This window comes from Chitinophaga pinensis (assembly GCF_007896845.1).
Taxonomy (GTDB): Bacteria; Bacteroidota; Bacteroidia; order Chitinophagales; family Chitinophagaceae; genus Chitinophaga; species Chitinophaga pinensis_C.
In genome coordinates this window covers 288,357-346,027 of sequence record NZ_VOHS01000002.1, presented here as the reverse complement: position 1 = coordinate 346,027, position 57,671 = coordinate 288,357, and the positions used below count along the sequence as shown (strand labels likewise).

General features: G+C 44.9%; 44 protein-coding genes (2 of these 44 cut by a window edge). 35 read left to right on the top strand and 9 right to left on the bottom strand.

Going from position 1 to position 57,671, the window contains the following annotated elements:
- Together FEF09_RS03350 and FEF09_RS03345 are read right to left on the bottom strand one after the other, a co-directional pair.
- Positions 1–1,623, bottom strand: partial view of a DNA polymerase III subunit gamma/tau gene (locus FEF09_RS03350; protein WP_146303734.1) — the 5' portion only. It extends 267 nt beyond the left edge of the window; the window shows 1,623 of its 1,890 coding nt (coding positions 1–1,623); its start codon is at positions 1,621–1,623; its stop codon lies beyond the left edge, outside the window.
- Between the two features lie 122 nt (positions 1,624–1,745).
- Positions 1,746–3,845, bottom strand: coding sequence for a M48 family metallopeptidase (locus tag FEF09_RS03345; protein WP_146303732.1), 2,100 nt, complete (start codon positions 3,843–3,845; stop codon positions 1,746–1,748).
- A gap of 266 nt (positions 3,846–4,111) precedes the next feature.
- On the opposite strand from FEF09_RS03345, the gene FEF09_RS03340 reads away from it, so the two are divergent.
- On the top strand, positions 4,112–5,497 hold the full coding sequence (locus FEF09_RS03340; RefSeq protein WP_146303730.1) for a hybrid sensor histidine kinase/response regulator: 1,386 nt from the start codon (positions 4,112–4,114) through the stop codon (positions 5,495–5,497).
- A gap of 156 nt (positions 5,498–5,653) precedes the next feature.
- Here the strand turns inward: FEF09_RS03340 and FEF09_RS03335 are convergent, their stop codons facing one another.
- A complete protein-coding gene (locus FEF09_RS03335) occupies positions 5,654–6,823 on the bottom strand; it encodes a hypothetical protein (RefSeq protein WP_146303728.1) in 1,170 nt (389 codons plus the stop codon).
- 205 nt (positions 6,824–7,028) lie between these two features.
- Here FEF09_RS03335 and FEF09_RS03330 point away from each other — a divergent pair, with 205 nt between their 5' ends.
- From FEF09_RS03330 to FEF09_RS03310, 5 genes are all read left to right on the top strand, one after another.
- Positions 7,029–8,279 (top strand): efflux RND transporter periplasmic adaptor subunit, encoded by a 1,251-nt coding sequence (locus FEF09_RS03330; protein ID WP_146303726.1) that lies wholly within the window; start codon positions 7,029–7,031, stop codon positions 8,277–8,279.
- 4 nt (positions 8,280–8,283) lie between these two features.
- Positions 8,284–9,642, top strand: coding sequence for an ABC transporter permease (locus tag FEF09_RS03325; protein WP_146303724.1), 1,359 nt, complete (start codon positions 8,284–8,286; stop codon positions 9,640–9,642).
- The gene (locus FEF09_RS03320; protein ID WP_146303723.1) at positions 9,635–11,110 is read left to right on the top strand and encodes a TolC family protein; all 1,476 of its coding nucleotides are present in this window, start codon (positions 9,635–9,637) and stop codon (positions 11,108–11,110) included. Before FEF09_RS03325 ends, FEF09_RS03320 begins: the two co-directional genes overlap by 8 nt.
- A 37-nt stretch (positions 11,111–11,147) precedes the next feature.
- Entirely contained in the window at positions 11,148–11,750 is a 603-nt protein-coding gene (locus FEF09_RS03315) for a hypothetical protein (RefSeq protein ID WP_146303721.1), read from the top strand.
- Positions 11,751–11,934: 184 nt separating this feature from the next.
- Entirely contained in the window at positions 11,935–12,456 is a 522-nt protein-coding gene (locus tag FEF09_RS03310) for a GNAT family N-acetyltransferase (RefSeq protein WP_146303719.1), read from the top strand.
- A gap of 3 nt (positions 12,457–12,459) precedes the next feature.
- Here FEF09_RS03310 and FEF09_RS03305 read toward each other — a convergent pair whose 3' ends face one another.
- Positions 12,460–13,920 carry a DUF6600 domain-containing protein gene (locus tag FEF09_RS03305; protein WP_146303718.1) on the bottom strand — a complete coding sequence of 487 codons (1,461 nt, stop codon included), beginning with the start codon at positions 13,918–13,920 and terminating at the stop codon, positions 12,460–12,462.
- A 625-nt stretch (positions 13,921–14,545) separates the two neighbouring features.
- On the opposite strand from FEF09_RS03305, the gene atpD reads away from it, so the two are divergent.
- Together atpD and atpC are read left to right on the top strand one after the other, a co-directional pair.
- Positions 14,546–16,048 (top strand): F0F1 ATP synthase subunit beta, encoded by a 1,503-nt coding sequence (atpD, locus tag FEF09_RS03300; protein ID WP_146303716.1) that lies wholly within the window; start codon positions 14,546–14,548, stop codon positions 16,046–16,048.
- A gap of 24 nt (positions 16,049–16,072) precedes the next feature.
- Positions 16,073–16,324 carry an ATP synthase F1 subunit epsilon gene (gene atpC, locus FEF09_RS03295; protein ID WP_146303714.1) on the top strand — a complete coding sequence of 84 codons (252 nt, stop codon included), beginning with the start codon at positions 16,073–16,075 and terminating at the stop codon, positions 16,322–16,324.
- An 886-nt stretch (positions 16,325–17,210) separates the two neighbouring features.
- On the opposite strand, the gene FEF09_RS03290 is transcribed toward atpC, so the two are convergent.
- Complete coding sequence (locus FEF09_RS03290) at positions 17,211–17,765, bottom strand: YqgE/AlgH family protein (RefSeq protein ID WP_146303712.1); 555 nt, start codon at positions 17,763–17,765, stop codon at positions 17,211–17,213.
- Between the two features lie 557 nt (positions 17,766–18,322).
- On the opposite strand from FEF09_RS03290, the gene FEF09_RS03285 reads away from it, so the two are divergent.
- The 3 genes from FEF09_RS03285 to FEF09_RS03275 all read left to right on the top strand — a co-directional run bounded on the left by FEF09_RS03285 (position 18,323) and on the right by FEF09_RS03275 (position 21,381).
- Complete coding sequence (locus FEF09_RS03285; protein ID WP_261387311.1) at positions 18,323–19,660, top strand: sensor histidine kinase; 1,338 nt, start codon at positions 18,323–18,325, stop codon at positions 19,658–19,660.
- Between the two features lie 95 nt (positions 19,661–19,755).
- The gene (locus FEF09_RS03280) at positions 19,756–20,568 is read left to right on the top strand and encodes a HesA/MoeB/ThiF family protein (protein WP_146303710.1); all 813 of its coding nucleotides are present in this window, start codon (positions 19,756–19,758) and stop codon (positions 20,566–20,568) included.
- Positions 20,569–20,577: 9 nt separating this feature from the next.
- Positions 20,578–21,381 carry an alpha/beta hydrolase gene (locus tag FEF09_RS03275; RefSeq protein WP_146303708.1) on the top strand — a complete coding sequence of 268 codons (804 nt, stop codon included), beginning with the start codon at positions 20,578–20,580 and terminating at the stop codon, positions 21,379–21,381.
- On the opposite strand, the gene FEF09_RS03270 is transcribed toward FEF09_RS03275, so the two are convergent.
- Positions 21,361–22,272 carry an LD-carboxypeptidase gene (locus FEF09_RS03270; RefSeq protein ID WP_146303707.1) on the bottom strand — a complete coding sequence of 304 codons (912 nt, stop codon included), beginning with the start codon at positions 22,270–22,272 and terminating at the stop codon, positions 21,361–21,363. The two genes, FEF09_RS03275 and FEF09_RS03270, sit on opposite strands and share 21 nt — an antisense overlap.
- 136 nt (positions 22,273–22,408) lie before the next feature.
- Between FEF09_RS03270 and metG the strand changes: the two genes are divergently transcribed.
- Together metG and FEF09_RS03260 are read left to right on the top strand one after the other, a co-directional pair.
- Positions 22,409–24,490: a methionine--tRNA ligase gene (gene metG, locus FEF09_RS03265; RefSeq protein ID WP_146303705.1), complete on the top strand. Its 2,082-nt coding sequence runs from the start codon at positions 22,409–22,411 to the stop codon at positions 24,488–24,490.
- 481 nt (positions 24,491–24,971) lie between these two features.
- Entirely contained in the window at positions 24,972–25,367 is a 396-nt protein-coding gene (locus FEF09_RS03260; RefSeq protein WP_146303703.1) for a GreA/GreB family elongation factor, read from the top strand.
- A gap of 38 nt (positions 25,368–25,405) precedes the next feature.
- Here the strand turns inward: FEF09_RS03260 and FEF09_RS03255 are convergent, their stop codons facing one another.
- Positions 25,406–25,966 (bottom strand): type II toxin-antitoxin system death-on-curing family toxin, encoded by a 561-nt coding sequence (locus tag FEF09_RS03255; RefSeq protein WP_146303701.1) that lies wholly within the window; start codon positions 25,964–25,966, stop codon positions 25,406–25,408.
- 239 nt (positions 25,967–26,205) lie between these two features.
- Here FEF09_RS03255 and FEF09_RS03250 point away from each other — a divergent pair, with 239 nt between their 5' ends.
- The 7 genes from FEF09_RS03250 to lpxB all read left to right on the top strand — a co-directional run bounded on the left by FEF09_RS03250 (position 26,206) and on the right by lpxB (position 34,899).
- Positions 26,206–27,552, top strand: coding sequence for a PepSY-associated TM helix domain-containing protein (locus tag FEF09_RS03250; RefSeq protein WP_146303699.1), 1,347 nt, complete (start codon positions 26,206–26,208; stop codon positions 27,550–27,552).
- Between the two features lie 53 nt (positions 27,553–27,605).
- Positions 27,606–30,005 carry a 3-hydroxyacyl-CoA dehydrogenase/enoyl-CoA hydratase family protein gene (locus FEF09_RS03245; protein WP_146303697.1) on the top strand — a complete coding sequence of 800 codons (2,400 nt, stop codon included), beginning with the start codon at positions 27,606–27,608 and terminating at the stop codon, positions 30,003–30,005.
- Positions 30,006–30,013: 8 nt separating this feature from the next.
- Positions 30,014–30,907, top strand: coding sequence for an ABC transporter ATP-binding protein (locus FEF09_RS03240; protein ID WP_146303695.1), 894 nt, complete (start codon positions 30,014–30,016; stop codon positions 30,905–30,907).
- Positions 30,908–30,927: 20 nt separating this feature from the next.
- Positions 30,928–31,710, top strand: a complete 783-nt coding sequence (locus tag FEF09_RS03235; RefSeq protein WP_146303693.1) for an ABC transporter permease — start codon at positions 30,928–30,930, stop codon at positions 31,708–31,710.
- A gap of 168 nt (positions 31,711–31,878) precedes the next feature.
- Positions 31,879–32,430, top strand: coding sequence for a 5'/3'-nucleotidase SurE (gene surE, locus FEF09_RS03230; RefSeq protein ID WP_261387310.1), 552 nt, complete (start codon positions 31,879–31,881; stop codon positions 32,428–32,430).
- 258 nt (positions 32,431–32,688) lie between these two features.
- Positions 32,689–32,994, top strand: coding sequence for a hypothetical protein (locus FEF09_RS03225; RefSeq protein WP_146303691.1), 306 nt, complete (start codon positions 32,689–32,691; stop codon positions 32,992–32,994).
- Positions 32,995–33,795: 801 nt separating this feature from the next.
- Complete coding sequence (gene lpxB / locus FEF09_RS03220; protein ID WP_146303689.1) at positions 33,796–34,899, top strand: lipid-A-disaccharide synthase; 1,104 nt, start codon at positions 33,796–33,798, stop codon at positions 34,897–34,899.
- 37 nt (positions 34,900–34,936) lie between these two features.
- Here the strand turns inward: lpxB and FEF09_RS30585 are convergent, their stop codons facing one another.
- Entirely contained in the window at positions 34,937–35,110 is a 174-nt protein-coding gene (locus tag FEF09_RS30585) for a DUF6728 family protein (protein WP_012794620.1), read from the bottom strand.
- 48 nt (positions 35,111–35,158) lie between these two features.
- Between FEF09_RS30585 and FEF09_RS03215 the strand changes: the two genes are divergently transcribed.
- The 8 genes from FEF09_RS03215 to FEF09_RS03180 all read left to right on the top strand — a co-directional run bounded on the left by FEF09_RS03215 (position 35,159) and on the right by FEF09_RS03180 (position 46,684).
- Positions 35,159–37,729 (top strand): beta-mannosidase, encoded by a 2,571-nt coding sequence (locus tag FEF09_RS03215; protein WP_261387309.1) that lies wholly within the window; start codon positions 35,159–35,161, stop codon positions 37,727–37,729.
- Between the two features lie 2 nt (positions 37,730–37,731).
- On the top strand, positions 37,732–39,189 hold the full coding sequence (locus FEF09_RS03210; protein ID WP_146303687.1) for an alpha-L-fucosidase: 1,458 nt from the start codon (positions 37,732–37,734) through the stop codon (positions 39,187–39,189).
- A 288-nt stretch (positions 39,190–39,477) separates the two neighbouring features.
- Positions 39,478–40,224, top strand: coding sequence for a response regulator transcription factor (locus FEF09_RS03205; RefSeq protein WP_146303685.1), 747 nt, complete (start codon positions 39,478–39,480; stop codon positions 40,222–40,224).
- A gap of 35 nt (positions 40,225–40,259) precedes the next feature.
- Entirely contained in the window at positions 40,260–40,985 is a 726-nt protein-coding gene (locus FEF09_RS03200; protein WP_146303683.1) for a 2'-5' RNA ligase family protein, read from the top strand.
- Positions 40,986–41,039: 54 nt separating this feature from the next.
- A complete protein-coding gene (locus tag FEF09_RS03195) occupies positions 41,040–43,292 on the top strand; it encodes a RelA/SpoT family protein (protein WP_146303681.1) in 2,253 nt (750 codons plus the stop codon).
- A 220-nt stretch (positions 43,293–43,512) separates the two neighbouring features.
- Positions 43,513–44,811, top strand: a complete 1,299-nt coding sequence (locus FEF09_RS03190) for an adenylosuccinate synthase (RefSeq protein ID WP_146303679.1) — start codon at positions 43,513–43,515, stop codon at positions 44,809–44,811.
- A gap of 100 nt (positions 44,812–44,911) precedes the next feature.
- On the top strand, positions 44,912–45,373 hold the full coding sequence (locus tag FEF09_RS03185; RefSeq protein WP_146303677.1) for a hypothetical protein: 462 nt from the start codon (positions 44,912–44,914) through the stop codon (positions 45,371–45,373).
- Positions 45,374–45,484: 111 nt separating this feature from the next.
- Positions 45,485–46,684 carry an anthranilate synthase component I family protein gene (locus FEF09_RS03180; protein WP_261387308.1) on the top strand — a complete coding sequence of 400 codons (1,200 nt, stop codon included), beginning with the start codon at positions 45,485–45,487 and terminating at the stop codon, positions 46,682–46,684.
- 15 nt (positions 46,685–46,699) lie between these two features.
- Here the strand turns inward: FEF09_RS03180 and FEF09_RS03175 are convergent, their stop codons facing one another.
- A complete protein-coding gene (locus tag FEF09_RS03175; protein ID WP_146303673.1) occupies positions 46,700–47,629 on the bottom strand; it encodes a TIGR01777 family oxidoreductase in 930 nt (309 codons plus the stop codon).
- 208 nt (positions 47,630–47,837) lie between these two features.
- On the opposite strand from FEF09_RS03175, the gene FEF09_RS03170 reads away from it, so the two are divergent.
- The 7 genes from FEF09_RS03170 to FEF09_RS03140 all read left to right on the top strand — a co-directional run.
- A complete protein-coding gene (locus FEF09_RS03170; RefSeq protein WP_146303671.1) occupies positions 47,838–49,346 on the top strand; it encodes a hypothetical protein in 1,509 nt (502 codons plus the stop codon).
- Positions 49,347–49,573: 227 nt separating this feature from the next.
- Positions 49,574–50,149, top strand: a complete 576-nt coding sequence (locus FEF09_RS03165) for an RNA polymerase sigma-70 factor (RefSeq protein WP_315898143.1) — start codon at positions 49,574–49,576, stop codon at positions 50,147–50,149.
- A 95-nt stretch (positions 50,150–50,244) separates the two neighbouring features.
- Complete coding sequence (locus FEF09_RS03160) at positions 50,245–51,210, top strand: FecR family protein (protein ID WP_146303668.1); 966 nt, start codon at positions 50,245–50,247, stop codon at positions 51,208–51,210.
- A 200-nt stretch (positions 51,211–51,410) separates the two neighbouring features.
- On the top strand, positions 51,411–54,980 hold the full coding sequence (locus FEF09_RS03155; RefSeq protein ID WP_146303666.1) for a SusC/RagA family TonB-linked outer membrane protein: 3,570 nt from the start codon (positions 51,411–51,413) through the stop codon (positions 54,978–54,980).
- Positions 54,981–55,012: 32 nt separating this feature from the next.
- On the top strand, positions 55,013–56,623 hold the full coding sequence (locus FEF09_RS03150) for a SusD/RagB family nutrient-binding outer membrane lipoprotein (RefSeq protein WP_146303664.1): 1,611 nt from the start codon (positions 55,013–55,015) through the stop codon (positions 56,621–56,623).
- Between the two features lie 22 nt (positions 56,624–56,645).
- Entirely contained in the window at positions 56,646–57,266 is a 621-nt protein-coding gene (locus tag FEF09_RS03145; protein WP_146303662.1) for a hypothetical protein, read from the top strand.
- A gap of 9 nt (positions 57,267–57,275) precedes the next feature.
- Positions 57,276–57,671, top strand: the start of a protein-coding gene (locus tag FEF09_RS03140) for a M14 metallopeptidase family protein (protein ID WP_146303661.1). The gene runs 2,337 nt beyond the window's last position; only the first 396 of its 2,733 coding nucleotides appear in the window; its start codon is at positions 57,276–57,278; its stop codon lies beyond the right edge, outside the window.

Sequence of the window (57,671 nt, the reverse complement as noted above, 5' to 3'; positions counted from 1 at the left end):
CAGTTTAATCGCCGCCAGCTGAAGATTACTTACAACTGTCATTTTGTTAGCCTGCCGGAAACGATCGATGAATTCGTCCCAGTATACCGATAGGGCGCCGGCTGTCATCGGAATGATGGCTTTGGCCGTTTGCGTCTGCTGTTTTGATGCCAACGCCTCCTTCATCGCTGCCAGTCCCGTCAATTTAGGCGCATTGGTTGGCGCCTGCGTTGGTTTCGGTGCGGTAGCCGTAGAAGTTGTAGTATTATAAGAAGAAGTGTGCTGTGTATTGACCGGCTGTTGCTGTACCGGTTGCGGCGTCTGTGTAACTGCCTGTGCCGGAACGCCTGTGTTAGCTGCCGGCGTTTCTATCGTCAGTCTGGCTTCATTGGCAGCAATGGACGTGGTCGTTGCCGCTTGTCCGGCTACCGGTTTTGCTTCCGGAGCTGCCTGGACGAAAGAAGATCTTAGTTTCTGGGCCGGGGCACCATCAGCTACCAGTTTTTTTTTTACGACCTCTCCGGTCTGATCATCACTTACCAGCGTTACTGCCTGTTGTAAGAAACAAAGCTTGATCAGCGCCATCTCCACATGCAGGCGTTTATTGCGCGCCATACGGTAATTGATCTCTGTATCATTCAGCAGATGAAGGGCCGTAATCAGGTAGGACGGACTGACCTTGCCCGCCATCTGTTTGTAGCGGTCTTTCAGATTACCGGATACTTCCACAAGATGTAATACCTTTTCATCCTTGCTCATCAACAGGTTACGGAGAAATTCCGACCACCCGTTCAGGAAGTTATCTCCCTCAAAACCCTTCTGCAGGATCTCATCAAATATCAGTAAGGCAGTGGCTACGTCCTGTTGCAGTACAGAGTCCATTACCCGGAAGAAATAATCGTAATCAAGTATATTCAGGTGCTCCAGCGTATTCTGGTAAGTAAGATGTCCGCCGGTAAAGCTGACAATCTTATCCAGTGTGCTCAGCGAGTCACGCATACAGCCGTCAGTTTTCTGTGCGACCAGATGCAAAGCATCAGGTTCTGCCTGAATATGCTCCTTGCCACAGATCTCCTGCAGGTGATCAACGGTATCCTGAATGGTAATGCGTTTGAAGTCGAAGATCTGACAACGGCTCAGGATCGTTGGAAGGATCTTGTGCTTTTCTGTGGTTGCCAGAATGAATATAGCATAGGAAGGTGGTTCCTCCAGCGTTTTCAGAAACGCGTTGAATGCGGAAGAACTGAGCATGTGTACCTCATCTATGATATAGATCTTGTATTTTCCCGCCTGCGGCGCAAAACGTACCTGCTCCACCAGCGTTCTGATGTCGTCTACGGAGTTGTTGGACGCGGCATCCAGCTCGTGAATATTAAAAGAACTTCCTTCATTGAAAGAAGTACAGGAATGACATTGATTACAGGCTTCGCCATCAGGCTGGAGGTTCTCACAGTTGATTGTTTTGGCCAGAATACGGGCACAGGTAGTTTTACCCACACCTCTCGGACCGCAGAACAGGAAGGCGTGCGCCAGCTGACTGTTGCGGATCGCATTTTTTAGTGTGGTCGTAATATGTGATTGTCCGACTACGGTTGAAAAATTCTGTGGACGGTATTTACGGGCTGAAACGATAAAATTCTCCATATATGCAAACGCATTCGCGAAGGTCGAAAGTACAGAAAATTGTCGATAGTCCCTAGACAGTGCCGTACAGTTCCCGGTACTTTCCACAGACGTAATTATTTACATATTAAGAAAAGAAAGTGTCAATGAGGGATTGACAATTCACTGTGGTCCAGACAACGATACAGAAAATCCTTCTTTATCAGTGTGATACTATTATTATAATGGTCTGACACGGCCGCACTGATCTCGTGCATGATCTCCAGTTCTTCCGGCAATGGTATATGCTCCTGCAGATAAGGATACTGGTAATGTATGAAATGCGCTACGCGCTGTTGTAACTCAGGTTCCCAGAGATCACTGATCTGATGCTGGTATAACAGGTCGTGCAGCAACTGCTGTAACTGGTCAGCCTGTTCCCGTAACATCTGCAGGGCTGCTTCCGTTTGCGGAGAAGCCGTTTCAGTGTCGGCAAACGCCGGAATATGCTCCACCATCATACCAGCAACTTCATTGAGCAGAGCCGCCCGGGACTGATGTACCAGAATAGACCGGTATTGGTCCTGTAAGCTGGTAGCTGCTTCTATCGCCTGTTGCAGCGCAAACGTATAATGGTAACGGATGGCCAGCAGGTCATGTTTACGTAACCACTCCTCATCACGCACAATCTGATGTTGCAGTTTTTCCAAAATCCTGAGGGCTTCCTGACTGCGATGCTGTACATGCTGATAGGTGAAATGCGTTACCTGAATAGCGCCGCTGATGATAGCCTGTAAAGTTGCAGCATCCTGTAGATCCCTGAAATAATGCCGGATACGCTGCCGGTGATCTTTTGTATACAGGGTGTTTAATGTGTATAACGTCTGTTCTTCTTCTGAAAACGGCTCTAATCTGCCGGCAGGAATATCAGAAAAAGGCCGGTTGTCAAAATAGTTATTATACTGTGCCGGAAAGGCATACTGCTCATGCACATCTTCAATTTCCCGGATCACTTCACCCGGTGATACCCATTGTTCCGGCGTCGCCTCGGGCGCCAGCAACTGATAGATCTGCTGCGACATCTGTTCCTGTAAAACATCGGCGTTATGGAAAAGCGTCCATGCACTTTGCGGGATCTTCACGCCGGGAATATTGGCAGCCAGATAACGTTCTTCTCTTTCTTCCTGTGTGGGGTGTGAGGCCCACTGATCGCGGAACTGTACCTGACTCTTAACAGTGGTACTGAACTGATCATCGTTGTACTGCGGTAACTGCTGGTGATCAAGTGGGGCACTATGCTGCTTTGCATGGTATTTTATCAGCATACTATGTGCTTCGTAAATATTACGCACAAAACGATGCTGGTGCGACCATGCACTTACTTTTTGCAATAATTGCTGAAAACAGGCATTGCTCATTTCCGCTCTCCGCATGGCTGAGATAGCTGTTTCCGTTCCGCAGATAGAAACAGCCACTTCGTCCGCATTAAATTCCATTTCACGGCTTAAACGCATATACTGCCGGTTGATCAGCTCGTGCATGTTGCGGAAAAGGAAATGCAGACCGGCTGCCATCAGCAAAAACAACCGCGATAAAATGGCCGCTATCAAACCTTTGTTTGACAACCAGATGATAGCATTACGCCATCCTTTATTCTCATAAAGGATGTTATAGATTATTTTATTGATCGTATAGACGTGTAATACAAGCCGCATACTCCTCTGGGAGAAATGTCCGAATTCATGCGCCAGTACCATTTTGAATTCCGAGATGTTGAGACTGTTCACCATGCCTAATCCAATGACCAGATTTTTGTCTGTATCAGCAAACAGGCCTATCCCTTTTGGTGAATGAAATACCACTGCATTTACATCCGGTACCAGATAGACTTTTTCCGGTAAAGGTGTTTTTGTCTGTTTGACAAGTTTATGGATAAAATCAAACAGCACAGGTTGTTCCTTTTCCGTCACAACAGTACGATAAGGAATAGTGGTTTTATGCCGGTGGAAGAGGAAAAGAAGGATAAATACTGTCTGCATAATACCCAGCAGTATGATCACTGCACCGAGTATCAACATTAGTGTGCCGGACAAGCCCTGGTAGGAAGCATACAATATAATAGAGCTTCCGCTCCAGGTGCACGCTGCCATCAGCAGCAGGGAGCATAGTAATAAAATAATATAGGTGATGTAAAACAACAGGATACCTCCGGTCATTCTCAGCACCTCTTGTCTGAAGTACATACCTGGCGCCATATTACTCATATTCACAGCAGTTCTTGGAGTCTCTGCATTAGTTGTTGGACATAGTGTTAACAGGTTGTGGAATAGTGCTGTCAACGCATGATAAATATAATTCTATTTTCTATGCCGGAACATAACACGAAAGGGAAATAATTTTCAGGTCTCACCGCTTTTAGTTAAATTCGGTACATCGTAGCGTCTGATAATAGAACGGGTTTAGAACCGCCTGGAACTCTCTCAAATTGTGTGTTTAACGCCAACGTTTTTTCAACCTTTAAATACATACGATGTATCGGTCGGTTGCTTTTGGACATACCCCGTTTACACTCCCCGTATTCGTGATTGTGGATGTAATACCAGTGAACCACTTTTCTATTCCGGCAGTTATCACTGTTTCTGATCTTTCCTTCGTTATACCTGTGCTATCAGTAGCTGTACTGTTGATTGCACTTTACTATATCTGGTATCTCCGTAAACAGATAACACACATAAATCGTACCGGGAAAGCGCTGGCGGACGCGCGTGTTAACATGATTAACAATATCAGTCAGGAAGTGCGCACACCTCTGAATGCCATTATTGGTTTCAGCGAACAATTACACTATACTACTCTGGATAGCGCACAGCGCGAGATGCTGTTGGCGGTAGAAAATGCTGCCGGTACACTCAGTCGTATGCAACAGCATTTTCAGGAACTGGCCTGGTCTCAGCGTGGGGAATTACAGCTGGATACTTATCCATTTTCACTATACAAAATTTTCACCGGTACTACCGAAAGAGCCCATGTACAGGCAAAGGCCAGACAGCTCACTTTTGAAGCTGTGTACGACGGTGACAAACAGTTACAGGTAGCCGGAGATGGCGAACGATTAGGCCGTCTGATATCGATCCTGCTGGATAATGCGATCCGTTATACCGACGCAGGAAACGTCCGTTGCCTGCTAAAAATAGATCAGGAGTTTGCCGGAGAAGCAAGGGTGCAGATCCGTGTCAGCGATACCGGACTTGGTATTTCGCCTGAAAGACAAACAATGATATTTGAGCAGTATCTGCACAATACCGTGCCACAGGCAGGTTCTGTGCATGGTACCGGTATCGGACTGGCACTGGCAAAAGCACTCATCACATTGCATCATGGCGAAATACTGCTGGAAAGTACACCGGGAAAAGGCAGTTGTTTTATCTGTAATATCAGCTATCGCGTAGTGCCGGTTCCGCAAACAGTGATCATCACCCAGAAAGAAGTAGAACAACTCACCGGTCAGCTGATGAAAGGTCGCTATCTGCTGGTAGCAGATGATCAGGAAATGAATCTGGCCCTGATGGACAAGATCCTTACCCGCTGGCAATGCCGTTTTGATAAAGCGCCGGATGGCGCTGTTGCATATGAGCTATTTGTCAATAATAATTATGATATGGTTCTGCTGGACCTGCAGATGCCCCGTATGACAGGGCTGGAAGTCGTGAAAAGAATAAGGGAGGATAAAGAACCGCAGAAAGCACATGTTCCTGTGCTGGCCTTGACTGCAGATACTACGATGCCTGGCAATCAGGAGTTTATAGATGCAGGTTTTGATGATTACCTGCTAAAACCCTTCCGTGAAAAGGAAATCTATAATGTGATCATCCGACATCTCCGCGCAGAGAGTGCTTTTGTTAAAACCGTACATTGAGGAAATGCCCGTCTATGGCCATTTTGAGTAGTATGTCGTTGCATAATAACGTTGCTACGCCGCTACTACACCCATATTGGTCCGTTCAGGAACGAAGAAATGTGGACGTAATAGCGGCGTAGCAAGGGTCTAAACGAAGCACTAAACCCCTGTAAGCTATTTAGTGCCCAGAATAGGGTGACGTTCGTAAGGCTGATTCCTGTCAAACAGGTAGCGGTAAGTGGTCAGTCTGCGGCTGACATAAGTACCCAGACTTTCCGCGATATTGAGCATTTTCGGATTGAAATCGCCGATCCACTGTAATTCATACTCCCTGTAAGACAGTTTTCTCTGAATCACTTTGGCCGCTTCAATGATCATAAAGGAATCTACTCCTTTTCCCTGAAACTCCGGCACGATACCGAATACGATACCCGTGAACTTCTTGTTCATCTTCATCTGTTTCAGGATGAAGAACTTCAGTTTCTGCCAGAGACCAAATTTCCCGTTCATATGTTTGAAAAACTGGTTCAGCTCGGGAAGGTTCATCCAGCAGGCAATCGGCTCTTCTTTATAATAGGCAAACCAGACGATTTTTTCATCCAGTACAGCCGCCATTTGTTTAAAGATGTTCAGCGCCTGTTGTTTGGTGATGTCTTTTCCGCCGTCATGGCTTGCCCATGCCTTATTATAAACGGTGGTAAAATCTTCCGCATATTTAGACAGGTGCTTTTTATTAATATACTCTGCCCGGTAGTTAGGGTCTGCTGAGATAGCAGCATGTCTGACATAGAATTTTTCCTGTAACTGGGCGTCAACATCCATTGCATAGCATATCTGATTGAAAAACGGTTGAAAACCATAGTTTTCCATCAGTTCTTTGTAATAGGGAGCATTGAAGTTCATACAGTAGAGCGGTTCATGAAAGCCTTCCACCAGTAACCCCCACCAACGGTCACGTTCTCCGAAGTTAATAGGACCATCCATCGCGCCCATCCCTCTTTCTCTCAGCCATTCACGGGCGGTATCAAACAAGAGGTTTGCCGCCTGCTGGTCATTGATACAGTCAAAGAAGCCAACGCCACCAGTCGGTTGTTTGTCTCCTTTGGATTTATATTTTTTATTTACAAAGGCTGCAATACGGCCGATCAGTTTTCCGTTATCATCTTTCAGAATCCAACGGACACATTCACCCTGCCTGTAAGCCTTATTCTTTTCAGGATTGAATACCTGATTGATATCCTTATCCAGAGGACGTATCCATTCAGGTATGTGTTTATTCACCTGAACGTGCGCGTCGATGAATTGCCTTGCTGTTTTTTCACTATTTACGATCACCAGTTCCATAGGAAGCTAATTTGAGGTGCAAAAATAGTGTTTAAAACCGATAGTCGATAAGGGAAGGCCAATGGCCTTTATATCGCAGGTGTTCGTCGATACATGCCCGTCTATAGAGGTACTTTTAACATTTATTTTTCAAATGGACGATTACTTTTATAACGTGTCTGTAGTTACTCAGTGTCCCGGCCTTTCATAATTCCATTTCACCCATATGCTTAAAAAGAGAAAGTGGCTACTGGCTGCCATTGTTATTCCTGTAATTGCCATCTGTTATTTTCTATTTGCCGGTAAAGCTGCGGACAGCAGTATTACAGCCAAAGTCCGGAAAGGTAGTTTTCGCGATGTAGTCAACAGTTCCGGTGAACTGCAGGCGGAGAATACCGTGTATATTTCTGCTCCGGCCGATCTGCAGGCAAATCAGATCTATGATGAGATCAAGATACAGGAGATGGTACCGGAAGGTTCACATGTAAAAGAAGGCGATTACATCGCTACATTAGATCCAACGTTAGTGAATAAACGAATCAGTGATATGCAACTGTCACTGGAAAAGTCCAATTCAACAGTAACGCAGACGGCACTGGATACAGCGCTGACTTTAAGGGAAGCCCGTGATCAGATGACCAATCTGCAGTTCCAGATGGAACAGAAGAAACTCGCTCTGGAACTCAGTAAATACGAGCCTCCCGCTACTATTAAACAGGCCGAGATCGATCTGCAGAAAGCACAGCGTGATCTTGTACAGATGAAAGACAATTACAAGATCAAGCAGCAGCAGGCCGCTACAAAGATGGAACAGGCTAAACGGGAAGCAAATGAATTCGGAAGAATCATCGGTCGTCTCGAAGAACTGAAAAGCCGATTTGTAATTAAAGCGCCTAAAAATGGGTTATTAGTATATATAAGCGACTGGGCAAGCGGCGGAAAAAAGAAAACAGGTTCTGTTGTACGTTCCTGGGATCCCCGCGTAGCCATGCTGCCGGACCTTTCATCCATGTTATCCAAAGTCTATATCAACGAAGTTGATATCAGCAAAATTCACCAGTCACAGAAAGTGACAATGGGACTCGACGCCTTCCCTGAAGTAAAAATGGAAGGCGTCGTTAAAACAGTGGCGAATATCGGAGAAACCCGTCCGGGCGCCACTGCCAAGGTGTTCGAAGTAAACATCAAACTGGATAAAGTAGATTCTATTCTTAAACCCGGAATGACTACCTCCAACAATATCCTGATCAGTGAAGTGCCTAAAAAGCTGATCATCCCGCTGGAAGCTGTATTTGCAGAAGGTAAAACCAGTTTTGTGTACCTGAGAAAATCAGGGAACATTTCCAAACAACAGGTAACATTAGGTAAATCCAATGATGAAGAAGTAATTGTTGAAAAAGGACTGGCCGAGGGAGATGTCGTATATCTCTCAGAACCCGAGTCTGCAAAGGAAACCAAAATCACGACATTAAAATAATGTAATGCTGGACCGAAATTTCAACAACCTCTATATCGCCCTGGACTCCCTTGGCGCTAACAGACTACGTTCATTCCTCACCGCATTAGGTATCATTTTCGGGGTAGGCGCCGTTATCGCTATGCTGGCTATTGGCCGTGGTGCACAGGCGGAGATCCTTGATCAGATGAAACTGGTGGGTGTGAATAACATAGTTATCAAGCCGAAAGCAGAAGATAAAAAAGACGACGAACAACAGCAGAAAGAATCCGATGATAAAAGCGGCGGTGGCAACGGAAAAGCAGCTGCTACAAAAGCACGTTTTTCAAAGGGACTCAGTATTGCTGATGCTGAAAGTATCCGTCGTATCATTCCAACTGTTGCGGTGATCAGTCCTGAAATGATTCAGGAACAGGATGTAATCTATGGCAGCAAGAGCAGTAAGCTGAAGATCGTAGGCGTAGAGCCGGCTTTCTTTGATATCAATAACATAAAGATCGGAGCAGGAGACGTCTTTAATCAGAGACAGCGTATTGCCGGAGAAGGTGTATGCATTATCGGCAGTGATGTAAAACGTAAGTTTTTCATTTCCGAAGATCCGATAGGTAAAACGATTAAATGCGGAGCGCAATGGCTGAAGATCATCGGTGTGACAGAAGAAAAGACGATCTCAAAAGCAACCAAGGATAACCTTGGTATCAGAGACTATAATCTGGATATCTATATACCTATACAGACTTCATTGATCCGTTATAAGAATCCTTCACTTTATCTGGGCGCTGGTGAGAATGCTTTTTTTAATAATAACGACCAGCAGCCGGGTAATCAGATCTTTCATCAGCTGGATCAGTTAGTGATACAGGTGCATGAGTCGGAATCATTGTCAGAATCTGCTACTATCATCAGTCGTATGCTGCGCCGCAGGCATAATGACGTACTTGATTTTGAGATCACTATTCCTGAGCAATTACTGAAACAGCAACAAAAAACAAAGGATGTATTTAATATCGTATTGAGCGCTATTGCCGGTATTTCACTGCTGGTAGGTGGTATCGGTATTATGAACATCATGCTGGCTTCTGTACTTGAACGTACCCGCGAGATCGGTATCCGTATGGCGCTTGGTGCACAGAAGAAAGATATCGTGATGCAGTTCCTGTTTGAAGCAGTGCTGATCAGTCTTTCAGGAGGAATCATTGGTGTCATATTGGGCGTCTCCGGTGCTTATCTGGTGGATAAGCTGGCAGATATTCACACTATCGTCTCAGGTATATCCATATTCATTTCCTTCGTGCTGGCATCAGCCGTTGGTCTCATCTTCGGTATTTCCCCTGCCCGCAAGGCGGCTCATAAGAACCCAATTGAATGTTTGCGACATGATTAAGACACCTATTCTGTTTACAATCTGTGGATTGTTAACCTTCTCTGTTACCCGTGCTCAGCAAACATTGTCTTTGCAGGGCGTGGTATTACAGGCACAACAACAATCACCTTCTTACTATAAAGCACGCAGTAGCGCGCTGAATAGTCTCTATGCCTACAGATACTATGTGGCAGGTCGTCGTCCGCAGCTAAAACTGCAGGCTACCAATGCCAGTAGTTTTCTTGGAAACATTGAGAGTATCCGTCAGCCGGACGGTACTTATGCTTTCAGCAAGAGTTCCTATTCGTATACGTTTACCAGTCTGGCGGCAGATCAGATCGTTCCTTTTACCGGCGGACAATTCTCCGTTGCCACCAACCTGTCAAGGAACGACGTATTTGATCCGTCATCGAGTGTAGGATATCTTTCTACACCGTTTTCGATCAGCTATTTTCAGCCTACGCTTTTATATAATCCTTATCGCTGGGATAGCCGCATACAGCCTTTGTTGTATGAGGAATCAAAGAAACAGTACATCGAGACACTGGAAAAAACAGGTCTGCAGGCAGCCGGTTATTTCTTCGATGCATTAATGGCTCAGCAGCAGGAGTTAATATTGCAACAGAACGTTGCCAATACAGATACTTTATACAAGATTTCGAAGGGAAGATATGAGTTGGGCAAGATCGCGGAGAATGAGCTGTTGCAGATAGAACTAAACCTGATCAATGCCCGCAACAATCTGGAACAGGCCTCGCTAAGCAAGGAGATCGCTTATCGCGAGCTGACACAATTCCTGACACTACCCAAGGGCACAAATGTGCTGGTTGCATTGCCGGATACTATTCCGTTCCTGCAGATCCCGCCAGATGTGGCACAAAAGGAAGCACAGGATAACCGGCAGGCAGTGCTGACTTTTCGTCGTCAGCGCCTTGAAGCAGAACAACAGGTAGCAGAAGCCAGAGGAAACAGCGGTTATCAGTTAAACCTCTCGGCCAACTTCGGACAGGCACGTCAGGGTAGTACGCTTAAAAACGCTTATGGAGGCGGAAATTTGCAGCAAACCCAATTATTGAGCGTAGGAGTGTCTATTCCTATTATGGACTGGGGAAGGGCCCGTAATCGTGTCAGACAGGCAAAAGCAAATCAGGAACTGATAGAGATAGACATACAGCAACAGGAACGGAATTTCGAACAGGAGATCTATTTACAGACACAACAATTCAATATCCAGCGTAAGCTGCTGGAAAGTGGCGCAAAAGCAGATACTATAGCGAAACAGAGGTATGAGATTACCAAACAGAGATATTACATTGGTAAAATATCCATTACAGACCTCAATCTGGCGCAACAGGAAAAGGATATGGCCAATCAGAATTACATTAATGCACTGCGTTCCTTCTGGACTTCTTACTATACGGTGCGTCTGTTAACACTGTACGATTTTGAGAAGTCCCAAAAGATCAGATACGAGTTTAAAGAAAGATGAGGCCGTAGTTGGCACTATTTTTTCTACTTCGCCTGATATGAAGCGACAAGTGGGATACATTTTTGTAATCATCTGCCTGATAGTTTTTCTGGCGATGAGTTACTCCCGGCAACAGAAACGGGTAAAACAGGTACTGTCAGAAAATGAACGGCTGATCAACGAAAATCGTGATCTGAGACGTTCGCTGGACATGAACAGTCAGACGGCCCGGCAAATTGCCGACAGAAGGGAAATAAACGCCCGTACGGAAGGTACTTTCGTAGAAAGGCGTACTTATTACCGCCGTAACTGGAATCAGTTTATTTCGGTCAATACAAGCGATTACCGCACCGGCTTGCTGGGAGGCATCAAAGACCTGAAGATCATTGTACGGAATCAGACGGAATATCCCCTGGATAATGTCGTGGTTGCAGTACAGTATATGAAGGGCAACGGTGATGTGTTTAAAACGGAGCAGTACACTGTCAATGATGTTCCTGCAAAAGGAACCAGATCAGTGGATGCTTCTTCCAGCCGGAAAGGACAGAAGGTATCTCTTAAGTTGCAGAGTATTACCAGTCAGCCAATGAATTTCTGCTGGTCTGCCAACAAACCTGCAGCACCCGGAGCAGTGGACCCCTATATGTGTGTGCCACAATAGTGTTGATTTAAAACATTCTTTTTCAAATATTTATCTTGGGTTCTCGTTTGTGAGGCACTACTGTAGTTTTGGACGAGCTGCAGTCGGTGCCTCTTTCTTTTGGATGGAAATGATGACCAGAAACAGTCGCTGTGGCTGACGCAGGTCAGCTCCCCGGATAAACACAAGCCTTACCTTTGCTGCAATGTTAGCAATACGGAATTTATTACCACCGCTCATCATCCCCGGGCATGTAGCGGAATTATATGAACAGGCATTTCCCGCAGAGGAACGACGTAACCTGACTGCTCAGCAGACCTTGTTGAACACTGGTGCATTGCGACTGGGATTGCTGGAGAACAGTGAACAATTTGCCGGTTTCGTATTCTACTGGCAGCTGACAGATTTTGTATTTATCGAACACTTTGCCGTAAGTCCCGGACAACGGGGCGCCGGTATTGGGAGTGCTGTTATGCAGGTACTGGAAGCAACACATAAAAAGCTGGTGCTGGAGGTAGAATTACCGCATACCATTGATGCACAGCGTCGCATCCGGTTTTACGAGGGACTGGGTTTTAAGGCTTATGCCTTCAACTATCTGCAACCACCCTATCAGGCAGGCGGAGCGCCTCTTCCAATGCTCTTAATGCAAAAAGGTATGCCCCCGGAGGAACATACCTTTACCAAAATCAGTAACGAAATATATCTCGAAGTCTATGGCTGTTAGTGATTAACGGCCGCCTCTGTTTGCCCTGTCACTACGAGGTGCTGATGGTGCCGGAGCTGCTCTTTGTGGCTGCGGTTGTGGCGCCGGGCGTGATGGCTGTACCTGCGGACGTGACTGCATTGGAGGCTGTGACGGACGAGGTTGTGCCTGTGGCGCTACCATCTGCGGACGTGACTGAGACGGTTGTGGCTGCGGACGAGACATTTCAGGCTGAGGCTGCGGACGAGACATCTGTGGCTGTGCTGGTCTTGTTACCGGACCAGGGCTCGGAGTCGGCGTCATTGGTCTTGTTTCCGGCCGGCTGTTGGACCGGTCAGGACGGCCTGTATTGTTGTCAGGTCTTGGCGTAAAAGTGTTATTGTTACCCGGAGTAGATGGTGATACCGGTCTTGTAGACGGAGCAGACGGTGTTGGTGTAACCGGTCTGTTGTTATTCCTGTCAAACTCTGGTCTGGTCGGACGGTTATCATTTGTTCTGCCCGGTATATTGTTATTGTTATTCTCTATTGGTCTTACCGGCGTATTGTTATCCGGACGATTCATATTTCCCCTGTCTATTGTTCTGCCGGGTATGCCATTGTCCGGACGGCCATCATTGTTCCTGTCATTGTTTCTGTCAGGCAGATCATCTCTGCGGATAGTTCTGCCTGGTACCGGTCTGTCAGAATTATTTCTGTCATTGCTGTTACCATTGGTGAAGGTATTATTTCCACGTCCTCCACGTAATGATGAAGGCTGCGGACGATACATACTCACCTGATTACGGTCAACAGTGGCACGGCCGGGACGGTTACCATCTACTACACGTACCGGGCGGATTTCATTACGTGTGTAACGTTCCACATCGCGGGTAGCAGGACCACGGTAGTAAGTACGGTTATTGATCACCGTTGTATTGTTGATAATCGTTGTATTGTTATACACATTTACACGATGGCTTCTGTCCACATAGTATCTGTTGACATAGGTGCTGGTAATATACTGGCAGGGTACAAAAGACCAGTAGCCGACAGGAATGTTCATACTGACACCGATCGTCATACCCGGACCCAGCGGCGCCCATCCATAATAGTCGGGGCTATTTCTCCAGCTTACCCATGCTGGACCCCATTCGGTACCCGGTACCCACATCCAGCCGTATGCATCGTCAAATGCCCAGCGGCCGTAGTGGAAAGGCGCCCATCCCCAGTCATAATCAGATACCCATGTCCAGCCGTAGTCTGTATATACCCAGTGACCTGCGGTAGAGTATGGCTGGAAGTCGGGACCGGCGTTCGGGATCCATACCTGTCCATAATTACCGTAGGATGTCCAGCGGCCATATGGACTGAGGGCGTCGTAGAAGCCGGATATAGAGACCTGTGTCTGCTGATAAGGCTGCCGGGTCGTGGCGCAGGATACGCCGGTGACTGACAGCGAAACCGCAATCACAGCTAATGAAATATAGTTTTTTATGTTTTTCATGTCGATTGTTTTAATTGGGTGTGGCAACTTATAATTTGTCCGAAAACAACATTGTATAGCTATTTAGTACTTACTGAAGGCTATAAAATTTAACGGTGAACGAATGCGTGGTATATAACAGTTGATCAATTGTTAAGGCTGAAAGCTGGCCTTTGGCATCTCTTTAGTTCGATGGTCAGGAGTCAGATATTAGCTTGCCTTATATAAATCAATATCTGTGCCTGAAACGGTAGAAGCTTGTCTACAGCAGGTTTGATCAGTTTGCTGTCGGTCTTTTTTAGCAAAATCTTCACAGAAACCGTTAAGAAAATGTTAGATGGGAGGGAGGAGGAAAGTAAGCAGGGCTAATGGTTGAGAGTAATTTGTAATATCATAAGTTGATTATAATAAAAAATAGTTATCTATCGACTTTATTGCACAACGTATGAGTTAAAAGGGTTAAATTGCATACTTCATTCGTCGCCTTTCGTTGTAGGAACTAATTGACTTCCAATTGATAATTGAAGGCTGAGGACAAGTGTCTCTGGTCTGTCTGACTATTTTTTGAATTTCCCCTATTAACAATTACCTTTGCGGCAAAATTAACAAACCGCTCATTTTAAGCATTTATAAACCTCTTAAAAATATGCCTAACACAGGTAAGATCAAGCAAATTATCGGTCCCGTGGTGGACGTCCACTTTGATGGAAAGTTGCCCGAAATCTACAACGCACTGGAAATTACCCGCGAAAATGGTCAGAAGGTAGTGCTGGAAGTACAGCAACACCTTGGTGAAGATAGCGTTCGTTGCGTAGCAATGGACTCTACGGATGGTTTCGTGAGAGGAATGGCCGTAACCGACAAGGGTACTCCTATTAAAATGCCGGTGGGCGAAGGCATCAAAGGTCGCTTGTTCAACGTGGTAGGTGAGGCTATCGATGGCTTGGGTGATGTTGATAGCAGCAATGGATATCCTATTCACCGTAAGCCGCCTAAATTCGAAGATCTGGCAACAGATACAGAAGTACTGTTCACTGGTATCAAAGTAATCGATCTGATCGAGCCATATGCAAAAGGTGGTAAGATTGGTCTGTTTGGTGGTGCTGGTGTGGGTAAAACCGTATTGATTCAGGAGCTGATCAACAACATCGCAAAAGGTTACGAAGGTTTATCCGTATTTGCCGGCGTGGGTGAGCGTACCCGTGAAGGTAATGACCTGATGCGTGAGATGATCGAAGCTGGTATCGTAAAATATGGCGCGAAATTCCAGGAGTCCATGGAACATGGCGGATGGGATCTGAGCGCAGTAGATAAAGAGGGTCTGAAGCAATCTCAGGCAACCTTCATCTTCGGTCAGATGAACGAACCACCGGGAGCACGTGCTCGTGTGGCTTTATCCGGTTTGACAATGGCAGAGTATTTCCGTGATGGAGATGGTACTGCAGGTGGTGGTAAAGATATCCTGTTCTTCGTAGACAACATCTTCCGTTTCACTCAGGCAGGTTCTGAAGTATCCGCGCTGTTAGGTCGTATGCCATCAGCGGTGGGTTATCAGCCAACCCTGGCAACAGAGATGGGTCTGATGCAGGAGCGTATCACTTCCACTAAAAATGGTTCAATCACTTCCGTACAGGCGGTTTACGTACCTGCGGATGACCTGACTGACCCTGCTCCGGCTACAACCTTTGCGCACCTTGATGCTACTACGGTACTGGATCGTAAGATCTCTGACTTAGGTATCTATCCTGCTGTGAGCCCACTGGAATCTACTTCCCGTATCCTCAGCCCGAGCATCGTAGGTGAAGCACACTACAACTGTGCACAGAGAGTGAAAATGATTCTTCAGCGTTATAAAGAGCTGCAGGACATCATCGCGATTCTGGGTATGGATGAGTTGAGTGATGAAGATAAACTGACTGTATCCCGCGCTCGTCGTGTACAGCGTTTCCTGTCTCAGCCTTTCCACGTAGCAGAACAGTTCACTGGTCTGAAAGGTGTACTGGTACCAATCGAAGAAACTATCCGTGGTTTCAACATGATCATGGACGGTGAAGTAGATGAGTATCCTGAAGCAGCGTTCAACCTTGTTGGTAACATCGAACAAGCTATCGAGAAAGGTAAGAAACTGCTGGAAGCAGCTAATAACTAATATTTTTCACCCTTAACTTTTAATATGTTATTAGAAGTATTAACACCTGAAAGAAAACTGTATTCCGGCGAAGTGTATGGTGTACAGCTGCCAGGCATTGACGGTCTTTTCGAAGTGCTGGATAAGCACGCACCGTTGATCGCTGCCCTGGGCAAAGGCAGGATGAAGGTGCTGAAAGATAAAACACAGAGCGAGTTCTATAACATAGAAGGTGGTTTCGTGGAAGTGTACAGAAATAAGGCAACTGTGCTTGTTGAAGGTGCAGAAGCTAAATAATTAGGATCAGGAATTACGAATTAGGAATACGTTATTTAAAGCTGAATACTAAGGAAGAGTTTCGAAATACTAATGAAGAAGTAATCATCTTACTTTAAATACAAAGAGAGACGTTTCATCAGAAACGTCTCTCTTTTTTTGTTTATAGATCAGCCAGATGTCAACTTTTATATTGATACTGGTTATCCGGTATTAAATCATATTGTTTATCAGTGTTGCATTTCAATTTCTGATGAAAATAAATAGGCCGGGTATGATTACCCGGCCTTTCTTTTTGTCCTAACTATTCCAATCTAATTAATAAATAACCCTGTTTTAGAGCGCAGTAAGATTACTGGCCAGGGCGTTGCACAAATCAGGTCCTGGCTGCGCAGGAAATACATCCCGCAGCGGCACTAGGGCCTGTTCCTATGAAAATGAATATTTTATGTTTATGATGACGAATGATTTTATTGCTTCAACCGTTTGAAATAAAGCCCTGACCCTGATTAAAAAAAAGGGTCTCTCATTTACTTCTTTGTTGCTAATTGTTTTAGTTTTTATTTTATATCCAGGAAGGTGTAAACGTGATCTGGTTTGTCCTTCATAGGTATGTATATTCGGTTATATTAGATTTCCTTCCCCTACGGTGTCCTATTATCAGCAGGTTTACAAACAATAGAATGCTCTGACTACATTACTTTTTTTACCTAAGCAAGATATTTGATTTTTTTTAAATATCCTCGTTTGAGGGAAGCGTTTTGAGTAGGGGAAATGCACCCATTGACGTTAGTCATTGGGCCTCAGCCGATAGGCATATAATAATTTTTTTAACTTTTTTTTCCACAGGTGGTTCTAAAGCCGGTTTACCGGCATACGGGAGAGTATATACGTAGCTGTCCGGTTGCTAGTTTAATAATGGGTCTATCGGGAAATTGGCCATGATGGCAAAGTTGGCGCCCAGGTTCTTCAATGCCTGTGGCCATATATTTTGTTCTTTTTCTTCAAAAATAAGTGGTGCATTACTTTCTGATAAGATCCAGGATTTTTCATTGAGTTCATTTTCAAGCTGTCCGCTACTCCATCCGGAATAACCGATGAAAAACTTAATCTTGTTCAGATCCAGACTTCCACTATTGATCAATGATACTACCTGATCAAACTCACCTCCCCAGTATACGCCGTCCTGTATCTCAAAACCGCCTCTGATCAACTCAGGCTGCTGGTGAATGAAGTGAATGGTATCTATCTGTACCGGTCCTCCGTAATAAACTTTGATATTGTTTACCAGTACTTCCGGCACAAGATCATTCAATGACTGGTCAAACACCTTGTTAAGCACAAAACCAAAGCTCCCCCGACTCTCCTGATGTTCGCACAGTAATACAACAGTACGGGCAAAATTCTGATCCTTAAGGAATGGGTCCGCAATCAGCAATATTCCAGGCGACAAAGAAACCATACACATACAATTTTAGCACTTACCCAAATTTAACTAATTGAAAGCAAGTATAATAGTATTTATTGGAGTTTTACTTGCCAGTTTCCTGTAATCTTTATGGAGGCAGGGAATGATTCCGGTGAGAATAAAAAAGGAGCTAAAAACGCCTTAAACAGGCTAAAAAAGTAAAAGGAGGCTAGAAAGCCTCCTTACCATTTTATCAACCAAAATCTAAATCGCTTATGGAAACGAAATCCATGTCGATGTATGTAGAAATTTAAAAATTGCTAGTTTGTTAAACCAGTACATCAAATTTAGTACCAGTTTGATAAGGCAAATGTACAGAAGATTGATCAATTATGAATATTATTTCCCAGTTAAAATTACGTTAAAGTGATGTTTTATTGCTAAAGTGAGGATGGATAACGGTTTGGAGCCTTTAAATTTGTATTAATGTTGCTATAGCAAGCAATGATTTTTAACAATTCAGGTGCTGGTACCCTCGTTCTTTGTGAGTATCTTGTGCGCCTTAGTATTGATGTAGCATGGTACCATTGAAGAAAGTATTTCCCATAATTGTGGTGTTAATTACCCTGTCATTATTGGGAATCATCTGGATCCAGGTCAACTGGATTTATAACGCAGCTATCGTACGTCGCGAGCAGATGGAGCAGCGTGCGGTAAACGCAATTATAGAAGTGAAGGAGCTGATGCTTCAACGTAAAGCGCCTCCTATACGTTTTAAAGTAGATGGCGCAGCTATCCGGCCTACAGAAAAAGGGCTGGCGATCGATAAGTATGAGATAACCCATACTGTTGATCTGACAGGAAATGTCAGTGACCGCTTCACTACGGAAGAAGTGCAGGGGATGATCGCCAAGAGTCTGCGTGATCAGCGCCTGGACACCACCTTCGAATTTGCCGTGTTAGGTAAAGGGCATTTTGGTAATAGCAATGGGGTACATATGCAATCTGCCGGACTGTCCAAAATGCTGGAAGAAACCAAACGCTCAGACAGCCTCGATTATACGTTTCAGTATATACCGTTGTTAAACAGTTTTGAATCTGTGACAGGCGAAACAGAAACATTGCTGCTGGTACAGCCTAAGAATAACATGTTATTGCTCTTATCGCTGGGGAAAATGATGGCAGGTGGACTGTTGTTCACCGCTGTGATCATCACTGCATTTATCCTGACTATCCGCACAATGCTCAATCAGAAAAAATTGTCGGAGATCAAATCAGACTTTATCAATAACATGACGCATGAACTGAAGACACCACTGGCCACTATCTCACTGGCTATTGATGCCATCGGTAATGAGAAGGTCATGGACAATAGAGATAAGATCAAATATTTCTCCGGTATCATCAAGGAGGAGAATAAGCGCATGAATAAACAGGTAGAGAGTATCCTTCAATCTGCCTTATTGGAAAAGAATGAGATCGGGTTAAACCTGCAGGTGACAGATGTGCATGATGTGATATCCAGTACAGTAGAAAATCTGCAGTTACAGATGGATGCAAAGCAGGGCCATGCCGAACTGCGCCTTGATGCGATCAATCCTATTATCAAAGCGGATGATGTGCATTTCTCCAATGTGATATTTAATCTGCTGGACAATGCGATCAAGTATTCAAAAGAAAATCTCGAGGTGGTTATATCCACACATAATACACGTAAGAGCCTCATTATTACAATAGCAGATAACGGTATCGGTATGAGCCGTGACACGATTTCCCGTATCTTTGAAAAATTCTATCGTGCACATACAGGTAATGTGCATAACGTAAAAGGATTCGGATTGGGATTAAGTTATGTGAAAGCTATCGTGGATGCCCATAAAGGCAAGATCAAAGTAGAAAGCACGATAGGAAAGGGTAGTAAGTTTACATTGGAATTTCCACAAGAATAAATCATCAGTCAGTAGATAAATATCAATAACCGGGAATTAAGTCAATTGATTCCCGGCGATTGATTTTTACTTACTGATCCCTAATTGAAAAGACTATGGCATTAATCGAAAAAGAACTTGCGCATTTTAAACACGCTATTGCCGTTCCGGGTATGGGTGTTGCCATGCAGGAAAAACTGAAAGAAACACGTGTATTGGTAGTAGGTGCCGGTGGACTGGGATCTCCGGTGATACAGTATTTAAGCGCCAGTGGCGTTGGTGTGATCGGTATTGCCGATTATGGTGTAATTGCTGATGAAGATATGCACAGACAACCCATCTACCAGATGCAGGACCTGCGTAAACATAAAGCTAAAATGGCTGCAAGCCGCTTGTGGGCGAGCAATCCTTTTACCAAACATTATCCTTTACTGTTACAGGTAAAACCAGAAAATATTAAACAACTGCTGGAAGGCATGGACCTCGTGATTGATTGTTCCCAGCATCATGCCACACACCTCGTGATCAACGATGCCTGTGTTGCGCATGGTAAACCATTTGTGATCGGGGAAGTACATAACTGGGTGTCATGGTGGGCAGGTTTCAATATCGCTCCTGCCAGTGGAGATGCTGCAGCCTCTTACCGTTGTAATCTGGACCTGATCGATGACCATCGTAATTTCGATGCAGGTGCCATTGGAGTGACGCATGGTGCTACCGGTATGATGATCGTGAATGAAGTGCTGAAATACATTGCGGGTGTACCCGATGGACTGGCCAATAAATTTTACAGCATGAATTTCCTGCATAATACTTATCAGGTTAACACACTGTTCCCTGATCCCGTTATACTGGCTGATATCAGAGCGAAAGGTGTATTGACTGCTGAAGAATATGGTATGGACATCGTACCTGACATTGAAGACTAAACTTTACACATGTTCAGCAAGCTGAAATTAAAACCTATACTTTCCGCGATCGTGGGGCTTTACCTCGTGATTGGTGTAGTGCTGACCTTATTCCAGAAGAAGTTCATCTTTCATCCGGAACCACTGGAAGCAAACTACGTGTTCAAATATGATATCCCATTTGAAGAAATCAGCATCCGTATCAATGAAAAACAGACGCTGAGCGCCATGCTGTTTAAGGCTGAAAAGCCAAAGGGTATGGTGATATACTTTCATGGGAATGCCCGTAATATTTCCAAATATGGAAATAAGGCCAGATTGATGCTGGAACGTGGTTATAGTGTGCTGATGATGGATTATCCAACCTATGGAAAAACCACCGGTCAACTGACCGAAGCAACGATCTATGACAATGCCCTGCATATGTATGAGGTAGCCCGGAAGTTTTATCCACGGGACAGTATTATCATTTACGGAAGGTCACTGGGAACGGCAGTCGCTGCCCAACTGGCAGCTGTCCGCGATTGTAAACGACTGGTGCTGGAAGCCCCGTATTTCAACATGACAGAGATGGCAATGCGGCTGGTACCGCTTTACCCTTATGCGTATATGCTCGATTTCAAGTTCCCGACAAATGAATACCTGCCCAAAGTAACGGCGCCTGTTGTCATTATTCATGGGACTGACGATAAGACAATACCCATTGAATCAGGGAAGAAGCTGGAGAAGCTATTCAAAACAGGTGACCAGTTTATTACTATATCCGGTGCAGATCACAATAATCTGGAAAAATATCCCGATTATCTGAAAGCATTAGACGTCGCGTTGCGATAATTTAGCCTGTCTGGCAGTTACATGCAGTTCATGTGGCATGCCCAGTTTCAGGGAATAATTCTCATGCGTATGCCCTACCGGGAAGCCAAAGCAGACCGGGTACTCGTAATCCTGTACAATATTCCGGATGATCTCGTACTCGGTCTGGCCAAAAGGCGTCTCCGTCTCTTTACCATCGGTAAAGGAACCGATTACCAGTCCGGCGAGATCTTCCAGCCATCCTGCTCTCTTCAGGTTATACATCATACGGTCCACATTATAGCGGTACTCGCCGATATCTTCCAGTACCAGTATTTTCCCTTTAGTATCTGGTTGCGATTCCGTACCTGACAGATTGGCGAGGAGGGACAGGTTACCACCAATCAACTTACCGGAGGCCTTTCCGGTACGGTTAAGGTCATGTGGTGCTGCTGTGTAACGGTAGGAAGTACCTTTTAATGCCATCCGGAGGCTATCTACATACTCATTTTCAACGGTTTCCGGTCTTATACCACTACACATCATGGAATGGAGGGTAGGAATGCCATACCGGTGCTGAATATGGGTATGCAGGGCGGTAATATCACTGTATCCGCAGATCCACTTGGGATGTTTACGGAATTGCTTGAAATCCAGTTCGTCCAGTATACACACCATACCATAACCACCGCGGCCAAAAATGATAGCTTTAATATCAGGATCGTCCAGCATATCCTGCAGCTCTTCCAGCCGCAGTTCATCCGGAGCGGAGAAATTATGGAAACTGGTGCCTACCGTAATGCCCAGATGTACCTGGAAGCCCCAGGAACTGATCACGCCAGCAGCATATTCTGCTGCCTGCAGATCCATTTTACTACTACTACAGGTGATGCCTATCAGATCACCTTTTTTGAGGTATGGCGGAATTTTCATTGTTCTATGCTTTAATTACCTTTGCAGACCATTTGGGGAGTTATCCCAAACCCGACAGGGCTAAGTTGATAAATACTTTTCGCTCTTCCAAAAGCAAAAATAGAATTTCGATTATTTAAGCATTCTTTAAGCGAACATGGCAAAATTTAACAGATATCTAATAACAGCGGCATTGCCTTATGCTAACGGACCGGTCCACATCGGTCACCTCGCAGGCTGTTATATTCCCGCCGATATATATGTGCGCTACCTGCGTGCTAAAAAGGCGGATGTAAAGTTCATAGGAGGAACTGACGAACACGGAGTACCTATCACCATTAAGGCGATGAAGGAAAACGTGACTCCGCAGGATATTGTGGATAAATATCATAAGATCATCTATGACAGCTTTACAGACATGGGTATCTCTTTCGATATTTTCTCCAGAACCACTAAACAGGTACACCACGAAACAGCGGCTGACTTCTTCAAGACGATGTATGATAAAGGACTGTTTGAAGAGAGAGAAAGCGAGCAGTTCTTTGATGAAACTGCTAATGTATTTCTGGCTGACCGCTATATTGTTGGTACCTGTCCTAAATGCGGTAACCCGAATGCATACGGTGACCAGTGTGAAAGATGTGGTAGTTCACTGAGCCCGGACGAACTGATAGAACCTCGTTCTACCCTCAGCAATGCCGTGCCGGTCAAGAAAAAGACAAAGCACTGGTATATGCCTTTACAGAACTATGAACCATTCCTGAAAGAATGGCTGCTGGAAGGTCATAAAGAGTGGAAAAATAATGTATACGGACAGTGTAAAAGCTGGATTGACGGCGGTCTGCAAAGCAGAGCGATGACCCGCGACAGCAGCTGGGGTATTCAGGTACCATTGCCGGATGCAGAGGGGAAAGTATTATACGTATGGTTTGATGCGCCGATCGGCTATATCTCCGCAACCAAAGAACTGACAGCAAATTGGGCGGATTACTGGTGTAAAGATGATACCAAACTGGTACACTTTATTGGTAAAGACAATATCGTGTTCCATTGTGTGATATTCCCTGCGATGCTGAAAGGTCATGGTGGATATGTACTGCCTGAAAATGTGCCGGCAAACGAGTTCCTGAATATCGAAGGAGAGAAAGTATCTACTTCGCGTAACTGGGCAGTCTGGGTCCATGATTATGTGAAGGATTTCCCTGATCAGCAGGATACACTGCGTTATGTGCTGACCAGTATCGCACCTGAAACAAAAGATAGTGACTTTACCTGGAAAGATTTCCAGCAGCGTAACAATAGTGAGTTAGCTGATATCTTCAGCAACTTTGTAAACCGTACAATGGTGTTAATGCACAAATTGTGCGGTGGTAAAGTACCGCCGTTTCATGCAGATCTGAAAGATGAGAAGGACGATGCACTGTTTGCCGACCTGAAAGCTTCTATACAGAAGATAGAAGACTCGCTGGAAAATTTCCGCTTCCGTGAAGCACTGGCAGAAGTAATTAATATCTCACGTTCCGGTAACAAGTATCTGCAGGATAGAGAACCATGGAATCTGGTGAAAGAGATGGCAAAAGATCCATCATTGGCAGCAGGCTATCAGAAACGTATTGACAACTGTCTGCATATGTGTCTGCAACTGACTGCCAACCTGGCCATTCTCGCTAATCCGTTCCTTCCATTTACAGCGAAGAAGATCTGCCACATGCTGAAAGTAGTAGATCGTATGCTGGAATGGGAAAATGCAGGTAGTCTGAAACTGGTAAATGTAGGATATCCGCTGCGCGAACCGGAGTATCTGTTCGGCAAAATTGAGGACGCAAAGATCGAGGAGCAGATTGAAAAATTGAAAGCAGGTCTGGTTAAACCTGTAGTGGCTCCTGTTGAAACGAAAGTAAAAGAAATGAAACCCGAAATACAATTCGACGATTTCGCAAAAATCGACCTGCGCGTAGGTACCATCCTTGAAGCAGAGAAAGTACCAAAGGCGGACAAACTGCTGAAATTACTGGTGGATATCGGTACTGAAAAACGTACCGTGGTATCTGGTATCGCAGAGCATTTTGCACCGGAAGAAGTGGTAGGCAAACAGGTAACACTCGTGGCTAACCTCGCTCCGAGAAAAATGCGCGGTATCGAAAGTCAGGGGATGATCCTGATGGCCGAAAATGCTGCGGGCAAGCTGGTATTCGTAAACCCGGATGCAGCAGTAGATGCAGGTAGCGAAGTGAAATAGTACTTTTCACAAATTATACCCAAAAGGGGATGTTCCGCAGGGAATATCCCCTTTTTTAAACGATCAAGTCCACGTATGCGTCGTATATAAAGCATGTATAAAGCATGTATAGAGCATGTATAGAGTATAACCGGTATATTATATTGCTCACCCGTTAACCCTGTCACAATTCTTCCTGTCTCATGTTTAATTCCTGATTTTTTCCTTATATTCGTATTGATGTCATTGCACACAACATATCAGCATTCATCCGTCCAGCATGCGCCAATACTGCGTATGACTGTTGTTGTGCACACCAATACCCCAATAGCAAGCAAGTCTTACTATTACACAACCTTTAAGGACTTCGATACTTTTTCCCCGGACTATTATTAATTCTTTTATTGTTCGGGGATCCCTCAGTTTTCCTATTGTATAGTTTGTTCCACTGCGCGATATACCACGTCGGCAGGAATTTTTTTTAATTTAAAATTAGTAGTGTATGAAATCAGGAAAAGCAAAGAGCAAAGAAAAGACCCCCGTAATTCTTTGTGAAGAAGATTATAATCTCCTGAAACAATTTGCAGGCACCAAAACAGATGATATCAGCGAGATGTCATTGGCATATGAACTGAATCGCGCCGTTGTTGTGGATAATGAAGCCCTGCCGGTAGGGACCATTCGTCTGAACTCACTGGTAAGTGTGAAGGAAGTTAATTCAGGAAAAGTGACCGACTTCCGTATTGTAATGCCGATCGATGCAGATATCAAGCAGAAGAAAATTTCTATACTGGCGCCGCTGGGTGCAGCACTGATAGGTTTCCGTAAAGGAGACGAAGTTGAGTGGAAAATGCCGGCCGGCGTAAAGCGCTTTACTGTACTGAATGTACAGGCATAAAAAATGGAGAGTCCGCTATTGACGGACTCTTTTTTATTTTAATTATTACTGTTAATAAGATGGACGATCACTTTTACCATCATCTCCTTCTCTTCCGGTTTTGATTCCGCAATCATCAATGTGAATGCAACCAGCGCATTGTCAGCAATCCTTTTACTGCCATCCTGCCTGTAAAGGATATTATTCTTATCAAGAAACCATACAAACAGAAATGCGGCAATACGTTTATTGCCATCAGAAAAAGAATGGTTCTTGATAACAAAATATAGCAGATGAGCCGCCTTTTCCTCCACACCGGGATAAAGATCACGACCACCAAAGGTCTGGCAGATCGCAGCCAATGAACCCTGAAAGGAGTCATCTTTCTCATTGCCAAACAGGGCACTTCCTCCAAAACGGTCTCTTAGTCCGTTAATGGCGAACATGGCCGTTTCATAGGTAATCACAAACAGGTTTTCTTCCGTCGTGTTTTCAATTTCTAATAACTGATGATCGTACTTGTCCAGTACATCCAGTGCATAGGTATAGTCACTAAGCACACGCTGCAAGTGTGCAGACTCGTTGGCATCCAAAGCATTACGCTGATTAAACTGATTCATGGTATTTGATTCTGATGTGTACCTTCTTTTGGTACATGATGGCATTCCGGGGCCGAAAGGCGCTAAATTAAGAGGAAATGGGACAAATCCTCATTCTGACAACTCAAATCCGATCTTTAATAGGGCGATTATTATTCCCGATTGCGTAAACGATTTGTGTTATAACACGGTATTTTTGGCAGATTCTATCACCTTTTAGCGCGCAGGTCCGGATAAAAGGGCCATCAATTACAGTTAACATGAATTTTTCCAGGAAGCCAACCGTCAAGAAAAAACAATCCCGCAGTCTGTTTTATCGCATTTCAGCCTGGTTACACCTATGGCTGGGGCTGATTACAGGTATTGTGATGATCATTGTATGCGTGACAGCCTGTATCTGGGTATTTCATGACGAAATCACCCGTCTGCTGGAACCTGAAACTGTAATCGCCCGTCAGGACAAACCTGTCATCACTCCTTCACAGGTAAGAGAGATTGCCGCACAAAAGTATCCCAAACTAAAACCTGGCTACGTTACCTATCAACAGGGAAATGCCATTTACCTGAGTCTTGGAGAAGGTAGAAAAGGAAATACTGTATTACGACTGAATCCTTATAGTGGGGAAGTGATCAGCGTAAAAGAACACAAAGCAGGAGAAACAGATTTCTTCCGGTTTATCCTGAATGGTCATCGCTTCCTGTGGATGCCTTATGAAATAGGCAGACCGATCGTCAATTACAGCACCCTGATATTCGTTATTATCCTGATCAGTGGTATGGTACTGTGGTGGCCGCAGAAATGGACAAAGAAAGCACGTGAGCAAAGCTTTAAAATAAAATGGGACGCGTCCTTCAAAAGGGTGAACTATGATCTGCATAATGTACTGGGTTTCTATTCCCTGATAGTATTGCTGGCCATAGCGCTGACCGGTATGGTGTATGGTATCAAATGGTACAGCAACGGATTATACTGGGTTACTTCCGGCGGACAAACAATCGAAGAATTTAAAAGACCACAGTCTGATTCAACACAGCTGGGTAAATTATATACCCCTGAGCAGGCAATGGACCTCGCGTGGGGGAAAGTACTTGCCAGACACCCGGAAGCAGAAGGTTTCTATTATTCCTTTGCAGATACATCCAAACCAAAGGCTGCTATCGGTATTACGATCTATCCTACAGCAGGTAAGTTCTATAACAACAGAAGTTATTCATTCGATCAGCATACATTAAAAGAACTGGCCGGTAATAAAGTATACGATATCAGTTTTGCAGAAGCTGGTTTCGGGGCAAAACTGCGTAAAGCGAATTACGATATTCACGTGGGTTCCATACTCGGATTACCCGGAAAGATACTGGCCTTCTTTGGTGCATTGATAGGCGCCAGTCTGCCGGTAACAGGTTTCCTTGTATGGTGGGGTAAAAGAAGAAAACAAAGAAAAGCGTGGCTACAAAAAAGCGCCGGCAGCAAGCGCACCTCAGGCAGTTTAAATAAATACCTTGTCATAAGAAAAGGACCGTCCGCCGTATGGCAGACGGTCCTTCGTTTTTTTATAGCTTTTGTGGCAAGTCTCCCAAAAAATCATATATTCATTTATCGATATTAACAATCAAGACTCACTACAATGCCTCAGCGCTTGTAGCATATAAAACGCGTTCTATGAAAAGACACATTAACAAGGTGGCTGTTTTAGGTTCAGGAGTAATGGGTTCAAGAATAGCAGCCCATTTCGCAGGCGTCGGAGTACAGGTTTTGTTACTGGATATTGCCCCCAAAGAGTTAACTGATGCAGAAAAAGCTAAAGGTCTGTCACCTGACAGCAAAGCGGTTAAGAACCGCATCGTAAACGAAGCATTGCAGTCTGCCCTGAAGGCAAACCCATCCCCGGTGTACAATAAGGACGTGGTAAAGCTGATCCGTACGGGCAACTTTACAGACGATATGAAGGAGATTGCCAACTATGACTGGATTATTGAGGTAGTCGTAGAAAACCTTGACGTCAAAAAGTCCGTTTTCACTGAAGTGGAAAAGTACCGTAAACCGGGTACACTCATTACTTCCAATACTTCAGGTATACCTATTCACCTGATGGCGGAAGGCCGCAGCGATGATTTTAAGAAACATTTCTGTGGTACCCACTTCTTCAATCCTCCGCGTTATCTGCGCTTACTGGAAATTATTCCTACCCCGCATACTGACCCGGAAATTGTTGATTTCCTGATGAATTACGGAGATCTCTATCTGGGTAAAACAACGGTTCTCTGTAAGGATACACCTGCATTCATTGCCAACAGGGTAGGGGTGTATTCTATCATGGCTATTTTCCACATTATGCAGGAAATGCAGCTGAATATAGATGATATTGATGCACTGACAGGTCCGGTGATCGGCAGACCAAAATCTGCTACCTTCCGTACGGCCGATGTCGTGGGTATTGATACATTGGTGAGGGTGGCCAAAGGAGTGGCGGAGAATTGTCCGCAGGATGAAGCAAAGGATATCTTCGTGATACCTCCTTTCCTGCAAAAAGTAGTTGAAAATAAATGGCTCGGCGACAAAACCGGGCAGGGTTTCTATAAAAAGACCAAAGGTGAAGGCGGTAAGGAAATACTGACGCTCAACCTGGAAACGATGGAATATGGTCCCCGTCAGAAATCTAAATTCGCCAGCATTGAAGCAGCGAAACAGGTGGAAGACCTGAAGCAGCGACTGCGCGGATTATTTGCTGCAGGCGATAAAGCGGGTCAGTTCTATCAGCAGTTCCATGCCTACCTTTTCTCTTACATTTCTCACCGCATTCCGGAAATAGCGGATGATCTTTATAAAGTGGACGATGCCATGAAAGCTGGTTTCGGATGGGAGATCGGTGCTTTTGAATCATGGGATGTGCTGGGTGTGGAAAATGGTATCAAAGCCATTGAAGCGAAAGGCCTGAGCGTGGCGCCATGGGTAAAGGAAATGCTGGAGAAAGGTGTAAAAAGCTTCTACAAAATAGAAGGCGGTAAGAAATATTATTACGATGTAAAATCACATGTCTATAAACTGCTGCCGGGTGCCGACACGTTTGTTATTCTGGAAAACCTGTCAGGAAATGTCGTGTGGAAAAACAGTGCATGCACCTTGTATGATATCGGAGATGGTGTGGTGACGATAGACTGGAAAACTAAAATGAACACGATCGGCGGGGAAGTGCTGGAAGGTGTGAATAAAGCGATTGACCGGGCAGAAAAAGATTTCCGCGGATTGATCATTGGCAATGAAGGAGCTAACTTTTCTGCCGGTGCAAATGTGGGTATGATCTTCATGTTTGCGGCTGAGCAGGAATATGATGAACTGGATATGGCCGTACGTATGTTCCAGAAAACGACCATGCGTCTGCGTTATTCTTCCATTCCGGTGATTGTCGCACCACATGCGCTCACTTTGGGAGGAGGTTGTGAAATGTGTCTGCATGCTGACAAAGTTCAGGCTGCGGCTGAGTCTTATATCGGATTAGTGGAACTGGGCGTAGGCCTGATCCCCGGTGGTGGCGGTACCAAAGAAATGGCACTGCGCGCCAGCGATGAATTCAAGGAAGGTCGTATTGAAGAGGAGCCGCTGAAAGATCGTTTTATGGCAATTGCCATGGCGAAGGTGAGCACCTCCGCTCATGAGGCGTTTGATCTGGGCATCCTGCGTAAAGGACATGACGAGATCACCCTGAATCAGAGCCGTCTGATCGCTGATGCAAAACGCAGCGTATTACAGCTCGCAGATGAGGGCTATACCCGTCCGGTGGAAAGAAAGGATGTAAAAGTGCTGGGTCGTGCCGCACTGGGTATGCTGCTGACTGGTATTCACAGTATGCGCTTTGCTAATTATATATCAGAACATGATGCGAAAATAGCCAGTAAACTGGCATACGTGATGAGTGGCGGCGATCTCTCAGAGGCCTCACTGGTGAGCGAGCAATATCTGCTGGATCTGGAGCGGGAAGCATTCCTGAGTCTGGCCGGCGAGCGTAAAACCCTGGAAAGATTACAAAGCGTGATCAAAACAGGAAAACCAATCAGAAATTAATCCACCTGATGTCAACTATTCTATCCCTTAACAACATTTCAAAGCGGTACGGAATCGTACAGGCGCTGGATGGGGTATCATTTGATATCCCGTCAGGCAGTGTGTACGGCATACTCGGTCCCAATGGCAGTGGTAAAACCACGATGCTGGGTATTGTGACTGATGTACTGAAAGCGGATGCCGGTTCTTTCACCCTGATGGGGCAGACACCTTCTGCCGCCCAGCGCAGAAAGATCGGTACGCTGTTGGAAACACCTAACTTCTATCACTATCTGTCAGCCTACAAGAATTTGCAGATAGTCGCTAATATCAAACAGACAAGCGAGCAGGATATTCCGCGGGTGCTGGAGCTGGCCGGATTAACGGCCAGACAGCATTCGGCTTTTAAGACCTATTCTCTCGGGATGAAACAGCGTCTGGCTATAGCGGCAGCTATGCTGGGCGATCCGGAAGTACTGATACTGGATGAACCAGCCAATGGGCTGGACCCCGTGGGTATTGCCGAAGTCAGAAACCTGATCCGTCAGCTGGCGCAGTCGGGGAAGACGATTATTATGGCCAGCCATCTGCTGGATGAAGTGGAAAAAGTCTGTACACATGTGGCGATCCTGCGGAAAGGAAAATTACTGGGTTCCGGTCCGGTAAATGCGGTGCTGTCAAGGGATAACTTTATCGAGATCGGTGGTCCTGATAATCAGGCATTGTCACAGCTGATAAAACAACACCCGGCCTTTGTACAGGTATTGCCTGCGCAGGACGGTATTTTGCAGGTCACTTTCCGGGAAACGATTGATCCTGCAAGTCTGAACAGCTGGTGCGCTCAGCAGGGCGTCTGGCTGAATCATCTCCAGATGAGCAGAAAGAGCCTTGAAACGGCATTCCTGGAATTAACCAACAACTAATCCTATTTGTACTGAAGCTTATGATGCAAATCATTAAAATAGAATGGCTTAAGGTAAAGAATTACCGCTCTTTCTGGGTGTTTATAGGCCTGGGACTGCTGGCAATGCTGGCCCCGAATTTTGTTATCCACGACATCTTTGTCAAAAATATACCTAAAGAAGCGCAGCAGCTGCTTGGACAGTCGATGTATGACTTTCCGCTGGTATGGCAGACTATTGCCAGTGTAAACTCTTATACTTCCGGCATTTTTAGTCTGCTGGTCATTACGCTGGTCTGCAATGAGTTCAATTACAAAACCCACCGGCAGAATGTTATTGACGGTTGGGAAAGGAGGGACTTTGTACTTTCTAAATTGTTTTGGGTAGTTGCACTGGCATTATTGGCATTCCTGACATCCCTGATCGCTGTATTTATTTTCGGTGGTGTTTATGGTAAAGCACCTTTTAGCATGGAAGGCTCCCGTTTTCTGTTCTATTACCTGTTGCAGGTACTGGTGTCGCTGAGTATGGCGTTGCTGACAGGTATGCTGGTTAAACGTACCGGACTGGCTATCATTCTCTTTCTGGGATATATCATGTTTATAGAACAGATACTTGTTTCTATCGTAAAGCGCTTTTTCGGCAATGTCGGCGGATTATTCCCTTTGCAGGCCGGAGATGAATTGCTTCCGTTCCCTATTGTCGAAAAACTGGTGAAATTCTCCGGTCCTTATGACAGCGTAGTATACCTGACGGCGCTGATCGTATATATAGCACTTTTCATCTGGCTGGTATTCCAGAGGATGCTGCGTACTGATCTTTAATATAGCATGTTAATTATATGTTATTTGTAAAAGTATATTGGCGGGAGGCGTAATCTTTCCGCTATCTTTTACGTTGATAAGCTGTTATGCACATTATTACATGATTGTGCGCTATGGACTATCAGGTAAGTGTATTAAATTTGTTCTGAAAAGAAAACTCAAAAGCACGTGAAGGGTAAAGCGCAGGAAAAGATCATTCTGGTAACAAACGACGATGGTGTAACCGCTCCGGGTATCCGGGCACTGATTGAGGCGGTAAGTCCGCTGGGAAGAGTAGTGGTGGTAGCACCAGACAGTCCGCAGTCAGGAAAAGGACACGCTATTACGATCGGCGTTCCGCTCCGTCTGGATCAGGTGGATATTTTCGACGGCATAGAAGCGTGGCAATGTTCCGGTACACCGGTGGATTGTGTGAAGCTGGCCCGCGATAAGATCCTGCACCGTTTGCCGGATATCTGTGTAAGTGGTATCAATCATGGCGCGAATCATTCCATTAACGTGATCTATTCCGGCACCATGTCGGCGGCAATGGAAGCAGCGATAGAAGGCGTGCCTTCTGTGGGTTTCTCTTATCTGGATTACAGTTTTGACGCAGACTTCTCTTTATGTAAGGAAGTGGCTCATTCAGTGGCTAAACAAATGCTGGAAACAGAACTACCGGAGGGAACGCTGTTTAATGTAAATATTCCTGTTGTTAAAAAGAAGATTATAAAGGATTAAAGATATGCCGTCAGGCAGATGCGAAATGGGTAGAAGCATTTGATGAGCGCCGTGATCCACGTGGTAAAAAATACTACTGGCTCACAGGTGAATTCACTAACCGCGATAATGGAGAAGATACTGACGTATATGCCCTCGCAAATAATTACGCTTCGCTCGTACCAGTGCAGTTTGATCTGACTGACTATAAGATGAAGAAGAAGCTGGAAAACGACTGGAAACTCTGATGTGTATAAGTGCACATGATCAAAACCTACTATGTTAAAACGAGATAATCTCCCATTAGGCATTGTACTGGGTATATTTACACCGGTGCTGGCCTTCTTCCTGTACTACCTGTTGGTATTCATGCCGAAGCATGATGTATCCCTGTCTGAATTTATGAAACTTGTCCTTGAAAACCGTCAGACCTTACCAAAATTGATTAGTGTTTGTCTGTTGCTGAATGGAGTGATATTTTACTTCTATACCAGATCCAGAAAAGACATTACAGCAAAAGGTATCTTTCTGGTGACGATGCTGTATGCTATTACGATCCTTTTCCTGAAAATATTACACGGGTAAACGCAGGAGGTGTAAGCTATACTTCAAGATATTGGTTATCATAGGGTAACCAGATTGCTGATATTGTAGCTGGTACTATCGCCGCCGTCCGCAGATGCTGTCTGGCCGGCGAACGTCAATTGATCATTGCAATGGCTCATTGCGTTGCAGGATCTTTTTGAGAAGGCTTTATTCCGTGCTTTTATTGAAGAATATTATTACTGTATAATAACTGAACAGGCTGAATGAGTGTAATGGATGTTGGGATTTCCGGCGTGGTACTTATTGGATATTCTGCATGAACTGATCGGTTGAGGGATTGTATAGGTATGAACTTATAGAGAAAGCCCGGCATTGCCGGGCTTTTTATGTGTTGTTATATCGTATCAGGGTTGATTGCCGTTTGTATGAGGTTTCCTTCATCTCCGGATTAAGTTCACGTCTTATTCGCCTCAAGTCCGGCTCATCTCCGCATTAAGTCCACGTCTTATTCGCCTCAAATCTGGCTCATCTCCGCATTAAGTCCACGTCTTATTCGTCTCAAGTCTGACTCATCTGCGGATTAAGTCCACGTCTTATTCGCCTCAAGTCCGGCTCATTTCCGCACTAAGTCCATTTCTTATTCGTCTTAAGTCCGGCTCATCTCCACATCAAGTCCACGTCTTATTCGTGTCAAGTCTATCTCACCTTCTCTTCAGGCTCGCCTCGTCACTATCTTACTTCCATCGAACCTTCTCCCTGTCATATCGCATTTCCTCATGAATCTCTACTACAATCCAATTCTTGATTCGTAATTCCTGATTCGTAATTTATATTTGTCCTATGAAGTACTACATCATCGCCGGAGAAGCATCCGGTGATCTCCATGGAAGCAATCTGATCAAAGAATTGAAACAACAAGACACTGCAGCGGATATCCGTTGCTGGGGAGGCGATATGATGCAACAAGCGGGAGGAACGCTGGTGAAGCATTATAAAGACCTGGCTTTTATGGGGTTCATCGAAGTGGTGATGAACATCCGTACCGTATTGCGCAATATGGAGTTCTGTAAAAAGGATATTCAGCAATATCAGCCGGATGTACTGGTGCTGATCGACTATGCAGGTTTCAACCTGCGTATTGCGGAGTGGGCGAAACCATTGGGATATAAGATCGTGTTTTATATTTCTCCGCAGGTATGGGCCTGGAAGGAGAATCGCGTTAAAAAGATCAGACGGAGTGTGGATAAAATGCTCTGCATCCTGCCATTTGAACAGGATTTTTATAAAAAATGGGATTACGAGGTGGAGTATGTAGGTCACCCCTTGATACAGGTGATCCGGGAGGCAAAGGAAAAACCGGCTGATGCCCCATTGGCAGACAAACCTGTTATTGCCATTCTGCCCGGCAGCCGTAAGCAGGAAGTGAGCGTCAAGCTACCCATCATGTTGACCATGGCTAAACATTTCCCTGACCATCAGTTTATTGTAGCACAGGCGCCCAGTCTGGATGATGCGTTTATACAGGGACTGATCGGTGCACATCCGAATGTCTCTACAGTAAAAGGACAAACCTATACCTTACTCCGTCAGGCGGAAGCAGCGCTGGTGACCTCCGGTACCGCTACATTGGAAACTGCCTTGTTTGGTGTACCTGAGGTAGTTTGCTATAAAGGCAGTGCTATTTCCTATTTCTTTGCGAAACGACTGATCAAGGTAAAATATATTGCGCTGGTGAACCTCGTGATGGACAAACCTGTTGTAAAGGAATTGATTCAGCACGACCTGACGGAAGAAAATCTGTTGACAGAGCTGACCTTGTTGCTAAAAGACAAGACGGTGCGCGATCGTATTAAAGCGGATTATGCGGCATTGTGGACAAAACTGGGGGAAAAAGATGCGAGCCACCGGGCCGCAGAAGTAAGTTATGCCGAGGCGAAGAAATAAGTCGTAAACAGCACAAAACAGGCTATACCAGACCCGGTCAGTGGTGACGGGTAAACAGCTTTACCAGCATTATTATCAGTGCGATCAGAAATACAATGATGGAGATACGGTTCATGCCGTGCATCATAGACACATAGCGGCCCTGAGGCGCTGAAGGATCTTTTTTGCCTATGTACAGGTAACGCAGTATTTGTTGCCAGATGCTTTTCATTATACAAAGATAGTTTATATACACCTACAATAACCAACAGCGTGGACTATGAAGAATAAGTTACATTACACACTACTCTTATGCCTGTGTATGCTGGCGCGAATAGCGCATGCACAGACAACAACAACGCTCTCACTAAACGGAGAATGGGAATTCGCAGATGCAGACGACAGCATCTGGCGGAAAGCAACTGTGCCGGGTACCGTACATACCGACTTACTCGCCCATCACCTGATACCAGATCCATTTGCTGGAATGAATGAAAAAGCAGTACAGTGGGTAGACAAAAAGGATTGGATCTACCGCAGAAGTTTTGAAGCATCTGCAGCGCTGCTTGCACATGATGTGATCGATCTGCAGCTACCGGAACTCGATACCTATGCAGATGTTTATATCAATGATCACCTTGTATTGCAGAGTCATAATATGTTTGTTGGCCATAGTGTGAATATCAGACAATGGCTGCATAGCGGACAGAATCAGTTGCGGATATTCTTTCATAGTCCCGTTCGTTATGATATGGAGCGTTTTCTGAAAGACAGACTGGTATATCCGGCAGGAAATGATGCAAGTGATATTCCCTTAAGTATCTATGCACGTAAGGCACCTTATCACTATGGATGGGATTGGGGACCAAGACTGGTAACATCTGGCATCAGCGGCGGCGCTTCGCTGACTGCATGGAATAAAACAAGCATCAGTGATGTATGGCTGCAACAGCAAAGTCTGACGGATAAAATAGCTAAAGTACGGGCTGCCCTGACGCTGGAAACGGTAAGGGCGGGAAAGTATAAAATACAGGTAGAGAGTCCGGATAAATTGTTTGCCACTGTGATTGTTGAAAAGGATGTCAATACAGGTCAACAGGTATTGGAATTGCCAGTTAGTATTCAACAACCTAAGCGCTGGTGGCCTAATGGATTGGGTGACGCGTTCCTGTATAAAGTGAAAGTAAGCATATTGGAAGGCAAACAGTTGATCAGTTCGCGTGTAGTAAACATCGGTCTGCGGACGGTCGAAGTGATCAACGCTCCGGATAGTCTGGGGGAGAGCTTTTATGTGAAGGTGAACGGACAGCCGGTATTCATGAAAGGCGCCAATTATATTCCACAGGATAACTTCCGTCCGAGAGTAACAGACGAGCGCTACCAACAGCTGTTTAAAGACATGAAGACATCGCATTTCAATATGGTACGCGTATGGGGAGGCGGTGCCTATGAGAAGGAACTGTTTTATGATCTGGCAGATCAGCAGGGTATACTGGTATGGCAGGACTTCATGTTTGCCTGTACAGTATATCCTTCGGATACTGCTTTTCTGGCGAGTGTAAAAGAAGAGCTACGTTATAATATCACCCGTTTGCGTAATCATCCCTCTCTGGCTTTATGGTGTGGCAATAACGAGGTAGCGGTCGCCATTAAAAACTGGGGATGGCAAAATGGATATGGTTATACTGAAGCACAGTGGAAGACCTTGCAGCAGGGGTATAATGTATTGTTTAAATCACTGTTGCCCGAACAGGTAGCTGCATTGGATCCGGGAAGATTTTATTTTCATTCGTCTCCGATCAGCAACTGGGGCAGCAAGGAGGATTTTACGAAAGGAGATAATCACTATTGGGGTGTATGGCATGGTATGGAATGGTTTGAAGCGTTCAATACGCATGTGCCCCGTTTTATGAGTGAATATGGTTTCCAGTCATTCCCTGATATTCACACAGTACGTCGTTTTGCTGGTAAAAATGATCTGGATATTTATTCTCCTGTGATGTTGTCTCACCAGAAAAGTACCAACAGAGGGAATATGGCAATTAACACTTACCTGCAACATTACTATAAAACGCCAAAGGATTTTGAGTCCCTGTTATATGTGAATCATGTGTTACAGGCAGAAGGGATGCGGATCGCGATCGAAGCACATCGCCGTTCTATGCCATACTGTATGGGGACATTATATTGGCAGCTGAATGACTGCTGGCCGGGTCCTTCCTGGTCGGGAATCGATTATTATGGCAGATGGAAGGCCCTGCAATATTTTGTAAAGAAAGCATTTGCACCAGTCATTGTTTCTAATGTCGAAGTGAATGGAAAACTCCAGACCTGGGTGGTTTCAGATGTGCCGCAGGAACAGCCGTTAACATTGCAGATGCAGTTGATGGATCTGGAGGGGAAAGTGTTATGGGAGAAATCGGTGACGGGTATTCAACCGAAAGCAGCGCAGAGTCAATTACAGTATGAGGCGCCTGTGAGTGAATTACTGAAGGGCTTTGATGCGCAAAAGGTAATATTCTATACGAAAGTGGTAAAGAAAGATGAGCTATTAACCCGGAATGTATATTACTTTGCCAAAGCCAGCACCATGGAATTACCGGATCCCGGTATGCAGACAAGCGTTATGGCAGGTGCTGATGGAACTATCGTTGTGAAGATCACTGCCGGCCGGCTGGCAAGAAATGTTTACCTGTTATTAGAGAACGATCCGAAGTCACAGTTCAGTGATAACTATTTTGACCTGCTGCCGGGAGAAACGGCTACCGTGCGCATAAACAGTGAATTGACATTACAGCAGGTAAAAGAACAGCTGAAAGTTATAAGTCTCAGAGATACATTTAAAAATTAATCATGCGAAAACTTTTTGTATTATTTAGCAGTGCATTACTGGCGTTTTCCACGGCCAATGCGCAGGACCATGGCCTCGGACAGCCCTATATCCCTGAAACGGATAAAGCCGTATTGCAGAAACTGGACGAATGGCAGGACTGGAAATTTGGTATGATCATTCACTGGGGTGCTTATTCTCAGTGGGGTGTGGTGGAGTCCTGGAGTATTTGTCCGGAAGACGAAGGATGGACACAGCGCAATCCTTATGGTATTCCTTACTATGATTATGTAAAGAAGTACGAAGCTTTGTCCACTACTTTCAATCCGACCAAATTTGACCCGTCTAAATGGGCTAAAGCGGCAAAGGGTGCAGGTATGGAATATGTAGTGTTCACCACCAAGCATCACGATGGTTTCTGTATGTGGGACACTAAGCAGACTGATTACAGTATTGCTGGTCCGAACAGTGCTTTCCGCAATGATCCGAGAAAGAACGTTGCAAAGGAAGTGTTCAGTGCTTTCCAGAAAGAAGGTATCCACACCGGTGCTTATTTCTCCAAACCTGACTGGCACAGTGAATATTACTGGTGGTCTTATTTCCCGCCGAAAGACAGACACGTGAACTATGATGTGAACAAGTATAAAGATCGTTGGAATAATTTCAGGGAGTTTACTTACAAACAGATTGAGGAGCTGATGACCACTATGGGTAAGATCGAAATCCTCTGGCTGGATGGCGGCTGGGTACGTGCACGTAAACAGGATACCAAAAAAGAAAACGACATTACAGCTGCTGAAATCGATACCAGACCGAGTAAGCAGAATGAAGATATTGACATGGCCGGCATTACTAAAATGGCGCGTAGTCATCAGCCGGGTCTGATTGTAGTGGACCGTGCGGTACATGGACCATTTGAAAACTACCGTACACCAGAACAGCAGATCCCTGACAAACCATTGTCTTATCCATGGGAAACATGTATGACGATGGCTAATTCATGGTCATATGTTCCGGATGATAAATACAAGTCTGTAAACAAGCTCATTCACAATCTGGTTGATATCGTAGCTAAAGGCGGTAACTATCTGCTGAATGTAGGTCCCGGTCCTGATGGTCAGTTGCACGAGGAGGCTTATACTACAATGACTGCTATTGGTGAGTGGATGAAGGTGAATGGCGATGCTATTTACGGCACACGTTCTGTGGCGCCTTACAAAGATGGCAAGGTATGTTTTACCCGTAAGAAAAATGGTAATATCTATGCGATCTATATGCTGGAAGAAGGTGAAAAGCTGCCTGCGCAGGTGGCTTTTAACGGACTGAAACCAGCGAAAGGAGCTAAAGTGACTGTACTGGGTGCGAAGGAGAAGATCTCATGGAAAGCTACGGCTACCGGTACTCAGCTGACAATCCCTGCGGCTGTGCAGCAGAAAGCATGGAAACATGCTGTAGCAATACAGATCTCTGCTGTAGAGTAAAGAACGGTGCTGAATGCATGTGAACAAACAGCTGGAAAAGCTGTGAACAAAAAAGATGGCTGCCTTTGAACAGGCAGCCATTTTTTTGTTGTCTTATGAAAGAATGTAATCTATGATAACCCGATCCGTTCAATTTCATGTTGATCCTGATTATATCGAAATAAGAAAAATTTGACACGATAACTAATCATTAACTAAAATGAGCAGTTTATTCAGCAATATTGTAGCAGAGTCATGGGAATGACATTGTGTGTTAACAACTATTGAACCGGATATAAAACTAAACGCATGGTTAGTAATGTACAAATTCTCCTAGCCGAAGATGACTATCAGTATGGTAGCATCATTAAAAAGCAGCTGGAAGCAGCGGGGTACGCGGTCGTGCATTGTTTTGACGGCGAGGTAGCCCTGAAAAAGTTTCAAAGGGACGATTTTGATCTTTGCATACTGGACGTACTGATGCCAAAGAAAGACGGCTTTACGCTGGCGCAGGATATCCGGAAGAAAAACGGTATGATACCGATTCTGTTTATTTCCTCAAAGGCAACTGATGAGGACAGGCTGCATGGTTTCAGGATAGGAGGGGATGATTTTCTGGTAAAACCGTTCAGCATGCGGGAGCTGATCATGCGTATCAGGGTATTTCTGAGAAGGACGCTGCCTAAGGATGTACCGGGAGATGGTATTTACAAACTGGGAGATGACGTCCGGTTCAATTACGAAGAAAAAGAGCTTACACGTGCCGGGGGCGAACCTTTTGCCACGCTTACAAAAAAAGAGGCGAAGGTATTGCGCTATCTGGTGGAAAACAGCAATAAATTAGTAAAAAGGGACGAGATCCTGCTGAAAGTATGGGGGAACAGTAGTTTCTTTTCCAGCAGAAGTATGGACGTATTCCTGACACGTTTGCGAAAACATTTTAAAGAAGAACCGGGTATTGCGCTGGAGACTTTGCATAATGTGGGTGTCCGGCTGAATATTCCCGAATGTACAGATCAGGACAGCGAATCCACGTCTACGGATAACGCTGGCTGATACTGACTTCATCAAACCCCACAAGCACCAAGACAATGACTTACGGCAGACATGACCAGCCACGCCAGCAGCGCCAGGGCAATGGTGGTCGCCCGGAGAGTGAAGACCGTACTCACCGTACACAAAGACACAACGGCAACCAATTTCGCAGGCCACGTCCGGATAATGGACCCCGCTTTCCTCCAAAGCCCAGACCACCCAGAGCAGAAAGTAAAATCTACTTTATTGCCCTGCTGCCCAATGCTGAAGTCGGAAGGGAGATCATCCGCCTGAAGCAGGAATTCGCAGAAAAATATGATGCGAGGAGGGCTTTACGGGTATTACCCCATATTACCTTGCAGATACCTTTCACCGCCGATCCCGAGCTGGAAAAGACATTGTGTCCCGCTCTGAGCACATTTGCGGCTTCTATCCAACCTTTTGAGATCAGACTGAATGGCTTTGGCGGTTGCTCCTTTAATAAGCGGAAAGTGTTATATATCAATGTGGAAAAGAATGAAGGGATTGTGCATCTGCACCAGCAGATGGTCGGATTTCTGCGTAAAGAGTTCGGTTTCAGTCATATGCTGGCCCGTTATGGCTTTAATCCACATGTATCCCTGGCATTCCGTGATCTTTCTGATGCAGAACTGGAACAGGCCATGGAGGAATACCGGCTTCGTCCATTTGACGCGGCTTTTCTGGTGCGTAATCTCTATCTGCTCCGGCATACCGGCACCTCCTGGGAAGTGTTGCAGAAATGCAAGCTGGGAGGCGAATGATTAGCACATTCCTGCCATGTTATCCTATGCAATAAAATTGTAACTTTATAGCTGATGGAAACAGTGGTAGTAAAACAATATAATCTGGACGAGGAACAGGAAAAGAAAGAGATCGTTCGTCATTACCGCGCTTTACTGAAGTCGCTCAAACCCCGTTTAAAGAAAGGAGACCGCGAACTGGTGCGTACTGCCTTTGAAATGGCGGCTGACGCACACAAGGAAATGCGCCGGAAATCCGGTGAGCCATACATCTTACATCCCCTCGCTGTAGCGCAGATCTGCGTTGAAGAGATTGGTTTGGGTGTACGTTCCGCGATTTGTGCCTTGTTGCACGATACCGTGGAAGACACTGAAGTCACTCTGGAGGACGTAGAAAGAGCGTTCGGAGCTGAAATAGCCCATATCGTAGACGGTCTGACTAAAATATCGACCGTTATCGACTCTAACACAAGCACCGCACAGGCGGAAAACTTCAAGAAAATACTGCTCACACTGGCGGATGACCCCAGAGTGATACTGATAAAACTGGCGGACAGGATGCATAATATGCGTACTCTGGATAGCATGAGCCGTGAAAAGCAGCTCAAAATAGCTTCGGAGACCGTATTTATCTATGCTCCCCTGGCACACCGTCTGGGTCTGTACAACATCAAATCGGAGATGGAAGACCTCTCCATGAAGTACACTGAGCAGCAGACCTACCGGGAAATTGCTAAAAAGCTGAAGGAAACCAAGCGTGAGCGTACCCGTTATATCAACGAGTTTATCAAACCTATCAAGGAGGTATTGCAGGAAGAAGGACTGAACTTCGAAATCTTCGGTCGTCCGAAATCTATACACTCCATCTGGAATAAGATCAAAAAGAAGGGCGTCACCTTTGAAGAAGTGTATGACCTCTTTGCGATCCGTATTATCATGGACTCTCCTCTGGAAAAGGAAAAGTCAGACTGCTGGAAGGTTTATTCCATCATTACAGACTTTTATCACCCGAGTCCTGAGCGTACACGCGACTGGCTGAGTAATCCCAAGTCCAACGGGTATGAAGCCCTGCACGTGACCGTAATGGGACCTCAGGGTAAATGGGTGGAAGTACAGATCCGTACCAAGCGTATGAACGATTACGCGGAGAAAGGTCTGGCTGCCCACTGGCGTTATAAGGAGGGCAGTGCCCAGAGTGCCAGTACAGAGTCTAAATTTGATCAGTGGTTTACCCAGATCAGGGAGATCCTGAACAATCCGGATTCCAATACACTGGACTTTCTGGCCGACTTTAAGAGCAACCTCTTTACGGAAGAGATCTATGTATATACACCTAAGGGTGACCTGAAGATACTGCCGGTTAATTCGACCGCTCTGGATTTTGCTTATTCAATCCATAGTGCGGTGGGTAACAAGTGTATCGGTGCCAAAGTGAATTACAAGCTGGTCCCCATCAGTCATAAGCTGCGTAGCGGGGATCAGGTGGAGATCATTACTTCCAACAAGCAGAAGCCTACGGAGGATTGGCTGAACTATGCACTGACCGCCAAGGCGAAATCCAAGATAAAGGATGCGCTGAAAGAAGAAAAGCGTAAAGTGGCCATGGATGGTAAGGATGTGCTGGAGCGTAAGCTGGACCACATGAAGATTGCCAATAGCCAGCACAATATCAATGAGCTGGTGCAATACTATAAGCAGCCTTCACCGCTGGACCTGTATTATCAGATTGCTGTCAAAAACATCGATCTGAAGGAGCTGAAGCAGTTCAATGTACTGGGTGATAAACTCGAAGCACCTAAACCGGTACCGTTAAAACAGCCGGAACATATCTCTGAAGATCACCTGAAACATATGATCCCCGCCAAGAAAGACGCGGAGCTGATCATTTTCGGGGAAAGCTCAGATAAGATCGCTTATAAGCTGGCAAACTGTTGCCGCCCTATCCCGGGTGACGACGTTTTTGGTTTCATTACTGCCAGTGAAGGGCTTAAAATACACCGTACCAACTGTCCGAATGCCGCCCAGCTGCTGGCCAACTATGGTCACAGGGTCGTAAAAACCAAGTGGGTGAAGAACAGGGAGATCTCCTTCCTGACCGGGCTCCGTATCGTGGGAATGGACGATGTGGGTGTTATTCATAAGATCACCAACGTTATTTCCGGTGAACTGCGGGTAAACATTGCCGGTCTGACCATCGAATCCCGCGAAGGGCTGTTTGAAGGCCTTATTAAAGTGTTCGTTCATGATAAGGAGGAACTGGATGAACTGTTCGAAAGACTGAAGAAACTGGATGGTATTCAGTCGGTAAGCCGTCTGGAGGACGAGTGATGCCAGTCAGGAATCAGGAACTGAGGATCAGGAATTAATATTCAGGAACTTCAATATAATTAACTGCCGGACTATTGTGCCGGCAGTTCTTTTTTGTATATTCATGACTGGAATTCAGTAATAATGTCCCTTTAAGCCAGCTAATTCTTAATTCCTAATTCCTAATTCCTAATTCTTTCTTAGTTTTGCTCTTCGTTTTCAAAAATCAATATCAACTCTTATGGTAGATGTTTTGCTGGGCCTACAGTGGGGCGATGAAGGCAAAGGAAAGATTGTGGATTATTTCGCAGGTAAATACGATGTCATAGCCCGCTTTCAGGGTGGACCCAACGCAGGGCATACTTTATATGTGGATGGCCAGAAGGTAGTATTACATACGATTCCTTCAGGTGTGTTCCATAAAAATACCATTAACCTGATCGGTAATGGCGTGGTACTGGACCCTGTTACTTTTAAAAAGGAATGTGATAAGATCACTGCCCTTGGCGTAGATCTGAAAAAGAACCTTTTTATTGCGGAAAGAACACATATTATCGTTCCTTCTCACCGTGCCCTTGACAAGGCTTCAGAATTGTCTAAAGGTGCCGAAAAGATCGGTTCTACCCTGAAAGGTATCGGACCTGCATATATGGATAAAACAGGCCGTAATGGTCTGAGAGTGGGTGATGTGCTGCGTAGCGATTTTAACGAGCGTTATGCCAAACTGAAAGAGAAACATCAGCACCTGCTGGCAGGTTATGATTTCTCTGCAGAGATCAAAGCTGAAATTGCGAAAGACATCGCTGAGTGGGAAGCTGAGTTCTTTGATGCGGTAACTTACCTGAAGCAGATGAACATCGTGAATGGAGAATACTTCATCAACGAAAAACTGCAGGCTGGCAAGAAAATCCTGGCTGAAGGAGCACAGGGTAGCATGCTGGATGTGGATTTCGGTACTTATCCGTTCGTTACTTCTTCCAGTACTATCTCCGCCGGCGTATGTTCCGGTCTGGGTGTAGCACCAAAATGGATAAAAGAAGTGATCGGTGTAACCAAAGCTTATTGTACCCGTGTAGGTAGTGGACCATTCCCTACAGAACTGCATGATGCAACCGGTGAAAAACTGCGTGCAGAAGGTAATGAGTTTGGCGCTACTACCGGCCGTCCACGTCGTTGTGGCTGGATTGACCTGGTGGCCCTGAATTATACCTGTATGCTGAGTGGTGTTACACAGCTGGTAATGACCAAAAGCGACGTACTCGACGCTTTCGATGAAGTATATGCATGTACTGCATACGAAATCAATGGTCAGCAGACAAAAGCAATGCCTTATCAGCTGAACGAAACAGAAGTTAAACCTGTCTGGGAACAACATAAAGGCTGGAGCGATGAAACAGCAGCCAAAAGCAAGCATTTCAATGAATTGCCTGCCGAGATGAAATTATTCGTAAAAGCAGTAGAGAATTATCTGCAGGTACCAGTGAAATTTGTATCAAATGGACCGGGCCGTGATCAGATTTTAGAGCAGGAAAATGCTTAAAAAATTACGGAAAAAAATCGGCAAAAAAAATTTGGCTAATACAAAAAACTGTTAAAACTTTACGCAAAAGAAATACGCTAAAGACTTAAGTGAACCTATTATGAAATCAAAATCTGATAACGAAAAAGAGACCAAAAAGACTAGTTCTCCAAAGACTACGAAAGCAGCGCCTAAAGCTGCTAGTAAGCCTAAGAAGGAAGAGGAGGACGATGATGAAGATCTGGATGAGGAGGAAACTCCCCGTAAGTCTGCTGCTTCTAAAAAATCAGATAAGTCGGCTTCAAAGTCCAAAAAGAAAGGTGATGATGATGAGGAGGATGATGTAGAAGAGGAGGATGATATGGATCTGGATGATGATGATGATAGTTGGGGCAAAAGCGATGACGAGGACTATGATCCTGATTTCGAAGAATTCGACATGCCTAAACCTAAGAGCAAACGTGGTCGTCCTGGCAAGAAAAGTGCAGACGATGATGATGATCTGGGCATTGACGACGAATTCAAAGATATGGGTCTGTTCAACGACAGAGGTGGATTTGACGATGACGACGACGATTTCTAAGCATTAAAAGCAAGCATTATCAGGATATTTTACGGTTTCCCGGTTAATGATCCAAACTTATTTAAACAGCAAATGTTGAATTGGAGCAACCAGTTCAACATTTGCTGTTTTTTGGATAATAACAACTACGCTTCCATCTATCACCAAAACGAAGCTATGCTGGCCGCAGATGCGCTGGATACGCTTTCCTGTCAGGCCGGTAATGCCTTTTCCTCTTTACTTCAGTACCATCAGACCCATAAGGACTGGCTCTTTGGCCACCTTGCCTATGATCTCAAAAATGAGACCTTCCCGGGCTTATCTTCCCATAACAAAGACGGTATCAACTTCCCGGATCTGTTCTTCTTCCGGCCGCGTATTATCATGCTTTTAAGTGGTCACGAAGTACGTATAGGAGGATGGGATATGGACGAAAACGCGGCAAGGGATATTTATGCACAATGCACTGCGATGTCAGTACATGTAACACCGCATACGCCCCATGGTACTGTGCAGGCACACCTTGATAAACAACAATACCTGGACGCAGTAAGAGGTCTGCAGGACCATATCCATCGTGGTGATTGTTATGAAGTGAACTTCTGTCGTGAGAATTTTATAGAAGATATCATTGTTGATCCGCTCTCACTGTTTGAAAAACTGAATAAGGTTTCGCCTTCTCCTTTTGCGGCCTATTACCGTACCAATGACCTGTATATGGCCTGTTCCAGTCCCGAACGTTTCATGCAGAAGCATGGGCAGGAAGTCATCTCCCAGCCTATCAAAGGAACGATCAGACGTGCGGATAATCCGGTAGCGGATGAAGAACGTCGCAAAGAATTGCAGCAGAACAGTAAGGAAAGGGCGGAAAATGTGATGGTGGTTGATCTGGTACGTAATGACCTTTCTCATACGGCTCAACGTGGCAGTGTGGAAGTGACGGAATTGTTCGGGATCTATTCTTTTGCACAGGTACATCACATGATCTCTACGGTAAGGGCTATACCGGAAGCAGGTATGCCTTTTACAGAAGTGATCCGTCAGGCATTCCCAATGGGGTCTATGACAGGCGCGCCTAAACTGAGTGTATTACAACTGATAGAGCAATACGAAAAGTCCCGCAGAGGACTATTCTCCGGTGCACTGGGCTACATTACACCGGAAGGCGACTTTGATTTTAATGTGGTGATCCGCAGTATATTATACAATGCCGGCAGCCGATACCTGTCCTTTACAACCGGTTCCGCCATCACCTACTATGCTGATCCCGTAAAAGAATGGGAAGAATGCCTCTTAAAGGCAGAAGCTATGAAGAAAATACTTGCGGGTTAACGCCTGCTATTCCTGCTAACCTTCTTTCTCCTGAAATATCTTTTCCATCGCACTGCGAATATCCGGATAAGAGAATACAAAGCCCGTTTCCTGTATTCTGGCAGGCGATAAACGGCAGCTTTTAAGTACTTCTACACTCATCTCACCTAAAGCCAGTTTAAGGGCGAATGTGGGCACATGTACAGAAATGAAGCTCTTGCCTTTCGCTTCCTGCGCCATGGTCATCACCAGTTCCTTATTCTGTACAGGGTGTGGCGCTGCAGCGTTATATATACCCTCCAGATCATGATTGACAATCGCACTGAGGTACAGACGTGCCAGATCATGTATGTGGATCCAGCTGACATATTGTTCTCCGTTACCAAGGATAGTGGCAAAGCCCAATTGTAAGGGTTTATAGAATTCTTTCAGGGCGCCGCCGGCAAGGCTGAGGGCAATCCCTGTACGAAAGATGACCACCTTCTTCCCCAACTCCTGCATTTTCAGGATCGCGTTCTCCCAGGCAATACAGGTAGTACCCAGAAAATCATCGGCAGGAGGGTCTTTTTCTGTAAAGGCTGGTCCGCCTTTATCTTCTCCATAATAACCGGCACCGGAAGCGCTGATCACTTTTTTGACCTTATTTGGATACTTCTCCAGTGCCTTATATAAAAGCGCAGCACTTTGCGTACGGCTGTTCATGATTTCCTTCTTACGGGCAGCCGTCCAGCGTTTATCAGCTACATTGGCTCCGGCCAGATGTACGATGTAATCAGCCTGTTGTATAGCTGTTTCATCAATAGTCTGTCTTGCCAGGTCCCACTGGGCATAACTGACAAGCTCATTATCATTGTCCTGTCCCGCGCGGCGGCTCAGAATTATGACCCTATAACCTACCTCTGTAAGCAGTTTTGTAAGTACCCGGCCCACGAGACCCGTGCCGCCGGTAATTAAGACCGTATCCATAACAGTAAAATTACATCATTCAGGGCTAGAAATTACGAATTGAGAATGACGAATTACCGCAGCCCTGCGTATTCATACGCCCTAATTACGTATTTTAGTATCAACATACAGGAATGCTCCACGTTTTCCTGAGATTGTTTCACAATGAATTATAGCCATTTACCGTTAATTCAGTATCCTAAACTTGCAACCTTTTAAATTTTACATAATGCGCATTCTATATCTCTATGCTTTACTGGTGTTATGGAGTGGGGCTGTCATGGCTCAGAAAGTCACCTATACAGACCTGGAAAGAGACGATTACAAAAGCACGGAATTCGAAATCATCGGCAAGGTGTCAGGGAACATCATGGTGTACAAGAGTGATAGGGGAGACTATGCCATTTCTATCTATGACAATGCCCTGCAACTCAAAAACAGGGTGAAACTTGATTTCCTGCCTAAAAAGCTGATCAGTGTAGATTTTATCAACTATGCTGACAAGGTATTTATGATATACCAGTTCCAGCGTAAGGACGCTGTATACAGCTTCTGTGCTACGATGGATGGTACTGCCAATTTCACCGGCGCACCGGTAATGGTGGATTCTACCCGCATCGGATTCTATACCAAAGACAATAAGGTCTATTCTGTAGAATATTCGGAAGACAAAAACCGTATCATGGTCTACAAGATCAATCAGGATAAGGAAAACGATAATGTCTTCTATACCTTCCTTTATGATAGCTCCTTTCAGCTGATCAATAATGCGAGGGTATCATTGCCGATGGAAAATAAAAGGATCTTCCTCAGCAATTTTAACCTGACCAATGGAGGTGATCTGCTGTTCAACAAACTTGAACGTACCAGTAACAGAGATTATATTGTCAGTGGCAGCCTGATTGTGAAAAGAGCAGTGGTGGATTCCTTTAGTTATGTGCCTATGGAGCTTAAAACACAGTTGCTCGACGAAGTGAAGATGAAGGTGGATAATAACGCCAATAATGTACTGGTGACCGCCTTTTATTATAAACAGAAGAGAGGAAATGTGGAGGGCCTGTACGTTAGCAAGTACAATTACGGCCAGAATCAGAAACTGTTCGAAAAGGAAGTGACCTTTACGCCGGAACTGAAGTCAAATGCCAAAGGAGATGCCTCCACAAGCGCTGCATTCAATGATTACTTCATTCGTAAGATCATCAATACCAAAGATGGCGGCTTCCTCGTAACAGCGGAGTCCTACTACACCACTTCCCGTACACAACCGTGGAACCGCTGGAATTATATGTATGGCCCTTATGGTATGTACACGCCATACTATTATTCTCCTTACTCTCCTTTCTACTACAATCCCTGGTATAATAACTATAATTCTCAGGACCGTTATCACTATGACAACGTAGCCGTACTGTCGCTGGATAATGAAGGTAACCTGCTGTGGAGCAATTTCGTACATAAAAGCCAGTATGACGATGGTTCTGACCTGTATCTGTCTTATATGATGGTCAACATCGGCAGCGAACTACGTTTCCTCTACAACGAACTGGACAGACGTAATTTCATGATCACAGATAATAGTGTACAACCTGATGGTAAGAGCAGCCGTAAGCCGACCCTCCGTAATCTGGATAAAGGGTTTACATGGATGCCGCGTTATGGTAAGCAGATCAGCTCCCGTTCGGTACTGATTCCCTGCATCAACAGGAATTATATCTGTTTTGCGAAGATCGACTTCTAAATGTGCCTGAGCACCAGCTTATATGGAAAGACGGTAACACCTGTTACCGTCTTTTTTTATGCCTGTATAGTAGCAAATTTCCATATTTCTGTTGAATGCATGTTGTAGTGACTTACTTAGAAGTAGTAGTTTTTGATGGGAAATAGAGAATATTTTCAGTTTGTGCTATGATTTCTTTACTTTTTTTTGTTAGTTTATAGTATCAACCAAGTTTCGGATCGCTAAAAATCTACATTATCAGAAATTTAAATACATATGATGATGCAGAGTTAACTGACCTGTTGCAGACAGGTGACATGGCCGCCTACGAGTGCATTTATAACAAGTACTGGCCACTATTATATGCCTATGTGTATAATCGCCTGAAATCAAAGGAAATAACGGAAGAAATTGTTCAGGAGGTATTCTTCTCCCTCTGGAACAGACGGGCAGAGCTACAGCTGACACAAACACTCTCTGCATATCTTTATACGGCTGTTAAATACCAGATCTTCAATTACATGAAAGCCGATAAGGTACGGAAAACCTATGCGGGTGCTTTTTCCCGCTATAATGAGCAATTACAGGACAATTCGAATGAAGAGTACATGACCTATGCCGATCTGGCAAATGCAGTGGAAAAAGAAGTCTCCCGCCTGCCCGAAAAATGCCAGCAGGTATTTCGGATGAGCCGGAATGAACACCGCTCCATTCAGGACATCGCCGCTGCCCTTAATATCTCTCACAAAACGGTGGAAAACCATCTGACCAAAGCCCTGAAGCATCTGAGACTGGCTTTCCGGGAATATTTCTGGCTTTTTTAGATTTTTTTGGTTTGCAGTAGGTGTTTCGTCTTTCTCAGTTTACATATATATAGCAAGGTGCTGCTGTCGTACACTAAAACAAGCCTCAGATACTGATGGATCACAAGGAATTTAAACATCTACTGGACAGATATACCCAAGGCCTCCTCAATCAACAGGAAATAGAACGCCTCGAAGGCTGGCTGGATGCTATGGAGGATAAGACCGCATTTGAAAGTCTGGATAAAGAAGCATTGTCAGCATCCAGAGAAGCGATGTTCAGTCAGCTGACCCGACGTATACAGGAGCCGCCTGAGACAGCACGTATTGTCAGCTATAAACGTACACTGGCCATCGCCGCAGGTATAGCAGCTATTGTACTGACAGGTTATATCTGCCGTAAAAGTATTCTGGATGTTGTCGCACCACATAGAACGACTTATGCTTATAACAGCAAAGGATACATTACAAAACAGATCCTGTCAGATGGTAGTATCGTATGGTTGAAAGGGAACAGTAAACTGATCTTTCCCGCAAAGTTTCAAGACAATGAACGTACCGTTACGCTGGAAGGAGAAGCCCTGTTTGAGGTCAGTAAAGATGTGAAACGACCGTTTATTGTCAGCTGCAGATCATTGACCACACAAGTATTGGGCACCAGCTTTAATATTCGTAGTAATGAACAGGGAGAAGTGTCTATATCTGTGCTGACCGGCGCTGTGGTAGTCGGTTCAGATGCGACCCGGAAGCAGGTCGTACATACCAATGAAAGTATCGTGTATTCTGAAAAGAAAGCATCCGTAGTCAATGTACATCCATCACGGAAAGACATACACGAGTTTATAAATGGCACTGAGTACGATATGGCATTTAATGATGCCAGTATGCATAGTGTTATACAAAAGATAGAAAAGAAGTTCGAAGTTAAGATCAACCTGGAAGATACCGCTATTCTAAATAATGTCATTACAGCGGACATGACCGACCAATCACTGGCACACACAATGGAGATGATCAGCCAGGCACTCAACCTGGACATAAGGATCAATGATAAGATGGTATCACTACGAGCAAAAAAATAAAACTATGAACTGTAATTCAACCAAAATCAGGAAGTATCACACTAAAAAATCGCCTATGATCAGAAAAACAAACCGTAAAAGATAACGCAGAAGCCCGGCGCCTCTGCTGAAAATGATAACCCCTGTAATGCTACGTGAAAGCGTGGTAAGGGAATTCCTTTGTCTCATTCAACCAGAAATCTAACAAAGAAAACAGGCCTATGCGCAAAAATGTAAAGACACATGCTTTTGTGAACAAATCCGTCATTATCACTTCGCTGACAACTGTGGTGACGCTTTTTACAGGCATCCGGCATGTCTGTGCACAGAATATCCTGCACAAAAAGATCTCTTTGCAGGCTGACGATATGAGCCTTAAAATGGTGTTGAACCAGATCCGCTCTAAAACCGATGTAAAGTTTGTATACAGTTCTGATCATATCGCGATGGACAGGAAAGTTACAGCCACCGCTAAAGAAGAAGAACTGGGCAAAGTACTGGATAAAGTACTGGGCAGACTGGATATCAGATATGTCGTGAATGAAGATTTTATTATCCTGAAAGAGAAAAGTGAACAAGGCAATATGTCATCATTGCCTGCACCTGCTGCAGACACAGTGATTAAAGGAAAAGTATTCAGTGAGAGCGGTGATCCATTCCCCGGCTCTACGATTGTTGAGAAAGGTACCAGTAATGGCGTCACATCAGGAGGTGATGGCTCATTTACCCTAAAAGTAAAACAGGGCGCCACACTCGTTATTACAGCGATCGGTTACCATGTTACAGAGATCAGTGCAGCTCAGGCAGGCACCATTAAACTGCAGGCTGCCGTAAAGCAATTACACGATATCGTTGTAACAGCCGCTGGTATCGCACGTCAGAAGAACAGTCTGGGATATTCTGTCAGCACCGTTGGTGCTGAAAAGCTGGCACAGAAATCTGAACCCGATCCCGTACGTGCATTGACCGGTAAGGTAGCTGGTGTGAATATACAATCAGCAGGTGGCGTAGCAGGTGGTGGCACCAATATCACTATCCGTGGTAACTCATCATTGAATGGTAATAACCAGCCGCTTTTTGTCGTAGATGGTGTTCCATTCGATAATTCCAGTTTTGCCAATGTGGGCTCTTCTTCTGTTGGTGGTGTAGGTGTAACAAACCGTGCTTTCGATCTCGATCCCAATAACATACAGAGCATGACGGTACTGAAAGGTGCCGCCGCAGCTGCTTTGTACGGATCAAGAGCCGCCAATGGTGCTATCATCATCACCACGAAAGCTGGTAAGAAGAAAAGTCGTAAAGGCACTGAGATCACTTATAATACTTCCTATGCAATTGAAGATGTAGCCGGTTTGCCGGAATATCAGACGCGCTACGGACAAGGAACAAATAATGACTACAGACAAGGTGTATATGCTTCCTGGGGCCAGCCATATGAAGGTGTCAGCAGCATGTTGCCTACCCGCTCCACTATCCCGCATCAACTTACCCGTCAATTCACGTCTGCTGTATTTCCTACGTTTTATGAAGCAGATGGTGTGACTCCTATACAGGTACCTTACAGATCTTATGCTAAAGAGAATGCTAAAAACTTTTTCAGAACAGGTAGTGTATATGAGAATGCCATCACCATTTCTTCTGGTAGTGAAAAAGGAAACTTTAATGCAGGTTTCTCAAATACAGATAACAGAGGTGTTGTACCGGGCAACGAAATAAAACGTACTTCTGTCAATATCGGCGGGAATATCCGTCTTGAAAATAAATTCTATGCAAGTGGTTCGATCAACTATGTGACCACCCGTCAGAAAACACCACCGGTCGGCGGATTGACTGGTTCTATCATGTCTACATTGATGTATGTACCAACCAGCTACGACCTTACTAATTATCCCTTTGAGAATCCGATAGATGGTAGTAACGTATATGATTATACGGGTGTGGATAATCCGTATTGGTCTGTTAAACATAGTCCGAGTAAAAGTGACGTAGACCGTTATTACGGTAATCTGATCGTAGGTTTTGACCCTTTCCCCTGGCTCAACGTGCAGAATACCATCGGCTTCAACGCCTATACTGACAGAAGACTCAGTGTAAGAGGAAAAGGTTCTGCATCCTATGCAAACGGTAGCATCACCAGTGATAATATCTACAGACAGGAATTGGATAACACCCTGTTATTAACAGCGACACATGCCGTGACGCCTGATATCTCTGTCCGCGCCATCCTTGGTAATAACGTGAATCAGCGCCTGACAGACAGGAAAGCTTTTTACGGTGATAATATCATTGTAGCAGATCTGCATGATATGAATAATACCAGTTCTGTGACAGGTGTACAACTGACTAATAACAGGAATCTGTTAAAGCAGAGATACTACGCTTTCTTTACAGATATCACATTCGACTACAAGAACTTTGCTTCATTGAACCTGGTAGGACGTAATGATGTGTCATCAACATTGCCAGCTAATAACCGCAGTTATTTCTATGGTGGTGTGAATGGTTCACTGGTCTTTACAGAGGCATTACATCTGAACAAGGAGATCCTCAACTTTGGTAAAGTAAGGGCAGGTTATACACGGGTAGGTAATGAAGCTTCTCCTTATCAGACAGCGAACTTTTATCAGATCAATGCGATACTGGGGGGAAGCACAACGCCTTCCAATGTAGGCCTGCCTTTTACACCTGCCAATGGGGCTACGTATAATATCGTTACGCAATCCAATCTGCTGACCAATAGTAATCTTAAACCTGAGTTCATTACTGAACTGGAATTAGGCGGTGAATTACAGTTCTTCGATAACCGTATCGGGATCGACTTTACTTACTATAACAAGCGTAGTACTTCGCAGATATTTGAAGTGACTGCAGCACCTTCTTCCGGTTATACCACACAGATACTGAATCTGGGAGAGGCGACCAATAAAGGCATTGAGATCGGATTTACAGCGGTACCTGTCAAAACCGCCAATGGGTTTAACTGGGATATCAATGCCAACTTTACCCGCAACCGGAATATGATCAAAGATCTCGGTGGATATGAAAGCTTTAGTTATGGTGGTACCAATGGTACAAGCAGCGTACATATTGTAGGCCAGCCTTATGGCCTGATACAGGGTACTGCCTATGCGCGTGATGAGGAAGGAAATATACTGATCGATCCCAGCTCCGGTAAACCGCTGGTATCAGGTGCATTGAAGGCCATTGGTAATCCCAACCCTGATTTTATCCTTGGTATTGCCAATACCTTCAGATACAAAAGTCTTACACTCAATGTATTGTTTGACTGGAAACAAGGTGGACAAATGTATTCCAACACAGTCGGACAAATGATGTCCCGCGGTGTGACAAGAGACACAGAAGAACGTGAGTTTCAGATAGTGTCACCGGGTGTACTGGGAGATATCAATACACTAACGGCACTAAAAGATGAACGCGGACAGAAGATCCCCAACAATGTTGCCATCTCTTATGAAGACCATTTCTTCAATGGTGGTATGGGCCCCGGTGGTGTGAATGAAGGTTCTGTTTTTGACGCGACCGTATTCCGTTTACGTGAAGTCTCGCTTGCTTTTGAATTCCCGAAGAGTTTCCTTGGCAATACGCCGTTTGGTTCAGCCAGCATATCACTGTCCGGCAGAAACCTCTGGTACAACGCGCCTAACTTCCCTAAGTACAGCAACTTCGATCCGGAAGTAAGTTCATTGGGTGTGGGTAACTCACAGGGATATGATAACCTGTCAGTACCTACTACCAAGAGATTCGGTGTCAATTTAAGGTGCTCCTTCTGATAAGGGATATTCATCACTCAAATGACTTCATTATGCAACTGAAACATACAACATATACATTACTGCTAAGCAGCTTTGCACTGATAACAGGCGCCTGTAATAAGTTTGTCGATATTAACACCGATCCCAATAACCCGACTACAGCGCAGCTGTCCCTGTTGCTGCCATCTACAGAAGTATCTATGGCTGCTAACATGTACGAACTGAATAGTGGTACATCTACATTCATGCAACACATGGTATCTTCTGGTGACCTGAGTCGTTATCAGCAGCAGGGTACCAGTTTTGATGATCCATGGGATGGCTTTTACAGTCAGACGCTGAATGACCTTGAATCCATTATTGCCAGTGGAACAGCGCAACAGGAATGGGGCTATGTCAGCATTGCAAAAATAGAAAAGGCATATTTGGTGAGTCTCATGGTAGATATGTGGGGAGATATTCCTTATTCGGAAGCTGAGAAAGGACAACAGACTGTGAGTCCGCCGCTGGATAAAGGAGTGGATATCTATGAGCATGTACTGACATTGATAGAAGAAGCTTTACAGGATGCAGGGAAAGTATCAGCGACTACATTGGTGCCTTCCAGTGCAGATATGATTTATAACGGACTGAAAACCTCATGGGTTAGTCTGGCGAATTCACTGAAATTAAAGTTATACAACCAGATAAGACTGGTTGATCCGGCAAGATCGACAACGGCTATTCAGGGATTGATCAGTAATCCCGCTACGTTGATAGGAGGTACGACCAATTCCAATACTACTGACTACACATTCAGGTTTGGTGCAGCGCAAAATCCTAACAACCGTCATCCGTGGCATCGGTCAGAATATCAGTCCAGCAAGAACTTCTATATGTGTCAGTCGTTTATAGATCTGCTGTTCAATAATGATGATCCACGTCTGCGTTACTTTATCTATCGGCAGAATGCTACAGCTGGTCTGAATAACTCTACAAACAGTAATGGATACTATGGACGTAACCCGGGTGATGGTACTGCTGCTCCGGCTGATCTGAACAGACGTTCTACTTTTGGTGTCTTTCCTGCTGGTGGTTTATATGATAATGCACTCATCAACAACATACCTGACACCTATAGTTATCTGAGCAACACGGGCGCTACAGCAACATTAAAGGTAGTAGCCACTTCAGATGGTACAGGTGCAGGTGTTATACCCTTATTGACCAATGCGATGGTAAAACTCATCCGTGCAGAAGCTGCGCTTGCGTTAAATACAGGTGATGATGCACGACAGAATTTTGCAGATGGGGTCACTGCTCATCTGAACAATATCAGTACTTATGGTGCTGCTAACGGAGGAGTGGCCTTATCGCCTGCTGCAATCAATGGTTTTGTGGGTAAACTGCTGACAGCCTATGATGCGGCTGATGCAGCAGGTAAAATGAATATGGTGATGACGCAGAAATACATTGCCTGTTACGGGAATGGTATGGAGGCCTATAATGATTATCGCAGAACAGGTTTGCCGGTATTACGTGCGCCGTTATCGCCGCTGAACTCCTTCCCGCTGAGACTATACTATTCGCAGACAGAATTATCTGCCAATACAAGTCTGGGAGAGAATGCCGGTGCATTGCAAATCGCGCAGCAGACAACACCTGTATTCTGGGATAAATAACTATCACGCAAAATTATAACACATGAGATATCTGATAATAGCTATACTGATCATCTACGCAGGGATTAATTCGTGTAAAAAGGCAGACTATGAATGGGAGCAATATGAATATACCGCTGTACCTGTTGTAACGATCGATACGACAAAAACAGCATTGCCAACAAGACAGGCGGGTAAAGTCGCCTTCTTCAATCTCAATGATCCGGCACTCGCCGATCAGACCTTTGCCTTCTCACTCAACTGGGCTGGCTTTGATAAGGCAGTTGTGAAGTCCATTGAAGTGTATAGCAGTTATAATAAAGCAGAGTCCAGTGTACCTGCTTATCCGCTGGTGATTTCTTCTCCGGGTAATCAATATCCGAACATTGCACAGTTCCCTTTACCGAGTATTATCGGTACAAAGGATAAGCTATATGAGACGGTGACAACCTTTCCAAAATCGTATTCCTTTACAGCAGCCCAATTGGCGGAGATGAATAATGTATCGCTTGGAGTTGTAGCAGTAAATGACTATTTTCTCTTCAAGTTTATACTCAACCTGGAAGATGGCCGCAGAATAGTCACATTCTTCAACAATATATGCGATGAATCACGTGGAGAACCCGGTGATTGCAGAGTAGGTGTCAGATTCAAGAAACAGTAAAACTGACTTATGGCAAGAAAATTCTACGGTATGCTGTCGCTGCTATTATCTGCAGCTACGGCCCTGGCACAGACAGTGCCTTCTCCAAAGGAGCATTTTGGTTTTAACATTGGTGATGATTATCAGTTAGCCACTTACACGCAAACGGAAGCTTATTTTAAGAAGCTGGCTGCATCTGATCGTACGGCCCTTGTGGATATTGGTATGACAGAAGAAGGACGTCATCAGTATATGCTGATCGTATCTGCTCCTGAAAACATCAAGGCGCTGAACCGCTACAAAGACATCTCACAGAAGCTGGGACATGCTGCAGGCCTGACGGATGAAACAGCCCGCCAATTATCTGCAGAAGGAAAAGCAGTGGTGTGGATAGACGGTGGATTACATGCTACAGAAACAGTAGGT

Excerpts from the sequence above, each read along its gene's own strand:
- FEF09_RS03345 (WP_146303732.1), bottom strand. The coding sequence starts at position 3,845 with ATGAGTAATATGGCGCCAGGTATGTACTTCAGACAAGAGGTGCTGAGA.
- FEF09_RS03340 (WP_146303730.1), top strand. The coding sequence starts at position 4,112 with ATGTATCGGTCGGTTGCTTTTGGACATACCCCGTTTACACTCCCCGTA.
- FEF09_RS03335 (WP_146303728.1), bottom strand. The coding sequence starts at position 6,823 with ATGGAACTGGTGATCGTAAATAGTGAAAAAACAGCAAGGCAATTCATC.
- FEF09_RS03330 (WP_146303726.1), top strand. The coding sequence starts at position 7,029 with ATGCTTAAAAAGAGAAAGTGGCTACTGGCTGCCATTGTTATTCCTGTA.
- FEF09_RS03325 (WP_146303724.1), top strand. The coding sequence starts at position 8,284 with ATGCTGGACCGAAATTTCAACAACCTCTATATCGCCCTGGACTCCCTT.
- FEF09_RS03320 (WP_146303723.1), top strand. The coding sequence starts at position 9,635 with ATGATTAAGACACCTATTCTGTTTACAATCTGTGGATTGTTAACCTTC.
- FEF09_RS03315 (WP_146303721.1), top strand. The coding sequence starts at position 11,148 with ATGAAGCGACAAGTGGGATACATTTTTGTAATCATCTGCCTGATAGTT.
- FEF09_RS03310 (WP_146303719.1), top strand. The coding sequence starts at position 11,935 with ATGTTAGCAATACGGAATTTATTACCACCGCTCATCATCCCCGGGCAT.
- FEF09_RS03305 (WP_146303718.1), bottom strand. The coding sequence starts at position 13,920 with ATGAAAAACATAAAAAACTATATTTCATTAGCTGTGATTGCGGTTTCG.
- atpD (WP_146303716.1), top strand. The coding sequence starts at position 14,546 with ATGCCTAACACAGGTAAGATCAAGCAAATTATCGGTCCCGTGGTGGAC.
- atpC (WP_146303714.1), top strand. The coding sequence starts at position 16,073 with ATGTTATTAGAAGTATTAACACCTGAAAGAAAACTGTATTCCGGCGAA.
- FEF09_RS03290 (WP_146303712.1), bottom strand. The coding sequence starts at position 17,765 with ATGGTTTCTTTGTCGCCTGGAATATTGCTGATTGCGGACCCATTCCTT.
- FEF09_RS03280 (WP_146303710.1), top strand. The coding sequence starts at position 19,756 with ATGGCATTAATCGAAAAAGAACTTGCGCATTTTAAACACGCTATTGCC.
- FEF09_RS03275 (WP_146303708.1), top strand. The coding sequence starts at position 20,578 with ATGTTCAGCAAGCTGAAATTAAAACCTATACTTTCCGCGATCGTGGGG.
- FEF09_RS03270 (WP_146303707.1), bottom strand. The coding sequence starts at position 22,272 with ATGAAAATTCCGCCATACCTCAAAAAAGGTGATCTGATAGGCATCACC.
- metG (WP_146303705.1), top strand. The coding sequence starts at position 22,409 with ATGGCAAAATTTAACAGATATCTAATAACAGCGGCATTGCCTTATGCT.
- FEF09_RS03260 (WP_146303703.1), top strand. The coding sequence starts at position 24,972 with ATGAAATCAGGAAAAGCAAAGAGCAAAGAAAAGACCCCCGTAATTCTT.
- FEF09_RS03255 (WP_146303701.1), bottom strand. The coding sequence starts at position 25,966 with ATGAATCAGTTTAATCAGCGTAATGCTTTGGATGCCAACGAGTCTGCA.
- FEF09_RS03250 (WP_146303699.1), top strand. The coding sequence starts at position 26,206 with ATGAATTTTTCCAGGAAGCCAACCGTCAAGAAAAAACAATCCCGCAGT.
- FEF09_RS03245 (WP_146303697.1), top strand. The coding sequence starts at position 27,606 with ATGAAAAGACACATTAACAAGGTGGCTGTTTTAGGTTCAGGAGTAATG.
- FEF09_RS03240 (WP_146303695.1), top strand. The coding sequence starts at position 30,014 with ATGTCAACTATTCTATCCCTTAACAACATTTCAAAGCGGTACGGAATC.
- FEF09_RS03235 (WP_146303693.1), top strand. The coding sequence starts at position 30,928 with ATGATGCAAATCATTAAAATAGAATGGCTTAAGGTAAAGAATTACCGC.
- FEF09_RS03225 (WP_146303691.1), top strand. The coding sequence starts at position 32,689 with ATGTTAAAACGAGATAATCTCCCATTAGGCATTGTACTGGGTATATTT.
- lpxB (WP_146303689.1), top strand. The coding sequence starts at position 33,796 with ATGAAGTACTACATCATCGCCGGAGAAGCATCCGGTGATCTCCATGGA.
- FEF09_RS30585 (WP_012794620.1), bottom strand. The coding sequence starts at position 35,110 with ATGAAAAGCATCTGGCAACAAATACTGCGTTACCTGTACATAGGCAAA.
- FEF09_RS03215 (WP_261387309.1), top strand. The coding sequence starts at position 35,159 with ATGAAGAATAAGTTACATTACACACTACTCTTATGCCTGTGTATGCTG.
- FEF09_RS03210 (WP_146303687.1), top strand. The coding sequence starts at position 37,732 with ATGCGAAAACTTTTTGTATTATTTAGCAGTGCATTACTGGCGTTTTCC.
- FEF09_RS03205 (WP_146303685.1), top strand. The coding sequence starts at position 39,478 with ATGGTTAGTAATGTACAAATTCTCCTAGCCGAAGATGACTATCAGTAT.
- FEF09_RS03200 (WP_146303683.1), top strand. The coding sequence starts at position 40,260 with ATGACTTACGGCAGACATGACCAGCCACGCCAGCAGCGCCAGGGCAAT.
- FEF09_RS03195 (WP_146303681.1), top strand. The coding sequence starts at position 41,040 with ATGGAAACAGTGGTAGTAAAACAATATAATCTGGACGAGGAACAGGAA.
- FEF09_RS03190 (WP_146303679.1), top strand. The coding sequence starts at position 43,513 with ATGGTAGATGTTTTGCTGGGCCTACAGTGGGGCGATGAAGGCAAAGGA.
- FEF09_RS03185 (WP_146303677.1), top strand. The coding sequence starts at position 44,912 with ATGAAATCAAAATCTGATAACGAAAAAGAGACCAAAAAGACTAGTTCT.
- FEF09_RS03175 (WP_146303673.1), bottom strand. The coding sequence starts at position 47,629 with ATGGATACGGTCTTAATTACCGGCGGCACGGGTCTCGTGGGCCGGGTA.
- FEF09_RS03170 (WP_146303671.1), top strand. The coding sequence starts at position 47,838 with ATGCGCATTCTATATCTCTATGCTTTACTGGTGTTATGGAGTGGGGCT.
- FEF09_RS03160 (WP_146303668.1), top strand. The coding sequence starts at position 50,245 with ATGGATCACAAGGAATTTAAACATCTACTGGACAGATATACCCAAGGC.
- FEF09_RS03155 (WP_146303666.1), top strand. The coding sequence starts at position 51,411 with ATGCGCAAAAATGTAAAGACACATGCTTTTGTGAACAAATCCGTCATT.
- FEF09_RS03150 (WP_146303664.1), top strand. The coding sequence starts at position 55,013 with ATGCAACTGAAACATACAACATATACATTACTGCTAAGCAGCTTTGCA.
- FEF09_RS03145 (WP_146303662.1), top strand. The coding sequence starts at position 56,646 with ATGAGATATCTGATAATAGCTATACTGATCATCTACGCAGGGATTAAT.